Raw genomic sequence first — 56,749 nt, forward strand, 5'->3', positions numbered from 1 at the left:
ATCAAATAGGTCGGCGTAAAGTCCGACGTTTAATGCGCTTGATGGGAATACATGCCTTGTATCCAAAACCCAATACCAGTAAGCCTAATCTTGCACACCGTATTTTCCCATATCTGTTGAAAAACATGGTCATCGATCACTCTAATCAAGTCTGGTGTACAGATATCACGTACATTCCTATGGCTAAAGGCTTTGTCTATTTGTGTGCAGTTATAGATTGGCATAGTCGTAAAGTACTGGCTCATCGTGTATCGATCAGTATGGAAACAGACTTTTGCATAGATGCGTTGCAAGAAGCAATTGTGAAATATGGTTGTCCTGAGGTGTTTAATACAGACCAAGGCAGTCAATTCACAAGCGAGGCATTTTTGAATGAGTTAAAATTGCGAAATATCCGTATCAGTATGGATGGGAAAGGACGGTGGAGAGATAATGTGATGATTGAGCGGTTATGGCGCAGCTTGAAGCATGAGGAAGTCTATTTGAAGGCTTACGATACGGTTAAACAAGCGAAACAATCAATTGCTGAATATTTGGATTTTTATAACATGATACGTCCTCATTCAAGTTTGAATAAGGCAACACCAAATGAATTTTATGATCAACATTTACTAAAAGTAATGGCAGCATGATTTAAATATTTAGAGCGGATTTATCACTTATAAAACTGAATTGAGTGGTCTAATTAACGGAACCACATCACTGATTTAGAAAATATCAAAATCTATCAAAAGAGCAAAAGCTGCAAAATCTAATCAATACCCAATCAAAAAACATCCAGCTTAGAGCTGGATGTTTTTTATGCATGATAAAGACCAAACATTCTCTATTTATCCGTCTCAAACAACGCTGCAACGAAAGACTTAGCCGAGAAAGGACGTAAGTCATCAATCTTCTCACCCACACCAATATAGCGAATTGGCACATGAGTACGGCTTGCGATATTGAATAACACACCACCTTTGGCTGTACCATCCAGCTTAGTAATGGTAATACCAGTTAAACCCACTGCTTCGTCAAAGAGTTGAACCTGATTAATGGCATTTTGACCTGTACCTGCATCTACAATCAGCATGATCTCATGTGGTGCAGTTGCGTCAATCTTCTGCATAACACGTTTAACTTTTTTCAGCTCTTCCATGAGGTTGGCCTTATTTTGTAAACGCCCTGCGGTGTCGGCAATCAGTACATCAATGCCTTTGGCACGCGCACTTTCAAATGCATCAAAAATTACTGAAGCACTGTCAGCACCATGTCCTTGAGCCACTACAGGAATGTCATTACGCTCACCCCAGATCTGTAATTGCTCAGTCGCTGCTGCACGGAACGTATCACCTGCGGCGAGCATGACTTTCTTGCCCTCACCCTGCAAACGCTTGGCAAGTTTACCAATGGTCGTGGTTTTACCCACACCGTTGACACCCACCATCAAAATCACATAAGGCGATTTATTCGGGTCAATATGTAAGGGCTTTACGCGTGGCGCAAGTAAGGCAACCAGTTCTTCCTGTAGTGCTTTATACAATGCATGTGAATAAATCAGGTCACCACGTGCGGTTCTTTCAGTCAAATTGGCGATAATGGTTTTGGTCGCATCAACACCAATGTCTGCAACCAGTAACTGCTCTTCGACCTCTTCCAGCAGTTCATCATCAATTTCTTTACCGCCGATCAGGATATTGACCATACCATCAGTAAAGCTACGGCGGGTTTTGGTCAGGCCATCTTTCATACGACCAAAGAAACCAGCAGATTTTGTGTCATCCTGCTCAAAGACTGGCGTTGATGGTTGTTCTACAGGCGTGGGTGCAGATGTTGCAACTGTGGTTTTTACAACTGGTTCAATAATGGGAATATCGACAGCAGGTAAACTCGGCAATGTGACATCATCATCACCGATGTCAGCATCTATCAAGAATTTATTTTGCACATTCGATTGCTGTTGCATGTCGATTCCTTGAGAATAAAGCAGCTTTTTAAAAAGATTGATAGTCTAGCACAAATTGTTTTCTTTTTCCCGACTGAGCCAAACCATTCATTTATAAATGAAAATGATTCGATTAAAACTTACTCATCCTCTTGTTTCATTGCTGGATATTGTTTAATACGGTTTGATTCAAATTGATAGGCATTCAAAAGCTTTAGGTAGTCTACGCGGCGAATACTGGAATGTCTTAAAACAGCTATCGCCATATGCTGTGTTCTGGGATGGCTGGCTTGTTGTGAAAAATAAATCACCTGTTGATATTGCATTATATTGACAGGGCGTTGTAAGGCATTATAGGCAACGATAAAAATTGAAAAAAGTATTATCGCGACCAGAATATTACAAAATTGATCGACTTTTGTCCCAAACCGAGACTTTAAAACCTGATGTTTAGAAAATAAAGACAACATAACTTACCTCAAAGCTATGAAGTAGTGTATGTGTCTGGTTCATTAAGGACAAGCCTAACGTTCAATAAGTCACAATGAAACAACTTATTGAACGTCCAGAAACTTTATCAATAATTAACCAAGGTACGGACAAAAGCGAAATATAAAATAAAAGCGATGATCACCAAGGTAATAAAAATTGCAAACATCCCTACACCACTCTCTGCATCGGCTGGGTGCAATTCATCATCATCGGCAATATTTTTTAGCTCGCCGTCATAAATCTTATAAAAGCGGTCCTTTTGTTCAGGGCTTAAATGGCTGGCAAAATCGTAGACACGCTTGCGCTGGGCCAAGCAATAATCACCGAGATGAATTTCCTGATGGAAAATGGCTTCATCCAGTAATTTACGATGATGATGAGCCAAAGTAATAATCTGGCTCTCTAATGGTGGAACATCAATGCTTACACCATCAATTACATTTGACATATTGTTCTCCTTTTCTCTTATTCTCACTTTGATTTTACTTAAAATTATTTTCGACAAATGTTTAATCGTGTAAGCTTTTATTTACGAAATGACACGCAATATATTTGACAATTCAATCAATTTTGTCATAATAATTTAACAATTTAAAGTTAAAGTAGCTTAAATTCAAAGTAAAGTTTCTTTGAATAGAATTTGCGGTAATCATAATTAAAATAAGGAGTTATTATATGATTCAACACTTTACACACCATGAACTAGAGCATGTATATGCTAATGCGGTAAATACAATTCAATCACAAAAAAACTTTCAGGATGCAGTGAAAGAGCTTGAAGAAGTAGCGAAAGCAGGTCACGGCAAAGCGGCATTATTTTTGGCAGAGTTGTATTATCAAGGCTTCCGAGTCGAACGTGACTCATTGAAAGCACAGTATTGGCAGAAGATGGCAACCCTACAAGCATAAAGAAACGTCCTTGCGCTACATCAAAGCTTTAATCGCTTTGATCTGCTCAGGTGGCGTTTTTTAATGCCTGCGCAAAATCCGTTCCTATCTTTTTATCCTATATCACCGTTCTTCACTCCACATTCCATTTATCTTACACAGGTCAAAGTGTTAATCGCATCAAAGTATCAATCACTTTATTTTGCATTTTCTTAATACATACAATATTTGCTTACGATTTAGATGAATTATTTAAACATAAATGACATCTAAATTTCTTATAATAAAACATAAGTTTAAATAAGATCAGTTTAATAATATGTATCGGTTTAACCACTTTCAACCAGTATCACGTGAGTTGATGATTAAGATTTCAATTCTAAAAACAATAATGTATTGCGGTGTTCTTTGGGGTTTATATCATCAAGGCTGGGCAATCAAATCTGATCACGACGGTCATGTCTTTCCTTTCTGGCTGAACGGTGTTCAGGCACATCGTTATGCCAAGGCGCATTGGAAAAATTACACACCACGAAAAATTACACCAAAAGATTTTCATGAATCTTTATTGCCAACCCTAACCCGCCTACAAGTTGAGCCTGCTTTATTTAACTCGTCACATCGCAAATTCAAGCTTTCAACACAGCAAATGCAGCATTTCTTTTTTATGCAGCATCAATCTGTAGCGACTGCCTAAAGTTTCCATTGTTACAGTGATGACTTTTTAAACATTCATGAGAAAAAGTTATCATTGTGGCTCAATTAGCACTTTGCAATTAAAACAAATACCGTTAAGTTAAATGAAAATGACAATACAACACAGGTGGATAAACAATGACAATCGTTGCTCAAGTCATCAAGAATAAAGCAGTACAATCAATTTTTACAATCTCACCAAATGCGACTGTACTTGAAGCAATTAAAATTATGGCAGACAAAGGTGTGGGGGCACTGGTGGTTGCAGAAGATGAAAAAGTGGTTGGAATTTTCTCTGAACGTGACTATACCCGTAAGATTGCCTTGATGGAACGGACATCAGAAAGCACTCTAGTCTCGGACATTATGACATCCAAGGTCATTTCAGTCAGCCTAAACCATACGGTAGAGGAATGTCTACAGCTCATGACCGATCGCCATTTACGTCATTTACCTGTACTGGATCAAGAAAAGCTGGTGGGTTTTATCTCAATTGGTGACTTGGTTAAAGCAGCAATGGAAGATCAACGCATCCTGATTGAACAGCTTCAACAATATATCTCTGGTTAATTCTATAAAAATAAAAAAACAGGGCAATTCACTGCCCTGTTTTTTTATTTTAAAAACCTAAAACTATGCTTTTAGAAAGTTCTGGATTGCAGGAACAAGACGTTGCAACAACTCATCTGCCTGAGCTTGAGTCATGTTGAGTGGCGGTAACAAACGAACCACGGAACCAGCCGTGACATTGATAATCAATTTATATTGATCACGGGCAATCGCAACCAGTTCAGCACAGTCTTTTGGTAGTTGAATACCAATCATCATACCAAAACCACGCACCTGTACATTGTAACCAGCCAATTGCGCTTTGAGTTGATCCACGATATAGGCACCGACAGTAGCAGCATTTGCAACCGCATTTTCTTTTTCAAGTGTATCCAGTACTGTATATACCACTCGCGAGCCCAACACTGTGCCACCATAGGTTGAACCGTGGCTGCCTGCACCCAGTAAACCGACCGCTTTACCCTGGGTCATCACCGCCCCAATTGGGAAACCATTGCCCAAACCTTTGGCTGTAGTCATCACATCAGGAACAATACTAGTATGTTGATAGGCAAAGTATTTACCTGTACGCCCATTTCCAGTCTGGATTTCATCCAGCATCATCAACCAGTTATGCTGGTTACATAAAGCACGGACTTCTTCCAGATAGCTAAAGCCTTGTGGTGCAGTATTGACTCCACCCTCACCCTGAATGGGTTCAATCAGGATTGCAACAATATCAGGATGATGGATTGCCGCTTCCTGAATCGCTTCCACATCCCCAAATGGCACACGGATAAAGCCCTGAACTAACGGCGCAAAGCCCTCCTGAACCTTTTTATTGCCTGTCGCAGACAAGGTTGCCAAGGTACGACCATGGAAAGACTGTTCAGCAACCAAAATTTTTGGATTGACAATCCCTTGTTGCGCACCAAATTTACGGGCAATTTTAATTGCGCCTTCATTTGACTCAGCACCGCTATTGGAGAAAAAGATCTCTTCCATTCCAGAAACTTCAGCCAATTTCTGGGCAGCGGCGGTTTGCCAAGGAATTTCAAATAAGTTACTGGTATGAATCAAGGTTGCGGCCTGTTCAGCAATCGCTTCCGCTATCACAGGATGAGCATGACCCAATCCACATACGGCAATCCCAGTCAAGGCATCTAAATATTCTGTCCCATCCGCCGTATATAGATACGCCCCTCGTCCTCGTACAAAGCTGATCGCCTGGCGACCATAAGTTGCCATAAGGTGTGTTGGTTGATCAGGCTGTACAGGAGCAAGAGTGATATTAGTCATAACAAACTCAATCTATCATTAGTTGTAGTGTAAAAAAGTTATATAAGCAAAAACTTGCGTAGATTGAAAGCATAAACTCACATTTATATAAGAAAAATCTTTAACAATAGCTCGTAAACTGTTTTTCAGTATATAATTTGGCAAGATTAGTTGAGGATCTATCTATGACGGAACAAGCGCGTGATACAGTAGCGTTAATTCGTGATCAAATTGCGAAACACCCTGTTTTACTTTACATGAAAGGCACTCCCCAATTCCCGCAATGTGGTTTTTCTGCGCGTGCAGTAGAAGCACTTAGCCAAATTGGTCGTCCATTTGCCTATGTAAATATCTTGGAAAATCAAGATATTCGTGCAACTTTACCTCAAATTGCCAACTGGCCTACTTTCCCACAGTTATGGATCAATGGCGAGCTCATTGGCGGTAGCGACATCATGCTTGAAATGTTCCAGAATGGTGAGTTAAAGCCATTGGTTGAACAGTATAGCCCTGCTCCTGAAGCATAAGCTAAAAAACGAAAGCCAATCAAATGATTGGCTTTTTTATTTGCCTAAACTTACTGTTCACTAAAACCAACATAGCGGAACATTCCCTCCACACCCAAATCTGCCTTATAGATTTTCATTTCAGGATAGTTTGCCTGCGTCACAGTCATAAAAACATTCATGTTTGGATCTTCATGAATTTCATCAACCGATTGTGGCAAAACCGCCTCAAAACGATCAGCAATAAACTCAAAACCTAAATCCATTGCCATGAATAATGTATGCTCACACGGCTGAATATATTGTTCTTGCTGCCAATCCAAAACGGCATGTTGGCAAAAAGGGCATAAAATGTTTTGAGTTGCATCGACAATGTTGATGAGTTGATATGACATAATATTACAGCGTAAAAAATTTGATTCAGTGTAAAAGAATATGATGTATGAATCTATCTTGAATAGAAGGATTTAGCTTATGGCAACACTTGAACAAGCCATTGCACTGGCAGCACAACAACACGCAGGTCAAGTTGACAAAGCCAATGCCCCTTATATATTACATCCGTTAAGAGTCATGCTAAATGTTCCAACGATTGAGCATAAAATTGTTGCTGTGCTACATGATGTCTTAGAAGATACTGAGACAAGCATCGAAGATTTACAGGCGTTGGGATTCCAACCACACATTATCGAGGCAATCGTTGCACTGACCAAACAAAAAGGTGAGTCACGAATACAAGCCGCTCAACGGACCGTACAAAACCCTTTGGCGCGTGTTGTGAAATTGGCAGATATCAATGACAATATGGACTTGTCTCGGATTTCATCGCCAACAAGCAAAGACTTTGAGCGACTAAACGAATATAAACAGGTTCGGGATATTTTGATCCAAAATGTTTAACCATCACGTTTATACTGATTTAACTTGCTCACAAAAGCTGGAGTTTATAGCGTAATGCTAACGGATTTAGATGATTTTTATTGCTTTGCGCTTGTTGTTGAGCATGGTGGTTTTAGTGCGGCTGAACGCGCAACTGATATTCCTAAATCCAAACTCAGTCGCAGAGTTTATAACCTAGAGGAACAACTCGGTGTACGTCTCATTCAGCGAAGTTCACGTCATTTTGCTGTAACAGACATTGGTATGGATGTCTATCGTCACGCACAAGTCATGATGAATGCAGCCCAAGCTGCACATGATGTCGTGAATCATTTAAGCAGTCAGCCACGTGGTGTTATCAAGGTCAGTGTACCTGTGGATATTGCCCAGAATCAAATGGCAAAAATATTGCCCGCTTTCCTAAAAAAATATCCAGAAGTCCGTGTGCAGATGATGGTGAGTAACCGCCGTGTGGATGTCATTAACGAGGGCATTGATTTGGCATTGCGTGTACGTACCAAACTGGACGATGACCCGAATCTGGTCTTAAGACAATTTGAAGCCATTGAACAACGACTTTTTGCCAGCCAGGCCTATTTAAATGAATTCGGGCATTTAACCACACCTGAACAACTGTCTGAACATCGTATTATCAGCATGGCTGAAGAACATCTTGACCAGCATTTTCTACTGTCAGGTCCAGATCATCAGCAACAGAAGAAGATCAAGGTCAACCCTGTGATTATGGGTTCGAACTTGTTGATGCTGGCAGAATTAGCCAGCCAGAATTGTGGAATTGCCCTATTGCCTGATAGCATTGCTCAGGATTTCATTAAATCTGGTCAATTGGTGAAAGTATTACCAGAATGGACTGCGCCACATGGAATCTTCCATGCAGTTTATCCATCACGTCGGGGCTTGCTGCCAGCGGTTCGTGTATTCATCGACTATCTGGTTGAACAACTTACCCTATGTTCCACGATAAAAAGACCCGATTAATATCGGGCCTTTGCTGCATTTATGAAATAGCAGAATAATGTCCTGTTCCTTCTGGCCAAGGGGTGAGCAGTTCAAAACCATCCTCTGTCACGGCAACCATATGTTCCCATTGGGCAGAAAGTGATTTATCCCGTGTTACAACTGTCCAGCCATCACTCAACTCTTTCACCTGCGCCTTACCTGCATTTACCATCGGCTCAATGGTAAAGACCATGCCTTTTTTCAATACCATGCCCTGACCTTTCTGGCCATAATGCAGGATATTGGGTTGTTCGTGGTAAACACGTCCAATACCATGCCCACAATATTCACGGACAATACTATAACCCTGAGCTTGAGCAACAGATTGAATTGCATAGCCAATATCGCCTAATGTTGCTCCAGGTCTGACCGTACGAATACCTGCCAACATTGCATCATAAGTCGTTTCAACTAATTTCTTAGCTTCAGGGCTTGGTTCACCTACAAAGTACATCCGACTGGTATCGCCAAAATAACCATCTTTAATCACAGCCACATCAATGTTGAGAATGTCACCCTCCTGCAAAATCTTTTTGACAGAGGGGATGGCATGGCATACTTCTTCATTGACAGAAATACAGGTTGTTTTGGTAAAACCGTGATAACCCACATTGGCAGGAATAACCTGCAAAGTGTTTACGATGTAATCATTACATATATCATCTAAATATTCAGTTGAAACACCTGGCTTTATATAGGCACCAATCATTTCTAGAACTTGTGCTGCCAAACGCCCTGAGATACGCAATTTTTCAATATCCTGTTCCGTTTTAATGGTCACAGTAGAAGCTCTCATTCGAGATATTCCTTATGTAAAAATCAAATTAATTTCGTAATGCAGAGCCATTTTTATACTGCATTCAATATTTCAGTAGTTTTACGCTTTAGCTCTCAAATCTTCAATCTTTTTACGACTGAAAGACACTTTTTATTTTACATTTAATTTCGATCAACATCATAGGAAAAAAGTATAACAAACGATATTTTTTACTTTTAAAATCTTTTCAAACAATTAAGTTTACCAAAGCTAATCCTATGATTTTAATCATTTCTTTTTAGACAAAAATAAACCGTTTTTCACATAAAATTGGTTTCAAATGACAGCATTTTTATTCTAAAATCCGCACTTTTATTTTATACCTCCCTTTATGAACCAACTTCGTACAGGAGATATTATTGCCTTGGGGTTTATGACCTTTGCACTGTTTATTGGTGCAGGCAATATTATTTTCCCCCCTATTGTTGCCCAGCAGGCTGGTGAACACGTATGGCTGGCTGCATTTGGTTTCTTAATCACCGCAGTTGGTCTACCTGTAATGACCATCATGGCCTTGTCACGTATGCAGGGCTCAATTGAGGTCATTAGTTCCCCTCTTGGTCGTTTTGCCAGCTTATTACTGACCATAGTCTGTTACCTATCGGTAGGTCCGTTATTTGCGACACCACGTACTGCCACCGTTTCTTATGAAATTGGTTTTGCACCATATTTTGGTACATCAAGCAGTAGCCTACTGATCTACAGTGTAATTTATTTTGCTTTTGCCGCAGCAGTTTCTCTTTATCCAAATAAACTGCTTGATACAGTCGGACACGTACTGGCACCATTAAAAATTGTTGCACTTGCAATACTGGGCATCGCAGCTTTTACCATTCCGACAGGTTATATTTCTCCACCGATTAACCATTACGTCAACAGTCCAGTTTCCGAGGGCTTTGTCAGTGGTTACTTGACCATGGACACCTTAGGGGCGCTGGTACTTGGTATTGTGATTATTCAGGCCATTCAGTCCCGTGGAGTAACTGATTCCAAGCTGATAACCAAATATGCAATTATCGCAAGCCTAATTGCAGGTGTAGGCTTAACCCTTGTTTATATCAGCCTGTTCAAACTTGGTTTAGGCAGCCATGAAGTCGCGGCAAATGCAGATAATGGTGCAGTCATTCTGCATGCCTATGTGCAGCATGCCTTTGGTGACCTGGGTTCATTGTTCCTGGCTGGCTTGATTTTTCTGGCATGTATGGTCACTGCGATTGGCTTAACCTGCGCATGTGCACAGTATTTTAATGAATTAACTGGTTTACCCTATAAATTACTGGTTTTTATCCTGATTGGGTTTTCACTGTTAATTTCCAACTTGGGTTTAACCAAACTAATTGCGTTTTCCGTTCCTTTATTAAGTGCAATTTATCCGCCAGCAATCGTGGTGATCATGCTCAGCTTTTTCTGGAAACACTGGAACAAGCCATCGCTGATTGTAGGTTCGGTGACCGCCATCGCTTTCCTTTTCGGTATTGTAGAGGCAATTAAAGCGGCTGGCTTTACACAGCAGTTACCACAATTTATTGATCACTTGCCATTAAGTGAACAAAACCTTGCCTGGTTACTTCCATCATGTGCCGTTCTTATGATTGCAATTGACCGATTATCAGGTGGCAAGAATTAAAATAATTTGTCGTTAAGACCGCGTTTTATCCAAACATGATTTTAGCTATATGAAGAATGCTCCTTTACCCAATGTGCATTTTTTGTTTACGACAATTCCTTATTTTTTAAGAGGCATTAATTAAATAATAGCAATATCATTCATCATGCTCGCATTCTAAATCTTTCAAAATGTAAAAAACACTCTATCATTTTACTGAAAAATACTATAGATTCACATTTAAAATACTTAAAAGTTATAAAAATCAATGTATTTAATGAATTAATCTAAAAAATATTGCAGTTACCTATTGAAATACTCAAAAATTAGCAGTACAACTGAAAGAATAATTCTGACTAAAACACTTAAGTTTTGTCATCACCACAAGGAGGGATGGAGATGTTATCATTACATTTCAACAAGCAAGTCTTCATTAACACTCTGAAGACCACTGATTCGAGCATCTATGCAATCACAACGCTGGCCTTAATGGCAACGTTGTTATTCCAAGGCACTATTATGGGTAACTTAAAACCTGAATATTTCGCCTATGCAATGGTCGTCTCTATGGCTTTCTGTACGTGGGGGATTATTGATCGAAAGTGTCGACAGGTAAATATTGATCGACAAAAGAATTCTTTAGAGAAAATGGATGATTAATCATCCATTTTTTATATCAGTTTAAAAATTTTGCAATTGTTCCACATAATAAAATCGCTGTAGCACCCAGTTCAACAATAATTAAACTTAACATCATTAACGTCATGCACCAGGCTGGAATGGCCCGCTGCCCTAATTGATGGGGCTGCTTAAACTGATTGGTGGTGTCTTTCAACAATCCATGAATGATATAGGTCAGAATGGACATCGCAAAGAAGAATAGGTTTGCAATCACACAAGCTAAAGTCCACATATCAGACAAAACTGTAAAATAGCTCAATGCAGCCAAGATTAAACTGGCGGCGGCATAAAGCAGACTGCTTCGATGAGCAATATCTACATAGTAATGTGCCCGTGCAAGCTCCGTTTTTCTAATTTGATAATATTTCCATACTCCTGTTAGCATCCCCACCCAAAGAAAAATTCCACTAAATATAATCGACAGTTCAGTCGCTTGAGTTAAAACAAACATCCGCTATCCTTTAAATCAGCTTCCTATTAGGGTTTTATATTACATAATAATTGACTTTTAAGTCATTTTTTAAACGGGTTTCTTTTTGGAACTTGTGTAAAGTAGAAATATGCAAATACAAGAGTAGCTCGCTCATGAATAGCCCTGAATCATTTTGGATCAGTTGTAAAGATGGTTATCAACTTGCAGCTCAATTTTATCCTGCACAAAATGATAAACAGCAATATCCCATTCTCATTTGTCCTGCGACAGGGATTACTAAAACCTTTTACCACGCTTTTGCAGAGTGGTTGAGTCAGCAAGGCTATGATGTTCTAAGTTTTGATTTTCGTGGTATTGGTCAATCTCTACATGGAGCACTTAAAGATTCAACAGCCAGTATCAATGATTGGGGACTACTTGATATTCCAGCGGCAATTGATGCTTTGCTGAATCGAACCCAGGCAGAAAAAGTCATTATTATTGGGCATAGTGCTGGTGGTCAGCTTCTTGGCGTTAATCCCAATTATAGTAAAGTTGCCAAAGTTCTGGCAATTGCTGGCTCAACAGGCCACGTAAAAGGCTTAAAAGGTAAAACCAAGCTGCTCGCCCCTATCATGTTTAATGTTATTTTTCCTATTTCCAGCTTTTTCAAAGGCTATGGCGCAACCCAGTTTATCGGTATGGGGGAAAACTTGCCAAAAAATGTGGCAAGGCAATGGGCAGAATTCTGTAGCCAACCTGGCTATGTGATGAATGCGATTGGGAAAAGCATTTTTGATGACTATCATCAGGAAATTCAATGCCCTATTACTTCTTTTTGGGCCTCAGATGATGAAATTGCAACACAGGCAAATGTTGAGGATTTACTGCGTCTTTATCCCAATGCAAAAACCAGGCTCATCGAACTTGACCCTAGGAAACATGGCTATAAACAGATTGGACACATGCTGATGTTTAAAAAATCCCATCAGAAACTATGGCCAGTTTTGGAAAATGAGTTAAAAAACTTGAATTAACAACACTCTTTACCTCAACAATATATACACTTTTACGCAGCTAAACTTGTAATCCTGTTTAGATGCGTCTTTTTCTCTTTCATCTCTGTACACGACAAATTTCACAGAACTCTTATCCTATAGCTATTTTCTTAATAAAAAATAATGCAATCTGCAAAACAAGACAATATATCACTTTTACTTATATATATTTTCATTAAAAACCATTGCAATTATTCAGTTTTACTTCAATTTTTTGATTTACTCACCTTATACTAAGTTCGGTTGTAATGTCGTGAGAGTAATATGCAAAAGGATCTTGAGATCGAGGCAATGAGAGAGTCTGCCGACTCAATTGTAAATGTGCTGAAGTCTCTGGCAAATACGGATCGTTTAATCATCTTGTGCCACTTGGCCAAGCAGGAACTGAATGTTTCCCAGATTGAAGTGCTTACTCACATTTTCCAACCAACACTTTCCCAACAGTTAATGATGCTCAGAAAAAGTAAGGTTGTTACGACACGTCGTGAAGGCAAACAAATTTTTTACTCAATTAGTGACCCTAAACTCCAGGTCGTTTTAAAGACCCTATACGAAAACTACTGTCCAAATATATAAACCTTTTGCTTAAATAAGCAATTGCTACTGAATCGCTTTAGCTTTTTTTATTAATAATATATATTTATATATAATATAAATTATTTATACATAAAACGGTTCAACCTGAATATGTCCATCTTTCCTGCACTGAAATGGCTAAAGACTTATCATCCTACACACTTTAAGGCTGATGTAGTTGCTGCATTAATTGTACTTGCAATGTTGGTTCCCCAAGGAATGGCCTATGCCATGCTTGCAGGGCTTCCACCAGTGATGGGTATCTATGCCAGTATTCTACCCATGATCATCTATGCCTTTACAGGCAGTAGCACCACACTGTCGATTGGTCCTGTTGCCATCATCTCAATGATGGTTTTTTCAGCGCTTCAACCTCTTTTTGCCGTTGGCTCTACCGCCTATATTGAAGCTGCCTGTCTCCTGGCGATTATGGTCGGAATTATTTCACTGATTTTAGGCCTGTTCCGTTTTGGCTTCCTGATCCAGCTCATTAGCCATCCCGTTATCAAAAGCTTTATTATTGCATCTGCATTATTAATCGCTTTGGGACAATTTAAGTTTCTGCTCGACATTCCATTACAGACCAACAATATTCCAGAGTTTATTGGAAGTTTGGTCATTAACTTCCATCACATCAGTTTTCTAAGTATGGGCGTGAGTTTAGCGGCAATCAGCATACTGGTTTTTCTGCCTAAATGGGTGCGATCAGATTTTTTAAATAAGACCATTCCCCTGTTATTGGTTTTAAGTTCAATTATTGTTGTGTATGCATTCAGTCTGGATCAACATGGGCTGAAAACTGTTGGGATCATTCCCACAGGTCTACCCAGTTTCCATTTTCCGACATGGAATTTTGATCTGGTTCAGAAACTACTTCCCAGCGCATTTATGATTGCCATGATTAGTTTTGTTGAGTCACTGGCGATTGCGCAGGCCACCGCATTGCAAAAGCGTGATGACCTCAATAGTAATCAGGAGCTGATCGCTCTAGGCTTGGCCAATATTGCGGCAGGGATAAATATGGGATTTGCAGTTTCAGGAAGTTTGTCCCGTACGGTTGTCAATAGTGATGCAGGTGCAAAAACACCTATGTCTGGGGTCATGTCCTCATTATTGATGATTGCGGTCAGCCTTTATTTCACCAGTTTTTTTCAAAATCTGCCGCTAACAATTCTGGCTGCCACGATTTTTGTTTCCATCTGGAAACTGATCTCATTCCTACCCTTTTTTGAAACCTGGAAATATTCCAAGGCCGATGGGTTGGCCATGTGGGCAACATTCTTTGGTGTCACCTGTATTGATATTTCGACAGGACTTGTGATTGGAATCATCCTTACATTTATTCTTTTATTATGGCGGATTAGCCGTCCACATATTGCCGTGATTGGTCTGGTTGAGGGTACACAGCATTTTAGGAATGTATCCCGCTATGATGTGCTTACCACAGAAACAATCGCATCTTTCCGTATTGATGAGAACCTTAACTTTCTCAATGCGCATGTGCTAAAGGGCTATATCATCACGGAACTCAGCCATAATCCACAGATACAGCATGTGGTGATTAACTGTTCCAGCATCAGCAATATTGACCTCAGTGCCGTGGAAATGCTGGAAGACCTTAATAGGGAATTATTGCAACTGGGAATTCAACTGCATTTATCTGAAGTAAAGAGCCCAGTCATGGATCGGCTCAATTCATCCAGGTTAATCAATATGTTAAGTGGAAAAATATTTTTATCCCACTATCAGGCCATACAAACACTTTCACCTGAAATCCTGCACCCATAAATCCATCTTTTTAGCTCTTTTTTCATACAAAAAGATGTGCCAGGTTTCTATAATAGGACTTACGCAAAAAGCATAAAATTTTGCGAAAGCGGATAAAAATATAGTAGCATAAAGAGATGAAGAAAAAAGCTATCACCCGCTTAGACTACTGTCAATATTTACTGGTAAGCCAAACCAATTACACCCTTACCAACTACGCAGAACATCATCCTGAATCAATTAGTCATGACCGCATCAATCGATACCTACGTCATGACAAACTAAAACCCAAGCTCGTATGGGAAAAAGTCAAAGACGACATCGTATTAGACGACGATGGCTATCTTATCTTTGATGACAGCATACTTGATAAAAATCATAGTCACAAAATTGAATTGGTTAATCGCCAATACAGTGGCAACGCCCATCGCATTATTAAAGGCATCTGCATCGTTAACTGTATCTATGTCAATCCAAAGACCGAACAATACTGGCTCATTGATTACCGTATTTATGACAAAACCACCGATGGCAAAAGCAAACTTGACCATCTAAAAGACATGCTACAGCACAGTATTGAACACAAACAAATTAAATTCAAATATGTGCTCATGGATACCTGGTATGCCACCAAAGACATCATGCTGTATATTGATAACTTACAAAAAATCTATTATTGTCCTTTAAAATCCAATCGCAAAGTCGATGATTCAAAAGGCGTAAACCCTTACAAAGCAGTCAACGAATTAACTTGGACTGACCAAGAGCAACAAAATGGCAAACTGATTAAAATACATGCCTTTCCTAAAGATTACAAAGTGCAACTGTTCCGAGTAGTGGTTAATGAAAACCGCACGGACTAGATTGTCACCAATGACACCACTCAGGATTCATCAGATGGCACACGATTGGTGTGTGCCATCCGCTGGAAGATTGAGCAGTTTCACCGAGAACTTAAACAACTCACTGGTATTGAAGCTAATCAGTGTCGTAAGGCTCGTATTCAGCGGAATCATATTTGTTGTTGTATGCTGGTTTGGCTGCAGTTAGCCAGACAGGCTAAACGGTTAAAACAATCTTTATATCAGGTTAAAAGGGGTTTACTCAGTGATTATTTGCGTGAGCAGTTACTCTCGCCTTCGGTCGTCTTTGCGTAAGTCCTAATAGCTTTATTTAAGCCAAAGGTTGATTCTCATTTAAGCCGAAGGCTGATTCTCTAAGCCCCTTAAAAAATGGGCAAACCCTTCATCAGCGCGGGCATCAAGGCGACTGCTAGTCACCACACGCACCAAATTACTCCAAATAATGGGTAAATTGGCTTGCTCAAATTTTTTCACCAAACCCACATCTTCGTGGCAGGTTAATTCATCAAAACCACCCACCGCCAAATAATCTTGACTAGCAAAGCTCAAATTCGCCCCGTGGATATGGCGATGATTCATACAATCTTGATAATGGGCGAGGTATTGCTGTTTGGTGCTCTCTGACAATGCATCCCAACAATCAATGCTCACCACGCCACATATCATAGCTGTGGGTTCGGCTTTTAGGTGTTTGATTTGTGCAACTAACCAATCAGCTTCCACCATACTATCAGCATCGGTGCAAGCAATCCAATCCGCCCCTTGTTCAATCAAGTAGCGCACGCCCAAATCCCTGACTTTACCCACACAGCGAAACTCACAGCGCAGCCAGTCTACGTGGGCGTTTTGTACTTTTGATAAGGTGTCATCATCACAACTATCTAGCACGACCACCGTTTGTACCGCTATGTCGCTTGATAGCTGAGCAATCGCCTGTTTAATCGCATCCAAACACGCGGTGATGCTATCGGCTTCATTATGGGCAGGGATGACTATGCCGATTTTTTTGGGCAGCCGCTGTGAGACTGGAGTATTTGCCATGATGCTTTTCTCAGTTATTCCACTAGATTTTCTTGCTTGGCAAGGCTTTGGTGATTGGCTTGCCAAATGGTCAACAAAAAATCTTGGTCAATCACATGGCTTTGCTGACGGTAATGCAGCTGTTGTTGCAAACAGTCGTGGACTGTTTCGCCTGTCAGTTGAAACCCGTCAATCGGATAGCGCCAATGACAGGCTAAAATCACGCCATTGTCGGTCAATGCGCTGTTGAGCCAAGCGATGACTTCGGTCAGTGCCTCAGGCGCCAAGTAGTATAAAATCTCACTGACCACAATCAAATCAAATCGCTCACTGGGCAAATCCTGCGGTATCAAGCCTTGCAAAACTTGCACATGCGCCTTTTCTTGCAGACGCTCACTGGCAAGTCTGACTGCCTCAAGTTGCCCATCCACACACCTCAAATAATCGCAGCGCTGGGCTAACTGCTCACTAAATACGCCATTGCTACAGCCCAGTTCAATCGCCTTGGCAAAATGCGGGTAGGGCAACAATGACAAGCAAATCGCGCGTTTTCGCACTTCATACCAGCGTTTTTCATATTGCCAAGGGTCGCTACTATCGGCATAGATTTGGGCAAAATACGCTGACACATCAGTCATGAAGATATACCTCAAACGGTTGGCTAAGCCTAGTTAACGTGGTATCTGACAAAATAGGCGCTGTTTCTGTTGTTGGGTCAGCATAGATTTGGCTGCTAAAACAGCGCATGGCATAACTTTTTCGCTGCGCCTGCAATTCGCTTAAATCAAATCGCCATGCCTTGTGCCAGGGAATACGGCTATCGCCAGGTTTTGCCCAATGCCATGCCCAAATCAGCACTTGATAGCAGGTCAAATTTAGGCGACTTTTAAACTCATGGGCAAAACGCTGTACCACTTGCCCAGTGCCTTCATGGTCGGGATGACCATCGTACGCAAATGGGGTGATTAAAATATCAGCGGGCTGAATCAGCGATGTTAACTTGTCAAAAAAATCCGCTTGTCGCCCAAAAACTTCGCCATCAGGAAAATTCAAGCTTATCATCGACATATTGGGCAAATCCAAACTGCTACCCAGTGTTTCAAGCGCAAGCTGGCTTTCAAGTGCGCGGATTTTTGCCAGTTTGTCGGTCGGATACAGCGGTGAGTTAGGGTGGCTTTTCTCGCCTTGGGTAACGCTAACAATCAATACTTGATTGCCTTGAGCCACCAACGCTTGCAGCAAGCCACCACAGCCCAAAATCTCATCATCTGGGTGCGGCGCAAAAATACACACGCGCCGATGGGTGGGAAAATGGGTTGGTATATCCAGTCGGGTGAGACTCTCTAACCCTTGCCAGGCTTGCCAGTCTTGTGCAGATGTGCCGTTGCCTGCAATTAAACGGTCACCCACAATCGGATGCAGTGGGGCGGGCTTGGAATCTACAGTTGCCATAATGCCCCTTGTGAATCGCCTTGCTGTTGGGCAGTCAATTTGCCAATCGCTTCACTGTCAAATGCGCCATGGGTTTGACGGATAAATACCGATAAATCTGCCGACAGCCGTGCAAAATGGGCATTTTTGCAATAAGGCGTTGCGCCCAAGGCTTTACCAACTTTTTCAAGCACTAGCATGGCGGTAGTCTCCACTTGCGCTCTTAAGATACGGATGGGGAGTGCATGACTTTGGCTCGGCTCACTGTCGATTAATTGCGCAACCTGATGAAAGTACGCTTGGGTGACACTGAGTGCTTGCGACACTTCGCCAAGATAATGTGCTTTAAAGGCTTGGGGTTTTTGCTGATAGCTGTCCAATAAAAACTGTGCCAACTGGGCTGCCGCGCCATACCAACAAGCCGCTACCCCTGCCGCACCCTGCCAAAACCCTGGGCGGTCGAGATAAGGGCTGCTAATCGCATTTGACATGACTTGGGTGGCATTAGCGCCTTTTAGATGGAGCGTGGCTGTCGCCGTGTAGGGCATACCAACCGCATACCAACCGCTGTCATCAATGGTGACTTGCGGCTGCTTCATGGCTAACATCAACAATTGGGCGTTATTTTGGGCATCTCGGAAACTAACCAAGCCATGATCGACAAAGGTCGCACCCGAACACCACAGTTTTTGTCCCGTACATGTTTCGCCATCAAAACGCAGTGGGTTATCACCGCCTTCTGCTGCCCATACCGCCCATATGCCTTCAGCGATATCGTCCACGCCCAATTCTGCCAGAATCGCCAATGCATCAAGATGCGACTCAAAAAATTTAACCAAGTTCAAGTCACAAGCGGCGACCTGTGCCAATACTTGCCAGCGCTGTAAAGTATGACCGTTTGCGGGCAAGGCAATTTGGGCGGACAAAAGCACCAACTGCGACAAAGTTTGCTTTAATTGTGTCACATAAGCGGCATCGCTTAGTTTAGGTGATGTATCAATCGCTCTGCGAAAGTCTTGCAAAATAGCGGTGATTAATTTGCCCAAGTCCGATTGGTGATAGTCGGTAGGTAAAGCATGATCCAACACTGGTGTCATTGTGAGTTTCTCATTGGCTGTTTTGTTGTCTATTTCATTGTCTGTTTTATTGACTTATTTGGTTTTGTCCATGTCGGTCAAATCGGTCAAAAAATGCGCTCGCCACGTGTCAATATCGGTCTCATAAATGCCTTTTAGTAGCGATTGGTGACGTTGTTCCCGTTGTTGTTTGGTGATGGTCAACGCTTGGTATAAGCCCTCTATCATGCTGTCGTTGCTATTCGGGTCGACCAAGATAGCTTGCTGAAGTTGGTGCGCTGCCCCCGCATTTTTAGACAAAATCAAAACCCCTGCGTTTTGTTCATCCTGTGCGGCAATGTATTCTTTTGCCACCAAATTCATACCGTCTTTTAGCGAGTTAACCCAACAAATTTGGCATTGCCTAAATAACGGCATTAAATTGTCATGACTGACGGGGTCTTCTTGATAGATAATCGGTTGCCAACTGGCAGTAGCAAATTGGCTATTAATTTGCTCAACTAGGGTATGCACTTGTTGTCGTAACTGTTGATAAGTTTGAATATCGAGACGGGACGGGCAAGCAATTTGATATAGCTGAATTTGTTCAAGATATTGTGGATAACGCTGCAAAAAGGCGGCAAAAGCTTGTAAGCGTTCGGGAATACCTTTGGTGTAATCCAGACGTTCTACCGCTAAAATCGTGGTGATGGTTGAAGTGAGATTTTTTAATACAGATTGGTCTGACAACGGTTGACTGGCAAGATGGCGAATATGGACAGGATTGATACCAATCGGATAGGCTTGTATTAAGGTGGTATGATTGCCATGGGTAATGAGTGTACGCGCATTTGTTTGCGTAATCTGGATGGCGTGGGGGAGTAGCTGCTCAATCACTGCGACACAATTTTGAGCGTCTTGTTGGGTTTGTAATCCAACCACATCATAATCGAGTAATTGATGGATTAACGTTTGACCATAGGTCAAAAAATCCCACACCCATAACTGGGGAAACGGAATATGTAAAAAAAAGCCAATGCGCTGTTTCATGCCTAAGTCACGGCAATGCCTTGCTACCGCAAAAAAATGATAATCTTGTATCCAAATCATATCGTCAGGCTGCGCGATTTGCTGTAGCTGTTTGGCAAACATACGATTGACAGCTTGATAAATGCTAAAATCTTCACTACTTGATACAATCAAATCCGTGCGGTCATGCATCCCCGCCCAAAGTCGATTATTGGCGTAACTACAGTAATATTTTTCATATTGTATGGGTGAAAAAGCCGTCGTGACATAGGTGACTTTGTCGTGCTGCTCAGTCGCAAATTGATTGACGGTATCGGGCATATCGCTGATATTTGTCACCACTTGACCGTTCCAACCGACCCAAATACCGCCATCTTTGGCAAGGGCTTCTTGAAGCGCTACCGCCAACCCGCCTGCCACAGCTTTAGATGACTGTTTATTAGGTAAATTAACCCGATTCGATAACACAATCAACTTTGACATAGAGTCAATAACCCTTGAAGTAATGCGGTAACCGCTGAGACGTCGCTCACATAATAATGGGCATGGGTGGGTTCACAACCGACTTTGACACCAATTCCTTTAATATCACTGCCTTTCTTATTTGAGGTATCCCCATAACTTTGTACGGCAATAAATCCTGCTTCATCGGTCACATCATCGCCGATAAATATCGGACGGCAATGAGGGTGATAGTGGTTTAAAACATGGTTAATGGCACTGCCTTTATCAACCCCTTGCGGCAATAGCTCATACACACATTTGCCTGCTTTAAGTTGCCAATCATTAAAATCATGCCCAATAGCTTGCATGATGGTTAAAGCGCTATCGGCAAGTTCGGGATGCTCACGAAAATGCAGTGCCACACCAAAAGGTTTTTGCTCAATGCGCCAGTGTGGATGATTACCAGTGGCGTTAATGACGCTTTGATTAAGTTGTTGTAGCTGCGCTAAATCGATGTCCACCAAAGAATAGCTATCGATTAGCGTATCGCATTGCAAACCATGACTACCAATCACCGGCAGTTTTAACGGCGCTGTCAAACGTCTAGCATCGGCAACTGAACGCCCCGTTACTAGCCAAATGGGTAGATGATTTTGTAACTGCGCTAAAATTGCTAAATTAGCATTGCTGATAAAACTTTGCTGGGGATCGGGGTGAAATTCACTAAGCGTCCCATCAATATCTAACAGTAGCAACAAACCAGAAACCCCTTGCACAACTTTGGCTAAATTATTAGCTAAAAGTTGTGAGGGGCTAGTGACTGAATGATAGGTAATGGTATGAAGGTGACTAATGCTCATTTAATCATTCTAAATAAATCAAAAATATCCCTATTAATTAAAGCTATCCATGACGAGGTAAAATTACGGCGTCAAAATCACTTTTCGACACTCTTCTTCACGTTTTTCAAAGATTTCATAGCCTTTTGCCGCATCTGATAGATTCATACGATGGGTAATAATCGCTTCAGGCGATAAATCCCCATTTTCAATATGCTCAAGCAGTTGTGGCAAGTATTTATGTACATGGGTTTGACCCATTTTAAAGGTTAATCCTTTGTCAAACGCATCACCCATCAAGAAACCATGAATCGGACCTGCATAGACCCCAGGAATACTGACTGTACCACCACGGCGTACCGCTGCCATACACTGACGTAATGCCGCGCCACTTGAGCCTTCAAGCTTGAGCGTGGTTAATACGGTTTCAACTATGCTACCTTTTGCTTCGAAACCAACGGCATCAATCACCGCATCGACACCACGATGCCCCGCAGTTTGCTCAATAATCGCTTCTGCGGCATCAACTTTGTCAAAATTGACAGGAATTGCGCCATACGTATCCTGTGCGTATTGCAGACGATAGTCATTGTGGTCAACGATAAATATCTGTGCAGCGCCTAACATTTTGGCACAGGCGGCTGATAGCAAGCCCACAGGTCCTGCACCATAGATAGCCAAGGTCGAGCCTTTGGTGACATTGGCATTCGTCACCGCTTGCCAAGCAGTCGGCAAAATATCCGATAAGAACAACACTTTCTCATCAGGCAATGAGCCTGGGACTTTAAAAGGACCAAAATTGGCTTTTGGCACACGCACATATTCTGCTTGTCCACCGGGCACACCGCCATATAAATGACTAAAACCGAACAATGCCGAAGGTGGCGGAATTAGCTTTTTGTTCATCGCCGCGCCGGGACCCTCATTGGTGGTCTCACAGGCTGCCATCAAATCATTTTGACAAAAAAAGCAGCTACCACAGGCAATTACAAAGGGTATCACCACACGATCGCCTTTTTTTACCGCCGTGACGTCAGCGCCCACTTCTTCGACAACCCCCATAAATTCATGACCAAAAATATCGCCTTCTTCGGTCGCAGGGATTTTGCCACGGTATAAATGTAAGTCCGAGCCACAAATGGCGGTAGCGGTGACTTTTAAGATAATATCATCTTTGGCTTGTAATTTTGGGTCGGGCACATTGTCGACTCGAACATCTTTGGCACCGTGGTAGGTTAATGCGCGCATGGGTATGACTCCTAGTTATTGTTTTTTTGACTGTTATCTGACCAAATAATACAGCGCCACTGAACTGATATGTGGCGTTATCATTTGATGTTTTGTAGAGTAAAATGCGCCATGCACGGTTTTTGTTTATTTATGTAGTAGATAGGTAAATGTAATGTAAGCTGCCTTACAATAAACCATTGAAAATATTATATAATAGGACTTACGCAAAAAGCATAAAATTTTGCGAAAGCGGATAAAAATATAGTAGCATAACATAAAGAGATGAAGAAAAAAAAGCTATCACCCGCTTAGACTACTATCAATATTTACTGGTAAGCCAAACCAACTACACCCTTACCAACTACGCAGAACATCATCCTGAATCAATTAGTCATGACCGCATCAATTCTTTGATGACAGCATACTCGATAAAAATCATAGTCACAAAATTGAATTGGTTAATCGCCAATACAGTGGCAACGCCCATCGCATTATTAAAGGCATCTGCATCGTTAACTGTATCTATGTCAATCCAAAGACCGAACAATACTGGCTCATTGATTACCGTATTTATGACAAAACCACCGATGGCAAAAGCAAACTTGATCATCTAAAAGACATGCTACAGCACAGTATTGAACACAAACAAATTAAATTCAAATATGTGCTCATGGATACATGGTATGCCACCAAAGACATTATGCTGTATATTGATAACTTACAAAAAATCTATTATTGTCCTTTAAAATCCAATCGCAAAGTCGATGATTCAAAAGGCGTAAACCCTTACAAAGCAGTCAACGAATTAACTTGGACTGACCAAGAGCAACAAAATGGCAAACTGATTAAAATACATGCCTTTCCTAAAGATTACAAAGTGCAACTGTTCCGAGTAGTGGTTAATGAAAACCGCACGGACTAGATTGTCACCAATGACACCACTCAGGATTCATCAGATGGCACACGATTGGTGTGTGCCATCCGCTGGAAGATTGAGCAGTTTCACCGAGAACTTAAACAACTCACTGGTATTGAAGCTAATCAGTGTCGTAAGGCTCGTATTCAGCGGAATCATATTTGTTGTTGTATGCTGGTTTGGCTGCAGTTAGCCAGACAGGCTAAACGGTTAAAACAATCTTTATATCAGGTTAAAAGGGGTTTACTCAGTGATTATTTGCGTGAGCAGTTACTCTCGCCTTCGGTCGTCTTTGCGTAAGTCCTATATAAAAAACTTTTAAAAACATTGTGTTAATTTTTACAATATTTTTAGATTAAATAGGTTGCAAAAAAAATTTATTATTCACGGTTCTTGGGTATAGAATACCGCGCTTGTTTAACCTTAAACCGCGCACTGGTTTATAAGGCTTTTATATGTTTAATGTATTGTCTCGCTTAAGTTTAGTCAGCAAAATTATTATCGCTATTTTTCTAGGGGTTGGCGTGGCATTGCTTTTCCCTGGCTTTACACCCTACCTAAGTTTATTAGGTGAATTGTTTATTAAAGCATTAAAGTCAGTTGCACCGATTTTAGTGTTTGTTTTGGTTCTTGCCTCAATCGCAAATTTCCAAGTGGGACAAAACTCAAATTTGAAACCTGTATTGGTGTTATATGTGGTTGGAATGTTGCTTGCCGCATTCAGCGCCGTAATTGCCAGTATCGTGTTTCCAAGCCAGCTATTCCTGCATCTGGCAACCGAGACCACCCTACAGGCACCTGGAAGCCTTACCGATATTCTAAAAAATCTGCTGTTAAGCTTTATTGCCAATCCCGTTCAGGCGATTAGTGAAGCGAACTTTATTGGTATTCTGGCGTGGGCAGTGGGTTTGGGACTGGCCCTGCGACATGGTTCAGATTCAACCAAGCAAGTGTTGACAGATGTTGCTGATGCGGTCAATAAAATTATCCATACCGTCATTGGTTTTGCCCCTGTTGGTATTTTTGGCTTGGTGGCAGTGACCTTTGCCGATGCGGGCTTGGCAACCCTGTCCAGCTATGCGCATTTATTGATGGTTTTAATTGGAACAATGATTTTTGTGGCATTGGTGATTAATCCGATCTTGGTTGGCATCACAATGCGGGCAAATCCATATCCCTTAGTTTTTCAATGCTTAAAAGAAAGTTGGATTACCGCATTTTTCACCCGTAGCTCAGCCGCCAATATTCCTGTAAACCTCGATCTGGCGCATCGTTTAGGTGTGAATGAAGCGATGGCGAGTGTTTCAATTCCATTGGGTGCAACCATTAATATGGCAGGCGCGGCAGTTACCATTACGGTATTAACACTTGCCACGGTAAATACCCTAGGCATTCATATTGATCTTAGCATGATGCTGATTCTCTCTATTGTCGCAGCAGTTTCCGCCTGTGGCGCTTCAGGTGTTGCGGGTGGTTCTCTGTTACTTATTCCTGTTGCATGTAGCTTATTTGGTATATCATCAGAGATTGCAATGCAAGTCGTTGCAATTGGTATGATTATTAGTGTATTGCAGGATTCAACCGAAACCGCGTTAAATTCATCAACCGATGTTCTGTTTACTGCTGCTGTAGATTTCCGAAACCGCTAGAATTAGTAGTTTGAGCTTGCTATGCCTTTACAACGTTTACCCAACTGGATTCAATTTGGTGCTTTCCTATTGGCATTAAATGCAGGCATGGTAAACGTTCTGGGTTTATTCACGGTTCTACACCAATCCGTTTCACATATGACAGGCAATGTCAGCATGCTCGCAATGAGTCTGCTTGACTGGCGGCCTGAGCATTTTATCTATCTAAGCCTTGTCATCCTTTGTTTTGTCATTGGGTCTTTTTACAGCGGCCTGATTCTTGGCAATGGTCACGTGACCTTTGGTAGACATTATGGCGTGCCGCTTAGTCTGGTTGCCATTTTCCTGCTTCTTACCTGGTTACTGTTGCCATTTTTCCCCCGTTATGGACTGCTGTGGGCATGTGTGGCAATGGGTATGCAGAATGCGATGGTCAGCCATTATAAAGGCGCAATTATCCGTACCACGCATTTATCTGGTGTCTTAACCGATATTGGTCTGACACTCGGATATAAGGCCCGTGGCTTAAAAGTTGAAAATCGCCGTATTTCCTTACATGTATTGATCTTTATTGGTTTTTTAATGGGTGGACTGATTGCCAGTTTGCTTTATCCTTATTTAAAATTACAAACCTTTCTCATACCCACAGGTTTAAGCCTTGCCATGAGTATGACATATTGGATCGTTTATTTTCGTTCTTCTTCTCACCCAAATCTGGATTGAATTATGGTTAAAAATGCACTGCAAGCGCAATTATTAAAAGCAGGTTTAGTTGACAATAAAAAAGCAAAGAAACTGACCAAGCAAGCCCAGCATGAACAGCGCACTGGACAGAATGATGATGCGACATTAAAAGCGGAAATTGACCGTGTCAATCAGGAGAAACTGGCAAAAGACCAGGCACTCAATCTGGAAAAACAGCGTGTATTGGAAGAAAAAGCCCTTAAGGCATCTATTATCCAGATGATTAAACAACATAAGATTAATCAAACTGACGGTGATGCAGTCTACCAGTTTATTGATGACAGCAAGATCAAGAAAGTCTATATCTCACAACAGGTTTATAATGCGCTGGTTTCAGGCTCGCTTGTGATTGCAAAGGATCAAGAGAGTTATGCCTACCTCCCTAAGGCATTGGCGGAGAAAATTGAGCAGAAAATGCAGGGCTTTATCATTGTGAATAATAATGCACAGACCAATGATCAAACAACGGACGAGGAAGACCCATACGCAGCCTATGTGATTCCAGATGACCTGATGTGGTAATCTACTTTTAACAAATGTTAAAATTTCTTAAGAATCGTATATAAAATGTGACCAAATTATCATAGCAGCGTTTAACACCTTAAAATTCCACTTCAAGAATTTTAAGGTGTTTAGGTTTGGATTATTTAAATTTTATAGCTGATATTCGAAGTGAACTAAGCCACTTTCCGTGGCTAGAAACCTTGCTTGCCTTGATTGTTCTCGTCCTCTTTGCCGCATTAGCGAACTTTATTGCCAAGAGAGTGATTGTTCGGGGTATCGGCTATTTAGTCACCAAACTAAAAACATCGAACCAATCCATTTTTGCCGAGCACAGCATTATTCGCAGACTTGCCAATCTTGTTCCTGCCCTTGTAGTTATGAATGGGGTTACCACCATTCCTCATCTTTCACCCAAATTGATCATGTTTATTCAGATGGGTGCACAGGCATTCATTTTCCTCACCATTGCACTGACCATCAGTGAAGCACTGAATATCTTTAACCTGATTTATCAACGCAATCCAAAATCACGGAACAAGCCGATCAAGGGTTATCTACAGTTGATCAAGCTTATTTTGTTCGTTGTGTGTGGTCTGATGATTCTGGGTACTTTCCTTAAAAAGGATGTATTCACCTTGCTGGCTGGCTTTGGGGCCATGACAGCAGTCCTGATGCTGGTGTTCCAGAACACCATTTTATCCTTGGTGGCGAGTGTACAGATCGCCTCTTATGACATGGTGCGGATTGGTGACTGGATTGAAATGCCTTCTTTAAATGCGGATGGTGATGTCATTGATATGTCATTACATACCGTGACCGTACAGAACTTTGATAAGACATTTACCACCATTCCAACCAATAAACTGGTGACAGATACCTTTAGAAACTGGCGTGGTATGAGTAATGCAGGTTGCCGTCGCATCAAGCGGTCACTTTTTGTTGATCAAAGTAGCGTACATTTTATGAGTGACGAAGAGCAGCAAAAGCTAAAAGAGTTCTTGCTATTAGATCAGTATCTGGATGCCAAACAATCTGAAATTGAAGATTTCAACAAACAACTGAGCAATCAGTCGCGCTACAACCAAAGACGTTTAACCAATCTTGGCACATTCAGGGCATATGTTGAGTTTTATCTGAAACAGCATCAAGGCATTGCCCAAAACCAGACATTATTGGTCCGTCAGTTGCAGCCGACCAGTGAGGGCTTACCTTTGGAAATCTATGCATTTACAAATACAACGGCATGGGCATCTTATGAAGCAATTCAATCTGATATTTTTGATCACTTGATTGCGATTATTCCTGAGTTTGGATTGAGAATTTATCAGGCACCATCAGGTCATGACTTTCAAAACCTAAATACTGGGGCTGCAAATCCAACCTCTCTTACAGGTCTGAATGAGGGCTGAGATAACTTTTACACCATTTCCAAATGAATAAGCCTCCCATATGGGAGGCTTAATTTAAAGCTCAAAATATTAAATCTGCTTTCAATGATGAGATTACAGAACTAAGTATGAAAACGGAAAATTAAGATTTATTCTCAATTCAATGAATACTAAGTTCCTCATCTTTTGCAACGACCACCGCGGTCAGAATCGGGATACCAAGAATAACAGGAACAACAATAATCCATAAGTCAGTCGTTAAGGCACTCGAAAAGAAAAAGTGAATAACAATTGCGGCTAAAGCCAATACTGAAAACAAAATAGCCATGAATCGAATTGCAAATTTAACAAGCATCTTTTAATCCTGTTTGGTTCTGGTGTTGTCTTTCAGTATACGCCTGTTTTAACCGATGTATTCAGTTTTTAATATCTATCATTAAAATATTTAGGCGGCCATTTTTCGACATTCAATTGCACATTGACGACACAACGCATTAATGCCCATTTTCTTCATTAAAGTACGTGTATGACGCCGTCCTATATGATGTCCTTGACGGTTCAATAAATCACCTAAGCTTTAGGCTGGACAAATGTCTCATTTTTAGAGATACGCTTTTCTCATCTATCAAGATCAATTTTCTGCTATCTTAACCCGAGAAACTGAATCAGTACCTTAAAATTAGAGGAAAAGCGAAATGCTGCAGTGGTTTGAAAAACGAGTTGATCCCTATCCCACGAAAGACTTAAACAAACCATTACCCACCACGTTTTTCGCTTTCGTTTGGCAAGCCACCAAAGGCATTCGCCCTTTCCTGTTTTTATTGATCGCCTGTACCGCGGCGGCGGCCTGCTTTGAAGCATTGTTCTTTTCCTATATTGGAAAACTGGTTGACTGGCTGACCAAAAGCCAACCCAATACCTTTTTAGAGACCAACCAACAAAATCTCACCATTCTGATTAGCATTCTGTTTGCCAATATTTTCTTTGTCAGCCTACAGTCTGTTATCAAGCATCAGGTTTTGTTCAGTAATTTTCCAATGCGTATGCGTTGGCTTTTTCACAACCTGCTGTTGCAACAAACTCTGGATTTCTTCCATACCGATTTCGCAGGTCGGCTTTCAGCCAAAGTGATGCAAACCGCATTGGCCGTTCGTGAATTCTGGATAATTCTAGGCGATATGCTGGTTTATGTGCTGATCTACTTTATTACAATCAGTTTGGTGCTTGGTTCAATCTCCCCTGTACTGATTGTTCCCTTGATTTTATGGCTGGTCTTATTTATTGCGATTGCCAGTTATTTCATTCCTCGTCTGGGCAAAGTCTCACAGGAACAGGCTGATGCACGCGCAGTGATGACGGGTCGTGTCACTGATGCCTATACCAATATTCAAACGGTGAAACTGTTTGCCCACGCAGGCCGTGAAAGCCAGTATGCCAAAGAATCCATGCAGGAATTTATGGTCACGGTGTATAAGCAAATGCGTCTGGGGGTGAAATACCAGATCAGTATTCGCCTATTGAGTGCTTTTCTGTTTATTGGCGTAATTGGCACATCGGTCTGGCTGTGGACGCAGGGTCAGGCTGCCATTGGGGTCATTGCGGCGACCACAGCAATGGTATTAAAACTGGATAGTCTTGCAGAATTTATTATGTGGCATGTCACCATGCTGTTTGAAAATGTCGGCACCATTCAGGATGGCATGAAAACCTTAGGTAAACCAATCCAGATTCAGGATAAACCAGATGCAAAAGAGTTAACCGTTCAGCATGGTGAAATTCGTTTTGAAGATGTCAGTTTTGCCTATAACCAAAAGAATGTCATTGATCATTTCAACCTGACCATCAAACCAGGTGAGAAAATTGGAATTGTTGGGCGCTCTGGCGCAGGAAAATCCACCCTGATTCAACTGCTTCTGCATTTTTATACGATCAAGCAAGGCCGTATCCTGATTGACGGTCAGGATATTCAGGAAGTTACACAGGATAGTTTACGTGCCAACATCGCTCTAGTGACTCAGGACACCTCTCTACTGCATCGTACGGTTGCTGAAAACATTAAGTATGGCCGCCCCAATGCGACTGAAGCTGAAATTCAACAGGCTGTCAGAAAAGCCAAAGCGGAAGAATTTATTTCACAGCTAACCGATATGAAAGGTCGTGTTGGCTTTGATGCCTATGTGGGTGAGCGTGGGGTCAAACTGTCTGGTGGGCAACGTCAACGTATTGCAATTTCAAGGGTTTTTCTGAAAGATGCACCAATTTTAATCTTGGATGAAGCCACCAGTGCACTTGACTCCGAAGTCGAGGCAGCCATTCAAAGCAGTTTAAATGACTTAATGGTTGGCAAAACGGTTATTGCAATTGCACACCGTTTATCTACTATTGCCCAGATGGATCGACTCATTGTGCTTGATCAGGGCAGAATTGCCGAACAAGGTACACATGAGCAGCTTATTGCAAATGATGGTTTGTATGCTCAGCTATGGAAACGTCAGACAGGTGGTTTTCTGGTTGAACAGCGAGTGACTCAGGACCCAGAATAATGTTGTATTTAGAAGACTTAAAGGTTGGAGATCATTTCATCAGCCGTGAATATGAAATGACACTTGACGAGGTGAAACAGTTTGCTGGTCAATATGACCCACAACCCTTTCATCTGGATGAGGAAGCTGCCACAGAACATCCTGTTTTTCAGGGTTTGGCAGCAAGTGGATGGCACACCTCGGCAGTCACCATGCGTTTATGGACTGAATGTTTTCCTGTCGCAGGTGGTCTCGTGGGAACAGAATCCAGTTTACGCTGGCCCCGCCCAACACGTGTTAGCGATAAAATTCATGTTGAAATTGAAATTACGGCAATTGTGCCATCTAAAACCAAAATTGATCGTGGTATCGTCAGCTATGTCACGCAGGCTTTGAACCAGCATGGCGATGTGCTATTAATATCAACAACCAAAATTATGGTTTTCAGAAAACCAGCCTGATTTTTGAATGATTAGGTGAATTTTTTGTCCAACAATTTTTATAATTGATAATTTTATTTCATGTAAAGATATTTAAGACTTATATGTTTAAAAGACATTGGCAAAATTGATGAGCGCCACGGAAAGCACATGAAAACAACCTCAACTCGTCAAGATCAGGGCATACCAGGTGTCTATGGCTTATTGCTATTGGATGTTGTTTCTCGTTGGGGATATAACGATGAAACCTTATTTGCCCCATTTCGTTTAACCAGTGAGCAACTGGCCGATCCGAATTATCGAATTCCAACACCGATTGCAAATGAACTGGTGAAACACGCTTTGCGCCTAACGGGTGAAAGCACGCTTGGCTTTCATTTGGGCACGCAAATGCGAATTTCGATTCATGGTTTCATTGGCTACGCCATTATGACCGCGCATGATATTACCGATGCAATTGCGCTCGCCAGCCGTTTTATCCAATTACGCTTGCCTTTTTTACAACTCTATTTTTCCACGTTTGGACCTAAAGCCACCTTGCAGTTGCAGTGTGACATCGAAGTTGAACCTTTACGCACTGAGATTATCCTGGGCCTCAGCATCGGCATTATGACCATGGCCAAAGCCTTAACAGGAATTGAAGATTTAAAAAGTGAAGTTGATTTAGATTTCCCTGAGCCTGTGGGATTTGATAAATATCGTGATAAATTAACCAGTACAGTAAATTTTAATCAGCCACATTTAATTTCCAGCTTTGATAAAAAATATCTTGGCTTGAAAATGGTCAATGCTGACCCAATTGCCAGCCAGATTGCCATTAACCAATGTGAAACTGAATTATCCGCTTTAGGTGAGCGCCGCCGTCTGGCCATGCGTGTCCGTGATATTTTGACCAATTCTGAACAGCATTATTTAAGCATTGAAAATGTTGCTGAACGTCTGCATATGTCTGACCGTACTTTAAAACGCCAGCTTGCGGCAGAGGGTACCTCTTTTTCTACTCTGGTAGATGAGGTGCGTTACCGTCATGCCACTTCCCTGTTGTCACGTACAGATTACAGTCTGGAACAAATTGCGGACGAATTGGGTTATTCTGATGTGGCAAACTTTAGCCGTGCCTTTAAGCGCTGGAGTGGCCGTAGCCCAAGCAACTGGCGTAAAGACCCTTATTTGTAATATTGCAAAGTGCTTCATTTTAAATACTTTTGTTTTGACCAAAAAACCTGTATAAAGCCAGACAAAAATGATGAGACAGATTGTTAAGGAGTTGTCATGAACCATCCAGCAGATTTGAAATATGCGCGTACGCATGAATGGGTAAGAATTGAGGGTGACCTGGTTGTTACGGGGATTAGTGACCATGCACAGGATGAGTTGGGCGATTTAGTCTATGTGGAAACACCAGAAGTAGGCAGCCATGTGATTGCAACTGAACAGGCAGGTATTGTTGAATCAGTCAAAACTGCTTCTGACATTCATGCTCCTGTTTCAGGTATAGTGGTTGAAGTAAACACTGCGCTTGAAGATGATCCTGATTTCGTCAATGAAGAGCCGTATGGTAAAGGCTGGATTTACAAGATCAAGCCAGACAATATCGCTGATGTTGAAAAACTGCTTTCCAATGAAGAATACGAATCAGGTTTATAATTCTTTATAAACTTGAAGATAAAAAGCCCAGTCATATTGAACTGGGCTTTTTTTATCCTAGGACATGATTTGGCAGGAGTCGTTGTTGGGATTGGCAATCAAGTCAATAACTTTAAAGTCGGTGATGAAGTTTACGCCAAAACTGATCAGGTCGGTGCTTTTGCAGAATTTACCACGGAGAAACAAACTTCACTGGGTCAAGGCCTTAGGTGCAGATATTATTATTGATTACACCACGACTGATTTTGAACAAGTACTTCATGATTATGATGTGGTTTTTGATACTCAAGGCGATAAGATTTTAACAAAATCCCTGAATGTACTAAAACGTGGTGGGCAAATCATCCGTATTTCTGGACCTCCTGATCTAAATTTTGCGGAAGCTATCCATGCAAATTGGTTACTCAAAAAAGTGATTCCGCTACTCAGTTGGTCAATCCGTTGCAAAGCCAAACAGCGTGGTATTGATTATTCATTTTTATTTATGCAGCCCAATGGAGCGCAATTAACCCAAATCACACAATTGGACGAAGCCGAAAAGCTTAAACCCATCATTGATCAAATCCATGATTTTGATCAAGCCCAAGAAGCACTGCAATATGTCAATACTGGACGATCAAAAGGAAAAGTTATTTTAAAGATCAAGTCATAAAAACACCACTTTTCAATCATATTTAAATTGTTCATGTACTGTATGAACAATTTGAATATTAAGTTTAACCACACGCTCACCCTATTTTTTGCTACCATCCTCACCTAAATTTAATTTGTAATTTTTCACGCTTATGACCCTATCTTATCAACAGCAACTTCAAGAGAAAGTTGAACGCATTACCACACAATTTGCGCCGTTCACCCCTCCAACTTTAGAAGTGTTTCAATCACCTGAACAACATTTCCGTATGCGTGCCGAATTCCGTCTCTGGCATACCGAAAATGATTTGTTCTATGCCATGTTTGAACGTGCTGAAGATGGTAAACAAAAAGAAGTTATTCGTGTGGATGAGTTCCCAATTGCGGATCAAAGCATCAATGATTTGATGCCACGTTTATTAGAAGAATTAAAAGCAATTCCTATTTTATCAGAACGTATTTTTGAAGCTGATTTCCTTGCCACATTGAGCGGAGAAATGTTGGTGACTTTAATTTATCATCGCCGTTTAGATGAAGATTGGGAAATCGCTGCGAACGCTTTAGCAGAAAAGCTGAATATTAAAATTATGGGACGTAGCCGTGGCCAAAAAGTGATTATTGGTGACGACTACGTGGTTGAACAACTCAATGTTCATGGTCGTATTTTTAAATACAAACAAATTGAAAGTAGCTTTACACAACCCAATGCACAAGTGTGCCAACATATGTTGGAGTGGGCTTGTGATGCTGCTGAAAGCTCTGAGAAAGACCTATTAGAATTGTACTGTGGTAATGGTAACTTTACCCTGCCACTCTCTTTGAAATTTAAACGTGTCCTTGCAACTGAACTTGCTAAATCTTCAGTCTACGCAGCGCAATGGAATATTGAGCAGAATCAAATTGATAATATTCAAGTAGCACGTTTATCAGCTGAAGAGTTTACTCAGGCGTATCAAGGTGAAAGAGCGTTTAGACGCCTCCAAGAAGCCGAAATTGATATTCAAAGCTATGACTTTGATACGGTATTTGTCGATCCCCCGCGCGCAGGAATTGATGACGAAACGTTGAAACTATTACAAGGCTTTAAGCGTATTCTTTATATTTCATGCAATCCAGATACCTTGCATGATAATTTAAAAATACTCAGTCAAACACATCGTATTATAAAATTTGCGATGTTCGATCAATTCCCTTTTACTCATCATGTGGAATCTGGTGTATTGCTCGAAAAAATTTAAACAAATTATTGCAAAGTAACCATTTAAAATAGAGAGTTTCCATAACTCTCTATTTTTATTCAAAGTTTTTACTAAAAAAAATGATGTTTTTCAAAGATCAAGTCATTCTACTGTCATAATTTCGTTAGAAACAAAAAGAATCATCGAAAAAACTGAAGTTCAACTGCTGCTTTTATCACTTAAGCTGACTTGTATTTTATTTTAAAGTGACTATATTTCGATCTATGTTAGGTTGTATATGAAGGCTCTATGAGTTTTTGGCAAAAATTGTTTAATGCAGATCAGCAATATAATGAACACAAGAACCAAACCTCTTGCGTTGAAAATGATTATTCTTGCAAATCAAATGAACAACTACTGGATGCTTTAGTCAAAGCAACAGATGAAGATGTGATTAAAGGCATCAAAAAAGTATTGATTTCCCGAGGCTACAGTCGCAAGGAATTACTTGCACTCACTAAGCCACCAATCCAATAAAAATAAAATTCTCCCTAATTTCTTAAATGGGATTAGGGACAATCTTTCCGACTCACTTCCCCAACAATTGGCCCTAAATTAAAAGTCTTGTCATGACGTTTAGTTTGGGACGAATATAAACTTGAAATTGAACCATCCAGATACAGCGCATTATCCACTTTTAGTTGTTGCTTAAAAAATTGTGCAAACTGATAGAAACTGACCCGTTGTTTCGAAATGACAAAATACAATTGATTATCCTTGATCCCCACACCATTCCTGATTTTTAAGGAATTTGAGTCAGGCAAGAACTGGCGATTCATTTTGCCATTATTTACCAGCATAGGTCCTGACTGAGTGGCAAACTGAGGCTTAAACCCATCATGCTTATATTCCGTGGTTGTTTTAATCACCGCTTGTTGATCATTCCAGGCAACCACCCCATTCGGTTGCATAAAGAAGTTACCAAAACCTGTTTCTTCATTTAACTGATTTATTTGCTTTCCATTTTCGACATATAACCCAACAGGTTGAAAGTCAGCATGATACATCCCTGCATTCATGGCAAAATTTAACTGTGCACATTTTGGCAACTCCCGTTTAATATTAGAAAACTTCTGGTAATAACGATCTGTCTTAGGACTTTTTAGGAACAATTTAAGCTGTCTCAGATCCTCTATTTTGATGACCTCATATTGAACATGTTGTACGTTAAATGTTTGTTGCCGCATTGCGTAAGTTGCTGGAACAATTGCCAATCCCAATACAATTAAAAGATATTTTTTCATTAGGCTATCAAACTTTCTTTTTCATATGGATTATTTTCACACAATCAGGAAAAAAACAAGGCTCTAGTCTAGACCCTTATAAATATATAGGACTTACGCACTGTTATTTATAGACTTTCTGTGGTAGCAGATGATTTTTATCGAGAATAAAGTCATCAATGAAGTTTTTGATCATTGGTCTAAATAATTTCTTCTGCCAACGATATACATTTTCAAAGATCTGCTCAAACTGGTTTTTTTGTATCTCCACGTAGGCCATCAAGGCTGAAAAAATATGATTCAAAATCAGTTTAGATCGTCTTACCTGAAACTTCTCAAATGGGTAATGTACAAGTTGCTGTAGAAACATGTTTAGTTCGTCTGATCACAGATACTTTATAAACTAGTTGAATACTTTTTTGAATCCGTCAATGCGTAAGTCCTAATTTATTTTCCGTACTGCTTTTTCAGGTACTCAACAATCTTGGCTGACTCAAACATCTTCACGCCTGTGTTTGGATCAACCAGATATGGCACCTGAATATCACGCCCCATGACTTCAACCACTTTTTCACGCTTGCCATTAGGCAGTGGAATATAGTGGCCTGGTTTCAAACGTAAAACCGCAGGTCCCATATCTTGCCAGCGTTCTTTTGGTACATTATGTAGTACATAAGGGAGTTCTAATTCGGTTAAAACTTCACGCACTAAACGTGTATAAGGACTTGCCTCAAAGCTCCACAACTCTAATAACTTTTCTGGAGCGGGACGATCTATAATCTGCTGGTCAATCCAGATACCACGACCCACATTGGCAACTGAAGCCAAAGCCGAAATATACGGAAGCTTTGGATAGTGGCTGAATTTCCTAGGAGTTTGCCCTGTTTTACCATAATGCTTGAATAGATAATGAATAATCTCTTGTGACTCATAAAGTTGAGCCCCTGTATTTTCATCAATTAAAAATGGAAACTGTTTTTTTCCACCTTTATCTTTTACAATTTGGCGATACTTCTTCCCACCTTTAGGACATGGATAAATTTCCACATCCAGATTCAGCAAGGTAATGACCTCTCGAACACGGCGGCAAAAGGGTGAACCTTCAAACTCATAAAGTTTTAACGGTTTCGAAGGCTGATTCGGTTGGGGTGTTCCCATCACACCTCTTCCACCTTCAATTAAAGTTGCAACAACAGATTGTAAAACCTTAATTTGATGATTCACCATTTTCAGCATATCGTGTTCCTTTTAGCAGTCGACCAACTTTTCTTTAACAATCACAATTCCGTTATTATCAGCATAGATATAATCACCAGAACTGATTGTTACGCCACCAAAATACAAGGTAATATCAACTTCACCTATGCCTTTACGGTTACTTTTTTGTGGAATTGCAGCCAATGCATGAACCCCTAAATCCAGTTCAGCAATCGCGTCAACATCACGCACACAGCCATAAATCACCACACCATTCCAATGATTCTTCACAGCTGATTCAGCAATCAAATCGCCCATTAGCGCGCAACGCATGGAAGCCCCACCATCCACAACCAGCACCTTGCCTGTACCGTCAGTTGCCAATAGCTCTTTTACACGTGAGTTATCTTCAAAACACTTGACTGTTACAACCTGCCCACCAAAAGTTTTACGCGCACCATAACTTTTAAAGAATTTTCCATCCAGGCTTGGTGTGACGACTTGTAGGTCTTTCTCAGGATTATCATCTAACAGGTCACAGGTTACAAAAGGGATTGTTGCCACTGAAGTTCTCCATTATTGGGTTTGTTGTATACTCAAATTATCATACAGCTTAAATGCAGCTGATTGGGTCTGGGCTGCGACCAGCATAGTATGCGCCAATTGTTCAGCTGATACAGGCTTAACTTTAAACGGCTTGGTCCAAGCTTTTTCGACCAGTTTATATACGGTCTGAGCCATATCTTCCAACACCCTTACTTCACTGCGCTTACCAATCAACAATGAAGGCTGGAAAATTGAAAGTTTATAAATTGAGAGGCTTTTGAGATATTGTTCCAGTTCACCCTTTACCTTATTGTAGAAAATTGGCGATTTAGCATTCGCTCCCAAGGCACTGACAACCAATAAATGAATATTTTTATCCTGAACCAGATCAGCAAAGTGTGCATTGATTTCATAATCAATTGCATAAAATTTTTCTTTTGAACCCGCCTGTTTAATGGTGCTTCCCAAGCAGCTAAACGCATGGGTATGTGAACTGACGTCCTCATCATTCAACAAAAGAAAATCTTCCAGAATAAGCTGTGTTACTTTACTATAAGATTTTAATATATCTGAATTTTTTCTCACCACAACCGTGATTAAACTAAAATCATCTGATTGTTGCAACCGTTCCACCAAGGCCTGGCCAACCAGACCCGTTGCACCAATCACAATTGCTTTTTTATCACCTCTTTTCATTTTTATATCACTCAAGTTATAACTAGGGTTAATGTAACGTTTTCTTGCAAGATTATCACCTGTTAAATGTAGTTAAACACATTACAAGGCTTGACTTCGCGACGTAGTTTCCTCAAAATATGGCACTTGTTTACGGGCTGGTGAATGTTTCCAATTTTGTTGGTTTAAACTTCAGCCCGCCCAGACCAACTTATTTTCAAGGAGTGCACGAGTGGCAAACTCTGCTCAAGCTAAAAAACGTGCTCGTCAAAACGTTAAAGCACGCAAACACAACGCAAGCTTGCGTTCTATGGTTCGTACTTACATCAAACGTACAGTAAATGCAATCGCTGCTGGTGATTATGGTGTTGCTACAGAAGCTTACAAAAAAGCTGTTCCTGTAATCGACCGTATGGCTGATAAAGGCATCATCCACAAAAATAAAGCTGCTCGTCACAAGAGCCGCTTAAACGCTCAAATTAAAGCTTTAGCTAACTAATTTGATGCATGTAAAAAAGCCCGATTTTCGGGCTTTTTTATTATCTTCAATTTACTAATGCAACGTTAGTAGTTTGTTAATTTTAAATTGCACAATTAAATCATACTTTTCAAAAGTCTTATTTATTCTGAAAATCTTTAATGACCAGTTCATGCTTTTGACCACGCCAAATCCATTTTAGCTTACTATTGCTAAAATCCTCTCCCTCAAACCAGACAAACAGCCCCTCCATCATGTCAGGCCAATCGGACTGTTCAATTTGTTTGTTACCTGAAATAACAGCAACAATCGCAGCAAGAATGGTGTCGTGGCTAACAGCCAAGCTTAAACCCTGATGTTGCGTCGGATGGGTATGATATAACAGCTCCAGAACATCAAAAACGCCTGTAATTGGATGTTTCATACCAGGCAAAGCATTGTTCACAAAACTATTAATAAACCCTAATGCACCTTGTTTACGGAAATAGGGCGCAGCCTGCTGAATATCCAGTACAAAGCTGCCTGGTTCAACCAGCAAACGCTGTTCAACAATTTCAATGGTATGGGTATTAACCACTTTATGGGTGCGATCCGCACCCTCTATCATCAATGCGGCGGTATCCACGCAACGCTGGATTGGGCTTGAAATACAGTGCTGAATGGCCCGATCTGTATTCTGAATTAAATACTGCCCCCATGCATAGGCAAGCTCCCGCCCCTGTTCAGTCAACTGTAGATCATAGCTTGCCAAGCCCTGACCATTTACCAGCTCACGCAGCGAGTGGCGGGTAAATAAAGTCACTGGGGTTGAAGCATTGGGAAGTAAATCAATTGCTTCAAACATACTTTTTGGCAATAAATGCAGGGCCATATTACAATTATAAAAGATAAGAATTTAGCCCACTATACCATGAGCTGCTCAACTCTCAATCTAAAATGCCTGAATGACTCAAGGCATCATAAGCAATTTTTTTGCAATCCTGATCTCTAAAGGCGATAAAACCCTTGTTCAGCACAGTCTCACGCTGGTTGTACTGAAATGGCTTGCCATCCAGCGTCATCAAACCACCACCAATACTTTCCAGAAAAGCCTGTCCTGAACTGGTGTCCCATTCAGAGGTTGGATGAAAGCGCGGATAAATATCAATTTCCCCCTCCAGCATCATACAGAATTTATAGGCGCTGCCCGCCTCACGACGAATAACCTCACGATACCGCAAAATCTGTTCAATAAAGTTTTTGTATTTTGGATTCTTACTATGATGACTCAGGCCAATTTGAATTGCTGCTTCAGCCACATGTTCTTCAATCTGGTACTGCGACCATTGCTGGCGGCTAAAACTGTATTTATAAGGCTGCTGTGAGGTATAACCGATATACATCACCTGTTCACACGGCACCGCAATAATCGCGAAAGTAGTTTGACTGTCTTCAATCAGGCTCAGGTTGATGGTAAATTCATCACGTTCATGAATAAACTCCTTGGTTCCATCAAGAGGATCAAGCATCCAGCAACGTTGCCATGCAGCTCGGGCAGAATAATCACTTTCTTCTGACAATACAGGCAAATCGGGGGTTATTTCCGCCAAGTGCTTTAATAAAAAACGGTTTATCTTGAGGTCAGCCTGTGTCACAGGTGAATCATCACTTTTTTCCTGAATATTAAACTCGCAACCTGCACAATAACTTTGGTATTCTTCCAGCAATATTTGACTTGCCTGCGCCATGATTGGCACAAGTTGCGAAATCAACTGATCCTGTGGGGCAAGCGTTTTAATAAACATAGATCAACCTTATGTCATATTCAGATTTACAGCAGCAACCCATCATATTCTTTGATATGGATGGCACTTTACTTGATTTAGCCTTTGACGATTTCATCTGGAATCATTGTTTGCCAGAGCGACATGCCCAGGTCCATCAATGCAGTCTGCAACAGAGCCAACAAACCCTGTTTCAGTTCTACCAACAGCATAAGCATACACTATCTTGGTATTCTTCGGCTTACTGGACGGCGAAAGTTGGTGTTGATGTATTACAACTCCAATACGAACATCGTGAAAGAATTCGTGCCCGTATAGGCTGTCATCAACTTTTGCAACAACTCAAAAATCGGGGCTATCGCTGCTGGTTACTGACCAATGCTGACCACGCAGGGCTACAGCTTAAACTTGAAAATATCGAGTTAAGCCCCTATTTTGAAGTAATGGTCAGCAGTGAGGAACTGGGACATGCCAAGGAGGAAGTTGCATTTTGGCAAAAGCTACAACAACTGCATCCCTTTAATCCAGCCCAAGCTGTTTTTGTGGATGACACCATTGCGGTACTCAAAGGTGCAGAAGACTTTGGCATCGCTCAACTATTCAGTATTCTACAGCCCTCAAGTGCAAAGCCTGCAAGAGCGGCAACAGAACTTCCTTACCCTGCACTCGACCATCTCACTGAACTTGTCGATTATCTTGAAATTAAACTACAGGATACAGATGCAAAAACAGCATGAACCAGCAAGCATGGATGCCATGCGCATTGATAAATGGCTTTGGGCAGCGCGTTTTTTTAAGACACGCTCCCTTGCCAAGGCTGCCATAGAGGGCGGTAAAGTCCATCACCAGAATGAACGCGTCAAGGTATCCAAAGACGTGCGCATTGGTATGGAACTCACCATCCAGCAGGGTTTTGAGAAAAAAACCGTAATCATCAAGGCTCTTTCTGCGGTTCGTGGTGGCGCACCAATTGCCCAGCAGCTTTATGAAGAAACAGCAGAAAGTATTGAACGTCGGGAGTTGCATGCCTCACAGCGAAAAATGCATAATCTAGCCCGACCAGATCACCGACCAAGTAAAAAAGACCGTCGTGATATCAATCGTTTTAAACATGAAAATGCTCAATCATGGTCTTACCATGACGAGTAATTTTTACAATAATGGATGCGTCATCTTGTGTCGTACAGACACGGATCAGATGTAGAATAAACAATGAGAATCTGCCACTATACCCAAGTCCCAACAAGTTGAGATTCAATACATCCACTTGGGTTAGTCGTTAAGAAGATAAAGTTTTGAGGTTTTGAGATGGATGATAATAAAAACAAGGCGTTACAAGCTGCATTAAGCCAGATTGAGAAACAGTTTGGTAAAAATACGGTGATGCGCCTCGGTGACAATACAGTACAGGCAGTTGAAGCTGTCTCTACAGGTTCCTTAACACTGGATATCGCACTCGGCATTGGCGGATTACCAAAAGGCCGTATCATTGAGATTTATGGTCCTGAATCTTCAGGTAAAACCACCATGACATTACAGGCGATTGCACAGTGTCAAAAAAATGGTGGCACCTGTGCCTTTATTGATGCGGAACATGCCCTAGACCCGCAGTATGCGCGTAAATTAGGCGTGGATATTGACAACCTGCTGGTATCACAACCAGACCATGGTGAACAGGCGTTGGAAATTGCCGACATGCTGGTTCGTTCAGGTGCAATTGACTTAATCGTTGTCGACTCTGTTGCGGCGTTAACCCCTAAAGCTGAAATTGAAGGCGAAATGGGTGACTCACATATGGGGTTGCAGGCACGCTTGATGAGTCAGGCATTACGTAAAATCACGGGTAATGCAAAACGCTCCAACTGTATGGTGATCTTCATTAACCAGATTCGTATGAAGATTGGTGTAATGTTCGGTAGCCCTGAAACCACAACAGGTGGTAACGCACTTAAGTTCTATGCTTCTGTACGTCTGGACATTCGCCGTATTGGACAGGTTAAGGAGGGCGATGAAATTGTGGGTTCTGAAACCAGGGTTAAGGTTGTGAAGAACAAAATGGCGCCTCCTTTCCGTGAAGCAGTGTTCCAGATTATGTATGGCAAAGGCACCAACCAACTCGGTGAACTTGTAGACCTTGCGGTACAGCAGGAAATCGTACAAAAGGCGGGTGCATGGTACTCTTATCAAGGCAACAAAATTGGTCAGGGTAAAAATAACGTGATTCGTCATTTTGAAGAAAACCCACAAATGGCTCAGGAAATTGAAAAGCTTATTCGTGAGCAACTTCTCACCAAAAACAATAATGAAGCCGCACAAACTGAAGATGCAGAAGAACCAGACTTGTTAGAAAACTAAGCTAGAACGCCCTACGGGGCGTTTTTGTTTCATGAGGAAAATATGTTGAATTCAGAAAAAGCTGAAAAGCCCAAAACCCTGACAGGTCAGAGACTACGCTCTTATGCCTTTGCCCTACTGACCCGCCGTGACTACTCACAAGCGGAGTTAATCACAAAACTCAATCAATATGCAGTTCATCCTGATGAGGTGGCAAATCTGGTGGAGGAATTAGCTGGGCAAAACTATCAGAGTGACCAACGCGTTGCCGAACAGACTTTGGCCAGCCAAATTCGCAAGGGAAAAGGCTTACAACGCATCAAACAGACATTAAAGGCCAAGCAGCTCGATACTGAATTGATTACCGAAGAACTTCAAGATATTGACTGGTATGAACAGGCGTATCAGCTCAAGGTTAAAAAATTTGGAGAGGCTGTAACCAAGGATCCAAAAACAAAGGCAAAACAAATTCGGTTTTTACAATACCGTGGCTTTGATATGGATGTAATTATGAAAGCGGTTGCCCGAACGAGCGAAGAAGAGTGATTGGTGGCAACCCTACCAGCATGACTTCGGCACATCATAGTTCTACTACCGTTGCTACCTTCCGGTCCTGGCGGGGTTCGTAGAGTACAATTGCGAAGCTACCAGTAGGGCTACCATTGCCTGACAAAGTATAGAGATTTTTACCTGAGTTGCAAGACTTGTCTCTGTTTTTCAGTAAGTTTTTAATTCAACTGCCTAATTCCTCATCAATACTGCCACTATATCTTTATAACCGACTTAAAAGCTGTATAAACATTAAACAACAGCTCTCTAATTCTCTTCAAAAGTGCTTGAAGATTGTAAATGCTTATTGCATTTAAACGAGTTGCTGTTTTAATGGCTAAATCAAAAACGTGTATTCGGTGTGTTGCAAGTAAAAAATGAAGACTTGTTCGCCCACAGCTTTGTTTTTCAACTTTATGGATGAATTTTCATGCTAAAAAAGCATTCTATACTTTTTATTGCGCTACTCAGCAGTACGCATTTATATGCCAATGTCCCGATTGAATCTCGTGCCCTAAGCCAACAGCAAGCCAATAACGTCGTTGCAGGTTCTCCAAGTTTAAACTGGGAAATCATGCAAAAGAATCAAAAACTTGAAGAAGAAATTCGTAAATTACGCGGCCAGTTAGAAGAACATGACAATGCGATTGAACAACTCAAGAAAGAGCTTGCAAACCGCTATACAGATTTAGACCAGCGTCTGGAGCTACTTTCACAGAAAATTGATCCACCAGAAGAAAATACCGAAGAAAATGGTGCTACAGATACCGCTCAGGCTGGAACAGAGCGGACAGCAACCCCAATAACACCCACCCCGCCTCCAGTAGCGGATGTGACACCTAAACCTCCAGCCCAGACACAGGCCCGTGCTGCTGTGCAGCCACAGACAAATACGGCAACAACAAACACCACCAATAACCAGATTGAACTCGAAAAAGCAGCTTATACGGTTGCATTAGATGCATATAAACAAGGTGGCGCTAAAAAGGCAATTGAGCCAATGCAAAACTTTATTAAAAACCACCCGAATGGTATTTATGTGGGCAATGCCTATTTTTGGCTGGCTGAGTTCTATTTAGCTGTTGAGCCTGTGGACTATAAGGCAGCCAAGCAGAATTACAATATTGTTGCCACACGCTATCCTAACTCTGCAAAAGCTTCACGTGCAGTTTATCAGCTGTATAGCATTGCAAAAGATGTAGATAAAAATACAGCCTTGGCAAACCAGTATAAGGCCAAGTTGCTTAACAAGTATCCTCAATCTGAGGAAGCGAAATTTATTCAAAAAAAATAACCAACCTCTTCCAATAAAAAAGCCAGTTGATGAAAACTGGCTTTTTATGCTTAGAACAAACTCATTTGATCTTCGCCTTGGATTTTAAATATTCAGTATAGTCTTCCAAAATCTGTTGACCACGGAACTGTTGATAGAGTTTGCTCAACTCATGCATTTGTTCTGGTGGCAACTCACTCGCAATACTGGTGTTCACATTGGAAACAGCAACAATCACCAGTTCATTTGGCAGTTTAGCTGTTGTAGCAGACCACATACCCTCTTTGCTCGGTGCTGGGATACTAAATGCTGCACGCTCAATCGCACGCTTTAAGCCCTGAGAACGTGCATATGTACCTGCATCTTCAAAAGTTACCTGTGATTTTGCAACCACCTGCGCCGCAGGTTGCGTTTTAAAATCAGCAAGGATGCTGGCAATTTTTGCCTGAGCAGCCTTATAGGCTTTCTCTTCAACCACTTTCGCCTTTACTTCTGCTGTGGCCTGTGCCAATGGCTTGATCCCTGCTGGATGATAGTCACGAACCTTAATCCAGATGGTATCGCCATTTGCCAACTGAATATTTGAAGATGCGTTACGATCACCATTCTTCACATCATCATTAAACAATTTGGCCTTAACATTCAAATCGCTCAAATATGGGTTATCAGTGGTTAAGGTTACACCCTTAACAGATTCAACACGAGCACCTTTTACTTCCTGTGCAACCGCATCCAGAGAATCACTACCAACTACCATTTCATTCAGGCTATTGACCGTATCACTGAATAGATTCGCCAGTTTGGTTTTCTCAACTTCAGCAGTTAAACGTACCTTTTCTGATTCAAACGATGGCAATTTCACCATTGGAGAATTTGCTTCAATAATGTGATAACCATATTGGGTTTTAACAGGTTTTGAAATTTCACCATTCTTTAATGCATTGACTGCATTGTCAAAATCAGTTGAGAAAACACCTGGTGCATAGGTCGCCACCAAACCGCCCTGAGTTTTAGAGCCTGGATCATCAGAAAACTGAGCAGCGGCATCAGCAAATGTCATGCCTGCCTGAATTTTTGCATAGACCTCATTGGCAAGCTTTTGAGCCGCAGCATCATCACGGGCATCCGTGGTGATCAAAATATGTTTAACTTGACGTTTTACATCTTTTTGCTGTTTTTCAACAAATGCTTTATAAGCTTGCTGTAAATCGGCATCTGTTACTGCAAGATTGGTCGCAGGAAGTAATGCTGGGCTTAAAACCACATAATCTACATCAACACTTGCAACCTGCTTGAATTCATTTTTATGCTTGTTGTAGTAATCTGTGATTTCCTGACTGGAAGCAGTTACACCCTTTTTATAATCATCCAGCTTGATGCTTGCCAAATGCAGGGTACGCTGTTCTGTCTGCAAGTTAGCCAATTGCTGTAGGTCTGACTGACTCACCAATGCATAATCCATCAAGGTGGTTGAAATCATTTTCAAGGCATGGTCCTGACGTAGGCTGGCAATCAACCCCTGATTGGTCATGCCCACTGAACGCAGGTAATTTTCATAGAGCTGCTGGGAAAACTTGCCATTTTCCTGAAAACTCGGCTGTTGCGCCAACATTTGCTCAAGCTGTACATCGCTTAAAGAAATACCGAGTTTTTCGGCCTGCTGCAAAAGCAAGCTACGCGCAACCAGCGCATCCAGTGCCTTTTGCTGAATCACAGGCAGGTTGAGCAGTGATTCATCACCCTTAACCAATGATAAATATTGATCTTTATAATTTTTGGTTGCGCTTTCTAATTCTTTATTAGAAATATCCTGACCGTTAACCGATTTCGCAACGTCTGCCTTATTGCTACCACTAAAATATCCTTCAATACCTACAAGTGCCAAAGGGGTCAAAAACAAAACTAACAGGACTTTGCCAAGCCAACCCTTAATGACTGTACGAAACGATTCCATAAGAATTCCAATATTTTATTTCGGGGCAATTTTAACTGAAAAAACAAAGCGAATGAATGCAGAATACGGCTCAAAGCAAATTTTTCATTCAATAAATAAAAAACGCACCCGAAACGGTGCGTTTATTGATTTAAAAAGATTACGCAACTGAATCTTTCAAACCCTTACCTGGTTTAAAGCTAGGCACTTTGCTTGCTTTAATTTGAAGCTCTTCACCCGTTTTAGGATTGCGACCAGTACGTGCAGCACGTTCTTTAACGCTAAATGTACCAAAACCAACTAAAGTAACCGTATCACCGCTTTTAAGTGCTTCAGTGATTGACGCAATCGTTGCATCGAGTGCCTTACCAGCATCCGACTTAGATACTCCCCCTTTTTCAGCAATCGCATCAATTAATTCTGATTTATTCATGATAAAAAACATCCTCTTAATATCGTTTGTTAAGATCCAAGGCTATAGTTTAAAAGGCCATGCCGCCTTTATAGCAATGCTTTAGGGGAGAACGCAATACCAGAAAGACCTTTTAGCAAAAATAAATACTCAAAAACCACATAAACAGACGAGTGCCTATATTTTTTACTTTTTATTCAATTTACTCTTTAATTGATTATTTTCTTCAATCAATGCATCTACTTTAATATGTAGCTGAACTAAAAGTTGCTCGATATGCTGGAGATCTTTTGGAGTGACTAGACCAATACGATTCAACGAATGATTCACACCTGTATCCAGAATTTTTTCCACCTTGTCTTTGGTGTCAGTCACCGACTCTTTGGCTTTCTCAGTCACTTTTCCAACGGTGTTATCAGCAAAATCTACAGTCTTGGATTCTAGCTCTTCACCCACCTTGACCAGAGAGTCAAATAATTTATTTCCCTCTTCTTCGGCGCGTGAAAAAGCTCCCAAACCTGCCAGCCAGATTTGTTGTGTATACTTTTTGAAATCGAGTGCAGATTTCTTCGAACTCTTTGATTTTGGCTTAGTTTTTACCTCAGCTTCTTCATTCGGATTTTCTATGTTCGAGTTATCCATTGACCATTGCTCCCAAGCACTTTACAAACAGTATGTGGTATTTAACCATAAAAATGATTTTATAATATCAAAATTAAGACTTGATCGTTTTATAAAACTGTTCTACAAAGCAACAAAGACCTGTAAATTATTTTTAATAATTGAGTAAGGATGATCAGGCTTACAAGTCTTGTTGTTTTATAGCGATATTGGTAAGGAAAAATCAATCAATGAACGAAAGCTCAAAATCCAAACATTTATGGCTAAATGTGACATTGATTGCTTTAGAGACTTTTTTTTCCTTTATTTTAACCCACGATGCCACCCTGCGCTTACAGGCACAGAAACTGATCCAGAAAAAAACCACGATCAGGATAAACAGCTACATCCCTTTCTTTGATTTTTACATTCAGTTCACTGAAAAAGGCATTTTATTCGACCTTGCCGCCAATGATCGTACAATTGATGTCGAGATCAACACCACACTGATTGACCTAATTAAAATTTTCATCTTTAGCAATCAGCAAAGTCTATACAATATGCGGATTATGGGTAAGCCCGAACTTACCACAGACCTGACCGATGTATTACAGCACCTCACCCTGTCCAGAATTTTGGTCAACTGGCGTGAATGGTTCAACCACTTTGAAAATGATGCGGAAGCCGTTGCTTCCCAACAGCGCATTACCCCACTGCTTGATAAAATTGACCAGCAACGTTCTGAAATCAACACTTTGCTGGTTGAAGCAAAACAATACCAGAACCGTATTCACCGCATGCAAAAACGCCAGCGCCTGATCAATATTGGCTTTGCTGTATTGAGCTTTATTTTTATTGCCTTTTTTGTTTATAATATGTGGATACAATAATTTCATAATATTTTACTTTTCACACGCATAATGACGATTTAAAACTTGACTATTTTAGTCGGAATTCATAAAATTTAGTCATCTAGTCTAATCATGTGTATCGAATTATGCGTCTTACAACTCGTGGTCGTTACGCAGTGACTGCTCTACTTGATTTAGCTTTGCAGCCAACTGAACAAACAATCACGCTTGCGGAAATAGCAGCTCGCCAATCCATTTCAGTCGCTTATTTGGAACAGTTATTTGCAAAACTTAAGCGTCACGGGTTAGTTTCAAGTGTTCGTGGTGCAAATGGTGGTTATCACCTTGCACGACATGCCAGTGAAATCACCGTACTAGAAATTATTGAAGCTGTAAATGAAACGGTCGATGCGACTCGTTGTGACCACAAAGGCAACTGCCAAAATGGTGCAATGTGCTTAACGCATGACTTATGGCAAGAACTCTCCCACCATATTGCCGATTATCTTGCAAAAATCAATCTTGCTGACCTGATTTCCCGTGACAACGTTCAAACTGTTGCCATTCGCCAGAATTCAGTAAGTCTCGATTCAGCCTTTCTATCGGTTACAGGTATTTGACATGAAACGCCCAATTTATCTTGATTATGCAGCAACAACACCATTACTTCCTGAAGTTGCAGAACGTATGATGGAATGCTTAACTTTCGAAGGGACTTTTGGTAACCCTGCCTCACGCTCACATGCTTATGGCTGGCAGGCTGAAGAAAAAGTTGAATATGCCCGTGAGCAAGTGGCCAATCTGATCAAGGCTGATCCTCGTGAAATCGTCTGGACTTCAGGTGCAACTGAATCTGACAACCTGGCACTTAAAGGAATTGCCCAATTCTACGGTTCAAAAGGCAAACACATCATTACCAGTAAAATCGAACACAAAGCTGTGTTAGATACTTGCCGCGAGCTAGAAGAACAAGGTTTTGAAATTACTTATTTAGAACCCGAACCACGTACAGGTTTAATTACGCCTGAAATGGTGAAAGCAGCTTTACGTCCAGATACCATTCTTGTATCGCTCATGATGGTGAACAATGAAATCGGTACGATTACTGACGTAGCAGCTATTGGCGAGCTAACACGTGCGAATAAAACATTCTTACACGTTGATGCTGCACAGGCAGCTGGTAAAGTTGAAATCGATCTTTCAACCATGAAAATTGATTTAATGAGCTTCTCTGGTCATAAAATTTATGGCCCTAAAGGAATTGGTGCTCTATTTGTCCGCCGTAGCCCACGTGTTCGCTTAAAAGCACAAATGCATGGTGGTGGTCATGAGCGCGGTATGCGTTCTGGTACTTTAGCAACTCATCAAATTGTAGGTATGGGTGAAGCTTTCGAAATTGCTGGAAAAACCATGCAAGCAGAACAAGAGCGTCTTCGCCACCTACGTGACAAACTTTGGAATGGCTTCCAACAAGACCTTGAGCAAGTGTTCTTGAATGGTCATCCGACTGAGAACGTTGCAAACTATCTTAATGTCAGCTTTAACTTCGTTGAAGGTGAATCATTAATGATGGCGTTAAAAGATCTTGCAGTATCAAGTGGTTCAGCATGTACATCTGCAACATTAGAGCCGTCATATGTATTACGTGCTTTAGGTTTATCCGATGAATTAGCACATAGTTCAATTCGTTTTAGTTTTGGTAAATATACAACTGAAGCAGATATTGATCATGTGTTAACAATTACCAAAGCTGCTGTTGAGAAATTACGTGAACTTTCTCCGCTTTGGGATATGTATAAAGAAGGTATCGACCTTTCAACAGTTGAATGGGCTGAACACTAATTCATTGGAGTTTGAATTGAACTCTTCATTGAAAACAGTGTTTTAACCCTCATATTAATATTAGGCTGACCCCGAGGTTTGGAGAAGCGACATGGCTTATAGTGAAAAGGTAATTGATCATTACGAAAACCCTCGTAATGTTGGTGTATTAGACAAAAATGCAGAAAACGTAGGTACAGGTATGGTCGGCGCACCTGCATGTGGCGACGTGATGCGTTTACAAATTCAAGTCGATGACAATGGCGTAATTGAAGAAGCTCGCTTCAAGACTTATGGCTGTGGTTCTGCAATCGCATCAAGTTCACTGGTAACCGAATGGTTAAAAGGTAAAACGCTTGATGAAGCTCAAGCGATCAAAAACATTGATATCGCGACTGAACTTGCACTTCCACCAGTAAAAGTACACTGCTCTGTCTTGGCTGAAGATGCAATTAAAGCTGCGATTGAAGACTATCGTGGTAAGAAAGCGAAAGCTGTGTGATGACCGAAATAATATTGGAGTTTTCATGATCCATTTAACTGAAAATGCTGCGACTCACATCAGCAATTACCTGCAAAACCGCGGTAAGGGTGAAGGCATTCGTATTGGTGTGAAAACTTCGGGTTGTTCTGGGTTGGCCTATGTACTTGAGTTTGTCGATGATATCGATACACATGATCAAGTGTTTGAGCAACTCGGTGTTAAAGTTTTTGTTGACCCTAAAAGCCTTGTTTATCTCAATGGTTTAGAGATGGATTATGTGAAAAATGGTTTGAATGAAGGCTTTGAATTTAACAACCCTAACCAAAAAGGTGAATGTGGTTGCGGTGAATCATTTACCGTCTAACTAGCAACACCCTCTTTCTTTTCGTCAAAACAGTGTGTTCCGCACTGTTTTAACGTATTTATTAATAGCGGAATTCATCTCCCATGAATCATTTTGAGTTGTTCCAATTACCAGAAGCACTCGATATAGATTTAGCAGCTTTAAAAAAACAATTTTTAAGTTTGCAACAGCAATATCATCCCGATAAAGCCACTGACAAAGATCAAGCATTGATCAAGTCGAGTGAAATCAATCAAGCGTATAAAGTACTCTCACAAGTTGATAGTCGTGCGGCGTATTTACTTGGCTTAAAAAAACAAGATCATCACTTGGATCAGTCCATTAGCGATTTTGAATTTTTACAATCTGCACTCGAAATGCGTGAACAGCTTGACGAAGCCACCTCCACCGAGCAACTTAGTACTTTAAAAGTTGAAGTTCAGCAATGGATTGACGGTTTAGTTCGTGAATTTAAAATCGATTTTGCTGAAGAAGATTGGGCTGAGGCTCGTGATACCGTTCGTAAACTACGTTTTTTTCAACGTGTCATGAATGATATTGATAAAGCCGAAGATCGTATGTTGGACGAAGAAGATGGCTTCGATCTCGATGATGATTTTTAATCCGCTGTTACCAAATATTTTCAAGGGATACCGCACGCATGGCACTTTTGCAAATTGCTGAACCAGGTCAATCTACTGCTCCGCATCAACATCGTATTGCGATCGGCATTGACTTAGGGACAACCCACTCTTTAGTGGCGACAGTGCTATCGGGAAAACCGAAAGTTCTGCAAGATGACAAAGATCGTGTATTACTACCGTCGATTGTTCATTACGCAAAAGATTCAACGACGTTTGGTTATGAAGCCAAGCCGTTTATGATGACTGACCCCAAAAATACTGTTGTTTCAGTAAAACGTTTTATGGGTCGCTCGCAAGCAGATATCAAATTTCAGCATCCGTATACACTTGTTGGTGCAGAAAATGAGATGCCAGCATTTCAAACTGCTGCTGGTCGTAAAACGCCTGTCGAAATTTCTGCAGACATTTTAAAGCAGTTAAAAGATCGTGCCGAAGCAAGCCTCAACAACCCTATCAACGGTGCAGTGATCACTGTTCCAGCATATTTTGATGAAGCACAACGCCAAGCGACACGTGATGCTGCTCAACTTGCAGGTTTGAATGTTTTACGTTTGTTGAATGAACCAACGGCTGCCGCGGTTGCCTATGGATTAGACCAAGATACCAATCTCAGTACAGACCGTAATTATGTGATTTACGATTTAGGGGGCGGTACTTTTGACGTCTCCATCCTACGTTTCTCACAAGGTGTTTTTGAAGTTCTTGCGACTGGTGGACATACCGCGCTTGGTGGTGATGACCTTGACCGCTTAATCGTAAAATGGGCAAAAAAACAGCTTAATATCGAAACTTTAAGCGATGAAGAATATGCTGTTTTTATTGTGGCAGCGCGTCAAGCCAAAGAATACTTAACAGATCATGAAGCTGCTGAATTAAAATTACTGGATGATCGTCTCACTTTAGATCGTCCGACCTTTGAATCGATTATTCAAGTTGCACTCGATAAAACCATGAGTGTATGTAAACGTGTACTGCGTGATGCTAAACTTGAACTCGATGAAATCGAACATGTGGTTTTAGTAGGTGGTTCAACACGTTCATATGCCGTACAAAAAGCTGTACGCGAATTATTTGAACGTGAACCACTCTGTACGATCAATCCTGATGAAGTCGTTGCAATTGGCGCATCTATTACCGCCAACCAGCTCATTGGCAACAGTCAAGATGGTTCATTACTGCTTGATGTCACGCCACTTTCTCTTGGTCTAGAAACCATGGGTGGATTGGTTGAACGTTTGATTTCACGAAACACAGCAATTCCAGTCGCTCGCCGTCAAGAATTTACCACTTATCAAGATGGCCAAACCGCGATGTTGATTCATGTGGTACAAGGTGAACGTGATTTAGTCGAGCATTGTCGTTCATTGGGTCGCTTTGTTTTACATGGCATCCCACCAATGACTGCGGGTCAAGCACGTATTGAAGTGACCTTCCAAGTTGATGCGGATGGCTTACTGACAGTATCTGCGAAAGAAACCACTTCTGGTGTTCAAGCGCAAATTGATATCAAACCATCTTATGGTCTATCTGCAGCGGATACTGAACGCCTCTTGGTTGAAGGTTTCCAACATGCTGAAGAAGACAAACAATTGCGCCATCTGCAAGAAACAAAAGTGGAAGCACAACGTGAGTTGGAAGCTTTAGAACAAGCGTTAAAAGCAGATACTGACTTACTCTCTCAGCAACAAGCACGAGATCTAATTCTTGCTGCTGAAGCGTTAAAAGCTCGCCTTAAAACCGATGAGCTTGCAGCAATTGAACAGGCTGTTCAACAGCTTAAAATTCACAGTGATGCCTTTGCCGCGTTGCGTATGAATCGACATATTGACCATGCCTTAAAAGGTACGAAACTTGAAGATTGGTCAAACTCAAACTAAAGGTATAGGTGATCAATATGCCACGTATTAAAGTTCTTCCTCATGCACAAATTTGCCCAGAAGGTGCAGAATTTGAAGTCGAACAAAATGCCAATTTATGCCAAAGTTTATTAAAACAAGGCATTAAAATTGAACATGCTTGCGACATGTCTGCAGCATGTACGACTTGCCACGTGATTGTTCGTAAAGGATTCGATAGCCTTGAAGAAATGAACGATGTTGAAGCAGATCTACTTGATCGTGCATGGGGTTTAGAGCCTGACTCTCGCCTGTCATGTCAGGTTGAGATCGTTGATGAAGACTTAGAAATTGAAATTCCGAAATATACGATTAATCATGCTTCGGAAAATCACTAAGCTTTATCCATCAAAAAACTCCTCTTTATTAGAGGAGTTTTTTATTCAAGAATAAATCTGGATTATTGTCTAATCTCATCATCCAACGTCAGTTTTGGAATTCCCTGTGCATTGGTAATTTTCTGTTGCTTTTTAATTCGGTCTATCATTTTTTCAAGAATTTCAACCAGTTCAGGATATTCATAATTTTGTACTTCCTCTAAATTAAGTACCAAATGAAAACCTTTGTACTCAAAATCAAACCATTTTTGGGTATCTGATTTCTTGCCAGTGAATTTTTCCATCACCTGCCAAGTTTTTACGGGCCCCTGAATGCCTTTTAAGTAAATTGGTACTTTAGGCACACATAGAAATTCATTTTTAATCAACTGATGTGTGTCATCCGCAATTAGTATTTCATCCACTTCAGCCGCAGACTGTAAACGCGCTGCCAGATTTACATCACGCCCTACAATGGTATAGGCCATACGGTGTGAAGCACCATAGTTCCCAACGTGGCAATAACCTGTACTGATTCCCATGCGGATGTGCAGGGCTGGATAGCCCATTTTCTTCCAGCGTTCACGCAAAAGTTTCATTTGCTGGCGCATGGCAATTGCCATTTCTACACAGGTTTTTGCGTCTTGTTCTACGCCTTGAGTATTGGGGTCTCCAAAGAAAATTAAAATCGCATCCCCCATGAACTTATCCACGGTTGCCTCATACTGCTTGGCAATTTCAGTCATGTGACTCAAATAATCATTGAGTAAAAATGCTAAATCATCTGGAATTAAGGTTTCAGAAAGCTCTGTGAAACCCTGAATATCTGAAAAGAAAATCGTCATTTTCTTACGTTTATATTCAATTTTTGCTTCAGATTCCCCTTTCATAATAGATTGCCAAAGCTGCAATGGTGCATAGCGGCTTAACTGATTGGCAAACTCCATATAACGGTTCATTTGGCTATAATAATGGTCTTTTTTTGCCATCGTGAAACGAATTCGCTGCGCTTGATATGCACTGCCCATACCAAAATAAAAAATCATGCACAGGAAAGATAAAATGGTCAGTTCGGTACTACTTTGTTCAAAGTACTCATGAAAACCAAAAATAAAAATATTACAAATATAAAAAACTGTGACCGCCAATAAGGATGCCAATGCAACTAAAAAAAAAGAAACTTTAATATAAATTGCGGTATATAGCAGCGCAAATAAAGCGGCAAAAGTAAGTACCAAATTCAGATGTACCGCAGACAAACATGCTGCTACTACAATAATATCAATAATAAACAGGATATTACGCTTAGCTTGATGACTATATTTATATTGCAGCCAGCGTGAAAATTTAGGAATAATCAGTAATAAAAAAGTGAGAAAAAATGGAAGATAAATTTGATAATTGGTATCGGCATAGGTGTAGTGATAGACCACCATAATCAGGGATAAACTTGCATACCCGACTAATCGATGCAGAAATTCGAATTGTTGAGGATCTCTTTCCATCCAATTGTACATGAAAACCGCGGCCTACTCCGATCTAGGATTAAAAAGCCACGCATGCTGCGTGGCAATTCATTTCAATTAATCCATTCGCCAGTCAAATGGCATATCGCCTTGACCACGCAGAGCAAGCATCAAGGTTTGACGCATGTGAGACAAAACTTCATTACTGTATGGCACAGCTGGCGTACCCCAAACAGGTTTAGGCCAAGCTACATCATTTTGATAACGCACGACGTGATGAAAATGCAATTGTGGAACCATATTACCTAAAGCCGCCACATTCATTTTATCGGCACGGAATACACGTGCTAATTGGCTAGATAACCAACTAGATTCACGTAAAAATTGTTCTTGGTCTGCCTGACTTAATTCGTATAGTTCTGTAACCCCTGGCACACGTGGAATTAGAATTAACCAAGGGAATTGCATATCATTCATTAAACGACATGTTGACAGAGGAAAGTCGCCTACAAAAAAAGTATCTTGAGCAAGTTGTGGATGCAAACTAAACATATCTTTATAAATGACGCAAATTGTAATGATGAGTAATACTATCACATCCCCAGTACACTGAGTATCATTCCCATCATGTTTCGATGTAAATAAAGTGCAATTTTAACCAAATTCATCATAAATAATTTTCATCATAGAATCAGAGGTTTCTTAGAAAATATTCATAAATTTACCGATGTGATATTTAGGTCAATTTGCATTTTAATCTCAGCTGTGCAAAGTTTTTAGCAGGCTGTTTAATAGATCGGCAATAAATTGAATCCGCTTTTCAGCATCTTGCAACATTACCATTACTTTCAAACGCTGCCCACCATCCATACGGAAATAGGTCGGATGTTTTTGCATCATTTGAATAATGCTCATGGCTTGCACAGGTGTATCGGGCGAAAATTCAATGTAGCCACCATTGCTATTGATATCCACTTTGGTGATGCCCAGTTGCTCTGCTCTCAAACGTATTTGATGAACGCTGAATAGTTGCTTAACGGGTTGCGGTGGAATACCAAAACGGTCAATCAACTCCATGCGGATATGATCAAGCTTTTCTTGAGTATCAGTATTACTAATGCGTTTGTAGAACAATAAACGCTGATGCACATCACCCAAATAATCATCTGGAATTAAAGCAGGCATGTGCAGGTTGATTTCTGCAGTTAAAGACAACGGTGCA

The 56,749-nt window shown here is 41.0% G+C and carries 63 protein-coding genes, 1 other RNA gene and 4 pseudogenes (1 of these 68 cut by a window edge); 39 read left to right on the forward strand and 29 right to left on the reverse strand.

The window, feature by feature from the left end; all coding sequences use genetic code 11:
• The coding region (locus F988_RS02705) for an IS3 family transposase (protein ID WP_004680915.1) at positions 1-632 on the forward strand (632 nt) is incomplete at its 5' end.
• A 194-nt stretch (positions 633-826) separates the two neighbouring features.
• Here the strand turns inward: F988_RS02705 and ftsY are convergent.
• The 3 genes from ftsY to F988_RS02720 all read right to left on the reverse strand — a co-directional run bounded on the left by ftsY (position 827) and on the right by F988_RS02720 (position 2,867).
• Entirely contained in the window at positions 827-1,948 is a 1,122-nt protein-coding gene (ftsY, locus tag F988_RS02710; protein WP_004680916.1) for a signal recognition particle-docking protein FtsY, read from the reverse strand.
• Positions 1,949-2,067: 119 nt separating this feature from the next.
• Positions 2,068-2,397 (reverse strand): hypothetical protein, encoded by a 330-nt coding sequence (locus F988_RS02715; RefSeq protein WP_004677764.1) that lies wholly within the window; start codon positions 2,395-2,397, stop codon positions 2,068-2,070.
• A 107-nt stretch (positions 2,398-2,504) separates the two neighbouring features.
• Entirely contained in the window at positions 2,505-2,867 is a 363-nt protein-coding gene (locus F988_RS02720) for a hypothetical protein (protein ID WP_004677765.1), read from the reverse strand.
• Between the two features lie 227 nt (positions 2,868-3,094).
• On the opposite strand from F988_RS02720, the gene F988_RS02725 reads away from it, so the two are divergent.
• The 3 genes from F988_RS02725 (at position 3,095) to F988_RS02735 (ending at position 4,573) form a co-directional block, all read left to right on the forward strand.
• The gene (locus F988_RS02725) at positions 3,095-3,328 is read left to right on the forward strand and encodes an SEL1-like repeat protein (RefSeq protein ID WP_004680917.1); all 234 of its coding nucleotides are present in this window, start codon (positions 3,095-3,097) and stop codon (positions 3,326-3,328) included.
• Between the two features lie 298 nt (positions 3,329-3,626).
• Entirely contained in the window at positions 3,627-4,004 is a 378-nt protein-coding gene (locus F988_RS02730; protein WP_004677770.1) for a DUF2750 domain-containing protein, read from the forward strand.
• 137 nt (positions 4,005-4,141) lie between these two features.
• On the forward strand, positions 4,142-4,573 hold the full coding sequence (locus tag F988_RS02735; protein WP_004677771.1) for a CBS domain-containing protein: 432 nt from the start codon (positions 4,142-4,144) through the stop codon (positions 4,571-4,573).
• Between the two features lie 63 nt (positions 4,574-4,636).
• On the opposite strand, the gene F988_RS02740 is transcribed toward F988_RS02735, so the two are convergent.
• Entirely contained in the window at positions 4,637-5,851 is a 1,215-nt protein-coding gene (locus tag F988_RS02740) for an aspartate aminotransferase family protein (RefSeq protein ID WP_004680918.1), read from the reverse strand.
• 164 nt (positions 5,852-6,015) lie between these two features.
• On the opposite strand from F988_RS02740, the gene grxD reads away from it, so the two are divergent.
• Positions 6,016-6,357, forward strand: coding sequence for a Grx4 family monothiol glutaredoxin (grxD, locus tag F988_RS02745; RefSeq protein WP_004639270.1), 342 nt, complete (start codon positions 6,016-6,018; stop codon positions 6,355-6,357).
• 50 nt (positions 6,358-6,407) lie between these two features.
• On the opposite strand, the gene F988_RS02750 is transcribed toward grxD, so the two are convergent.
• A complete protein-coding gene (locus F988_RS02750) occupies positions 6,408-6,731 on the reverse strand; it encodes a hypothetical protein (protein WP_004680919.1) in 324 nt (107 codons plus the stop codon).
• A 79-nt stretch (positions 6,732-6,810) separates the two neighbouring features.
• Between F988_RS02750 and F988_RS02755 the strand changes: the two genes are divergently transcribed.
• On the forward strand, positions 6,811-7,236 hold the full coding sequence (locus F988_RS02755; RefSeq protein ID WP_004680920.1) for a bifunctional (p)ppGpp synthetase/guanosine-3',5'-bis(diphosphate) 3'-pyrophosphohydrolase: 426 nt from the start codon (positions 6,811-6,813) through the stop codon (positions 7,234-7,236).
• A gap of 54 nt (positions 7,237-7,290) precedes the next feature.
• On the forward strand, positions 7,291-8,214 hold the full coding sequence (locus tag F988_RS02760) for a LysR family transcriptional regulator (protein WP_004680921.1): 924 nt from the start codon (positions 7,291-7,293) through the stop codon (positions 8,212-8,214).
• Between the two features lie 19 nt (positions 8,215-8,233).
• On the opposite strand, the gene map is transcribed toward F988_RS02760, so the two are convergent.
• Positions 8,234-9,031 carry a type I methionyl aminopeptidase gene (map, locus tag F988_RS02765; protein WP_004680922.1) on the reverse strand — a complete coding sequence of 266 codons (798 nt, stop codon included), beginning with the start codon at positions 9,029-9,031 and terminating at the stop codon, positions 8,234-8,236.
• A 352-nt stretch (positions 9,032-9,383) separates the two neighbouring features.
• On the opposite strand from map, the gene brnQ reads away from it, so the two are divergent.
• Entirely contained in the window at positions 9,384-10,679 is a 1,296-nt protein-coding gene (gene brnQ, locus F988_RS02770) for a branched-chain amino acid transport system II carrier protein (RefSeq protein WP_004680923.1), read from the forward strand.
• Between the two features lie 378 nt (positions 10,680-11,057).
• Positions 11,058-11,318: a hypothetical protein gene (locus tag F988_RS02775; protein ID WP_004680924.1), complete on the forward strand. Its 261-nt coding sequence runs from the start codon at positions 11,058-11,060 to the stop codon at positions 11,316-11,318.
• A 16-nt stretch (positions 11,319-11,334) separates the two neighbouring features.
• Here the strand turns inward: F988_RS02775 and F988_RS02780 are convergent, their stop codons facing one another.
• A complete protein-coding gene (locus F988_RS02780; protein WP_004680925.1) occupies positions 11,335-11,790 on the reverse strand; it encodes a hypothetical protein in 456 nt (151 codons plus the stop codon).
• Between the two features lie 134 nt (positions 11,791-11,924).
• Here F988_RS02780 and F988_RS02785 point away from each other — a divergent pair, with 134 nt between their 5' ends.
• From F988_RS02785 to F988_RS02800, 4 genes and pseudogenes are all read left to right on the forward strand, one after another.
• Complete coding sequence (locus F988_RS02785; RefSeq protein ID WP_004680926.1) at positions 11,925-12,788, forward strand: alpha/beta hydrolase family protein; 864 nt, start codon at positions 11,925-11,927, stop codon at positions 12,786-12,788.
• A 285-nt stretch (positions 12,789-13,073) separates the two neighbouring features.
• Positions 13,074-13,385: an ArsR/SmtB family transcription factor gene (locus F988_RS02790; protein WP_004680927.1), complete on the forward strand. Its 312-nt coding sequence runs from the start codon at positions 13,074-13,076 to the stop codon at positions 13,383-13,385.
• Between the two features lie 90 nt (positions 13,386-13,475).
• Positions 13,476-15,173 (forward strand): SulP family inorganic anion transporter, encoded by a 1,698-nt coding sequence (locus F988_RS02795; protein WP_026040085.1) that lies wholly within the window; start codon positions 13,476-13,478, stop codon positions 15,171-15,173.
• 116 nt (positions 15,174-15,289) lie between these two features.
• Positions 15,290-16,309: pseudogene (locus F988_RS02800) on the forward strand (IS701 family transposase).
• Between the two features lie 39 nt (positions 16,310-16,348).
• On the opposite strand, the gene F988_RS02810 reads toward F988_RS02800, so the two are convergent.
• From F988_RS02810 to F988_RS02840, 7 genes are all read right to left on the reverse strand, one after another.
• Positions 16,349-17,056 carry a glycosyltransferase family 2 protein gene (locus F988_RS02810; protein WP_004680930.1) on the reverse strand — a complete coding sequence of 236 codons (708 nt, stop codon included), beginning with the start codon at positions 17,054-17,056 and terminating at the stop codon, positions 16,349-16,351.
• Positions 17,057-17,070: 14 nt separating this feature from the next.
• Positions 17,071-17,673, reverse strand: coding sequence for a class I SAM-dependent DNA methyltransferase (locus F988_RS02815; protein WP_004680931.1), 603 nt, complete (start codon positions 17,671-17,673; stop codon positions 17,071-17,073).
• Positions 17,666-18,487, reverse strand: coding sequence for a PIG-L deacetylase family protein (locus F988_RS02820; RefSeq protein WP_004680932.1), 822 nt, complete (start codon positions 18,485-18,487; stop codon positions 17,666-17,668). Before F988_RS02820 ends, F988_RS02815 begins: the two co-directional genes overlap by 8 nt.
• Complete coding sequence (locus F988_RS02825; RefSeq protein ID WP_004680933.1) at positions 18,475-19,563, reverse strand: hypothetical protein; 1,089 nt, start codon at positions 19,561-19,563, stop codon at positions 18,475-18,477. Before F988_RS02825 ends, F988_RS02820 begins: the two co-directional genes overlap by 13 nt.
• Positions 19,564-19,617: 54 nt before the next feature.
• Positions 19,618-21,033: an alpha,alpha-trehalose-phosphate synthase (UDP-forming) gene (locus F988_RS02830; protein WP_004677800.1), complete on the reverse strand. Its 1,416-nt coding sequence runs from the start codon at positions 21,031-21,033 to the stop codon at positions 19,618-19,620.
• Positions 21,021-21,854: a trehalose-phosphatase gene (gene otsB / locus F988_RS02835; protein WP_004677802.1), complete on the reverse strand. Its 834-nt coding sequence runs from the start codon at positions 21,852-21,854 to the stop codon at positions 21,021-21,023. Before otsB ends, F988_RS02830 begins: the two co-directional genes overlap by 13 nt.
• A gap of 63 nt (positions 21,855-21,917) precedes the next feature.
• The gene (locus F988_RS02840; protein ID WP_004677804.1) at positions 21,918-23,081 is read right to left on the reverse strand and encodes a zinc-dependent alcohol dehydrogenase; all 1,164 of its coding nucleotides are present in this window, start codon (positions 23,079-23,081) and stop codon (positions 21,918-21,920) included.
• Positions 23,082-23,362: 281 nt separating this feature from the next.
• Here F988_RS02840 and F988_RS14290 point away from each other — a divergent pair.
• The 5 genes and pseudogenes from F988_RS14290 (at position 23,363) to F988_RS02870 (ending at position 28,264) form a co-directional block, all read left to right on the forward strand.
• Positions 23,363-24,279, forward strand: a pseudogene (locus F988_RS14290) (IS701 family transposase).
• Between the two features lie 155 nt (positions 24,280-24,434).
• Complete coding sequence (gene sstT / locus F988_RS02855; protein WP_004680935.1) at positions 24,435-25,628, forward strand: serine/threonine transporter SstT; 1,194 nt, start codon at positions 24,435-24,437, stop codon at positions 25,626-25,628.
• 21 nt (positions 25,629-25,649) lie between these two features.
• Positions 25,650-26,330, forward strand: a complete 681-nt coding sequence (locus tag F988_RS02860; RefSeq protein WP_004680936.1) for a YoaK family protein — start codon at positions 25,650-25,652, stop codon at positions 26,328-26,330.
• Positions 26,331-26,333: 3 nt separating this feature from the next.
• On the forward strand, positions 26,334-26,873 hold the full coding sequence (locus tag F988_RS02865) for a DUF2058 domain-containing protein (RefSeq protein ID WP_004680937.1): 540 nt from the start codon (positions 26,334-26,336) through the stop codon (positions 26,871-26,873).
• 116 nt (positions 26,874-26,989) lie between these two features.
• Positions 26,990-28,264 carry a mechanosensitive ion channel family protein gene (locus F988_RS02870; protein WP_004680938.1) on the forward strand — a complete coding sequence of 425 codons (1,275 nt, stop codon included), beginning with the start codon at positions 26,990-26,992 and terminating at the stop codon, positions 28,262-28,264.
• 139 nt (positions 28,265-28,403) lie between these two features.
• On the opposite strand, the gene F988_RS02875 is transcribed toward F988_RS02870, so the two are convergent.
• The gene (locus F988_RS02875) at positions 28,404-28,598 is read right to left on the reverse strand and encodes a hypothetical protein (protein WP_004680939.1); all 195 of its coding nucleotides are present in this window, start codon (positions 28,596-28,598) and stop codon (positions 28,404-28,406) included.
• A 340-nt stretch (positions 28,599-28,938) separates the two neighbouring features.
• On the opposite strand from F988_RS02875, the gene F988_RS02880 reads away from it, so the two are divergent.
• From F988_RS02880 to F988_RS02910, 7 genes and pseudogenes are all read left to right on the forward strand, one after another.
• On the forward strand, positions 28,939-30,786 hold the full coding sequence (locus F988_RS02880) for an ABC transporter ATP-binding protein (protein ID WP_004680940.1): 1,848 nt from the start codon (positions 28,939-28,941) through the stop codon (positions 30,784-30,786).
• Entirely contained in the window at positions 30,786-31,226 is a 441-nt protein-coding gene (locus F988_RS02885; protein WP_004680941.1) for a MaoC family dehydratase, read from the forward strand. The genes F988_RS02880 and F988_RS02885 overlap by 1 nt, the downstream gene beginning before the upstream one ends.
• Before the next feature lie 129 nt (positions 31,227-31,355).
• Positions 31,356-32,381, forward strand: a complete 1,026-nt coding sequence (locus F988_RS02890; protein WP_004680942.1) for an AraC family transcriptional regulator — start codon at positions 31,356-31,358, stop codon at positions 32,379-32,381.
• A 96-nt stretch (positions 32,382-32,477) separates the two neighbouring features.
• The gene (gcvH, locus tag F988_RS02895; protein ID WP_004680943.1) at positions 32,478-32,852 is read left to right on the forward strand and encodes a glycine cleavage system protein GcvH; all 375 of its coding nucleotides are present in this window, start codon (positions 32,478-32,480) and stop codon (positions 32,850-32,852) included.
• Between the two features lie 51 nt (positions 32,853-32,903).
• Positions 32,904-33,504: pseudogene (locus F988_RS02900) on the forward strand (zinc-binding dehydrogenase); the annotation flags it as partial.
• Positions 33,505-33,637: 133 nt separating this feature from the next.
• Positions 33,638-34,723 carry a tRNA (uridine(54)-C5)-methyltransferase TrmA gene (gene trmA / locus F988_RS02905; protein ID WP_004680945.1) on the forward strand — a complete coding sequence of 362 codons (1,086 nt, stop codon included), beginning with the start codon at positions 33,638-33,640 and terminating at the stop codon, positions 34,721-34,723.
• Positions 34,724-34,972: 249 nt separating this feature from the next.
• Positions 34,973-35,200 (forward strand): hypothetical protein, encoded by a 228-nt coding sequence (locus F988_RS02910; RefSeq protein WP_004680946.1) that lies wholly within the window; start codon positions 34,973-34,975, stop codon positions 35,198-35,200.
• 32 nt (positions 35,201-35,232) lie between these two features.
• Here the strand turns inward: F988_RS02910 and F988_RS02915 are convergent, their stop codons facing one another.
• From F988_RS02915 to F988_RS02935, 5 genes and pseudogenes are all read right to left on the reverse strand, one after another.
• Positions 35,233-35,967, reverse strand: a complete 735-nt coding sequence (locus tag F988_RS02915) for a phosphodiester glycosidase family protein (protein ID WP_004680947.1) — start codon at positions 35,965-35,967, stop codon at positions 35,233-35,235.
• 103 nt (positions 35,968-36,070) lie between these two features.
• Positions 36,071-36,286, reverse strand: a pseudogene (locus tag F988_RS02920) (IS701 family transposase); the annotation flags it as partial.
• 107 nt (positions 36,287-36,393) lie between these two features.
• Positions 36,394-37,182 carry a glutathione S-transferase N-terminal domain-containing protein gene (locus tag F988_RS02925; protein ID WP_004680948.1) on the reverse strand — a complete coding sequence of 263 codons (789 nt, stop codon included), beginning with the start codon at positions 37,180-37,182 and terminating at the stop codon, positions 36,394-36,396.
• A 12-nt stretch (positions 37,183-37,194) separates the two neighbouring features.
• On the reverse strand, positions 37,195-37,707 hold the full coding sequence (gene rraA, locus F988_RS02930; RefSeq protein ID WP_004680949.1) for a ribonuclease E activity regulator RraA: 513 nt from the start codon (positions 37,705-37,707) through the stop codon (positions 37,195-37,197).
• 12 nt (positions 37,708-37,719) lie between these two features.
• The gene (locus F988_RS02935; protein WP_004680950.1) at positions 37,720-38,385 is read right to left on the reverse strand and encodes an NAD(P)H-binding protein; all 666 of its coding nucleotides are present in this window, start codon (positions 38,383-38,385) and stop codon (positions 37,720-37,722) included.
• Between the two features lie 211 nt (positions 38,386-38,596).
• Between F988_RS02935 and rpsT the strand changes: the two genes are divergently transcribed.
• A complete protein-coding gene (gene rpsT, locus F988_RS02940; protein WP_004677838.1) occupies positions 38,597-38,863 on the forward strand; it encodes a 30S ribosomal protein S20 in 267 nt (88 codons plus the stop codon).
• Between the two features lie 118 nt (positions 38,864-38,981).
• Here rpsT and F988_RS02945 read toward each other — a convergent pair whose 3' ends face one another.
• Positions 38,982-39,713: a histidine phosphatase family protein gene (locus tag F988_RS02945; RefSeq protein WP_004680951.1), complete on the reverse strand. Its 732-nt coding sequence runs from the start codon at positions 39,711-39,713 to the stop codon at positions 38,982-38,984.
• Between the two features lie 55 nt (positions 39,714-39,768).
• The gene (locus tag F988_RS02950; protein ID WP_004680952.1) at positions 39,769-40,626 is read right to left on the reverse strand and encodes a 3'(2'),5'-bisphosphate nucleotidase CysQ family protein; all 858 of its coding nucleotides are present in this window, start codon (positions 40,624-40,626) and stop codon (positions 39,769-39,771) included.
• 11 nt (positions 40,627-40,637) lie between these two features.
• On the opposite strand from F988_RS02950, the gene F988_RS02955 reads away from it, so the two are divergent.
• The 4 genes from F988_RS02955 (at position 40,638) to F988_RS02970 (ending at position 43,485) form a co-directional block, all read left to right on the forward strand.
• Entirely contained in the window at positions 40,638-41,342 is a 705-nt protein-coding gene (locus F988_RS02955; RefSeq protein WP_004680955.1) for an HAD-IA family hydrolase, read from the forward strand.
• Complete coding sequence (locus F988_RS02960) at positions 41,326-41,754, forward strand: RNA-binding S4 domain-containing protein (protein WP_004677846.1); 429 nt, start codon at positions 41,326-41,328, stop codon at positions 41,752-41,754. The genes F988_RS02955 and F988_RS02960 overlap by 17 nt, the downstream gene beginning before the upstream one ends.
• 159 nt (positions 41,755-41,913) lie before the next feature.
• Positions 41,914-42,960: a recombinase RecA gene (recA, locus tag F988_RS02965; protein WP_004680956.1), complete on the forward strand. Its 1,047-nt coding sequence runs from the start codon at positions 41,914-41,916 to the stop codon at positions 42,958-42,960.
• 42 nt (positions 42,961-43,002) lie between these two features.
• On the forward strand, positions 43,003-43,485 hold the full coding sequence (locus tag F988_RS02970; protein WP_004680957.1) for a regulatory protein RecX: 483 nt from the start codon (positions 43,003-43,005) through the stop codon (positions 43,483-43,485).
• A gap of 10 nt (positions 43,486-43,495) precedes the next feature.
• Here F988_RS02970 and ffs read toward each other — a convergent pair.
• Positions 43,496-43,592, reverse strand: an RNA gene (ffs, locus tag F988_RS14295) — signal recognition particle sRNA small type.
• 326 nt (positions 43,593-43,918) lie between these two features.
• Here ffs and F988_RS02975 point away from each other — a divergent pair.
• The gene (locus F988_RS02975) at positions 43,919-44,782 is read left to right on the forward strand and encodes a YbgF trimerization domain-containing protein (protein WP_004680958.1); all 864 of its coding nucleotides are present in this window, start codon (positions 43,919-43,921) and stop codon (positions 44,780-44,782) included.
• 61 nt (positions 44,783-44,843) lie between these two features.
• Here F988_RS02975 and F988_RS02980 read toward each other — a convergent pair whose 3' ends face one another.
• The 3 genes from F988_RS02980 to F988_RS02990 form a co-directional block, all read right to left on the reverse strand.
• Positions 44,844-46,715, reverse strand: a complete 1,872-nt coding sequence (locus F988_RS02980) for a SurA N-terminal domain-containing protein (RefSeq protein ID WP_004680959.1) — start codon at positions 46,713-46,715, stop codon at positions 44,844-44,846.
• A 139-nt stretch (positions 46,716-46,854) separates the two neighbouring features.
• Positions 46,855-47,127 (reverse strand): HU family DNA-binding protein, encoded by a 273-nt coding sequence (locus tag F988_RS02985; RefSeq protein ID WP_004661469.1) that lies wholly within the window; start codon positions 47,125-47,127, stop codon positions 46,855-46,857.
• A 165-nt stretch (positions 47,128-47,292) separates the two neighbouring features.
• Positions 47,293-47,748, reverse strand: a complete 456-nt coding sequence (locus tag F988_RS02990; RefSeq protein WP_004677856.1) for a phasin family protein — start codon at positions 47,746-47,748, stop codon at positions 47,293-47,295.
• Between the two features lie 209 nt (positions 47,749-47,957).
• On the opposite strand from F988_RS02990, the gene F988_RS02995 reads away from it, so the two are divergent.
• The 8 genes from F988_RS02995 (at position 47,958) to fdx (ending at position 54,082) form a co-directional block, all read left to right on the forward strand.
• A complete protein-coding gene (locus tag F988_RS02995) occupies positions 47,958-48,596 on the forward strand; it encodes a hypothetical protein (protein WP_004680960.1) in 639 nt (212 codons plus the stop codon).
• A gap of 107 nt (positions 48,597-48,703) precedes the next feature.
• Positions 48,704-49,177 carry an Rrf2 family transcriptional regulator gene (locus tag F988_RS03000; protein ID WP_004677860.1) on the forward strand — a complete coding sequence of 158 codons (474 nt, stop codon included), beginning with the start codon at positions 48,704-48,706 and terminating at the stop codon, positions 49,175-49,177.
• A gap of 1 nt (position 49,178) precedes the next feature.
• Positions 49,179-50,399 (forward strand): IscS subfamily cysteine desulfurase, encoded by a 1,221-nt coding sequence (locus F988_RS03005; RefSeq protein WP_004680961.1) that lies wholly within the window; start codon positions 49,179-49,181, stop codon positions 50,397-50,399.
• Between the two features lie 91 nt (positions 50,400-50,490).
• Positions 50,491-50,880, forward strand: a complete 390-nt coding sequence (iscU, locus tag F988_RS03010) for a Fe-S cluster assembly scaffold IscU (RefSeq protein ID WP_004677862.1) — start codon at positions 50,491-50,493, stop codon at positions 50,878-50,880.
• Positions 50,881-50,905: 25 nt separating this feature from the next.
• Positions 50,906-51,226 carry an iron-sulfur cluster assembly protein IscA gene (gene iscA, locus F988_RS03015; protein ID WP_004661460.1) on the forward strand — a complete coding sequence of 107 codons (321 nt, stop codon included), beginning with the start codon at positions 50,906-50,908 and terminating at the stop codon, positions 51,224-51,226.
• An 83-nt stretch (positions 51,227-51,309) separates the two neighbouring features.
• The gene (hscB, locus tag F988_RS03020) at positions 51,310-51,828 is read left to right on the forward strand and encodes a Fe-S protein assembly co-chaperone HscB (RefSeq protein WP_004680963.1); all 519 of its coding nucleotides are present in this window, start codon (positions 51,310-51,312) and stop codon (positions 51,826-51,828) included.
• A 38-nt stretch (positions 51,829-51,866) separates the two neighbouring features.
• A complete protein-coding gene (hscA, locus tag F988_RS03025) occupies positions 51,867-53,726 on the forward strand; it encodes a Fe-S protein assembly chaperone HscA (RefSeq protein ID WP_004680964.1) in 1,860 nt (619 codons plus the stop codon).
• 17 nt (positions 53,727-53,743) lie between these two features.
• On the forward strand, positions 53,744-54,082 hold the full coding sequence (fdx, locus tag F988_RS03030; RefSeq protein WP_004680966.1) for an ISC system 2Fe-2S type ferredoxin: 339 nt from the start codon (positions 53,744-53,746) through the stop codon (positions 54,080-54,082).
• 62 nt (positions 54,083-54,144) lie between these two features.
• Here fdx and F988_RS03035 read toward each other — a convergent pair whose 3' ends face one another.
• The 3 genes from F988_RS03035 to mfd form a co-directional block, all read right to left on the reverse strand.
• Positions 54,145-55,578 carry an adenylate/guanylate cyclase domain-containing protein gene (locus F988_RS03035; RefSeq protein WP_004680967.1) on the reverse strand — a complete coding sequence of 478 codons (1,434 nt, stop codon included), beginning with the start codon at positions 55,576-55,578 and terminating at the stop codon, positions 54,145-54,147.
• 66 nt (positions 55,579-55,644) lie between these two features.
• Positions 55,645-56,079, reverse strand: a complete 435-nt coding sequence (locus tag F988_RS03040; RefSeq protein WP_004680968.1) for an HIT domain-containing protein — start codon at positions 56,077-56,079, stop codon at positions 55,645-55,647.
• A gap of 207 nt (positions 56,080-56,286) precedes the next feature.
• Positions 56,287-56,749, reverse strand: the end of a protein-coding gene (gene mfd, locus F988_RS03045) for a transcription-repair coupling factor (protein WP_004680970.1). 2,999 nt of this gene lie beyond the right edge of the window; 463 of the gene's 3,462 nt are visible here — the last part of the coding sequence; its start codon lies off the right edge, out of view — the gene reads right to left on this strand; it ends in the stop codon at positions 56,287-56,289.

Origin of the sequence: Acinetobacter parvus DSM 16617 = CIP 108168, from assembly GCF_000368025.1 — a bacterium.
GTDB lineage: Bacteria > Pseudomonadota > Gammaproteobacteria > Pseudomonadales > Moraxellaceae > Acinetobacter > Acinetobacter parvus.

What these genes read in the sequence shown, in the direction of transcription:
- F988_RS02740 (WP_004680918.1), bottom strand. Translation starts at nt 5,851, where the DNA reads ATGACTAATATCACTCTTGCTCCTGTACAGCCTGATCAACCAACACAC.
- F988_RS02790 (WP_004680927.1), top strand. Translation starts at nt 13,074, where the DNA reads ATGCAAAAGGATCTTGAGATCGAGGCAATGAGAGAGTCTGCCGACTCA.
- F988_RS03005 (WP_004680961.1), top strand. Translation starts at nt 49,179, where the DNA reads ATGAAACGCCCAATTTATCTTGATTATGCAGCAACAACACCATTACTT.
- F988_RS02730 (WP_004677770.1), top strand. Translation starts at nt 3,627, where the DNA reads ATGTATCGGTTTAACCACTTTCAACCAGTATCACGTGAGTTGATGATT.
- F988_RS02785 (WP_004680926.1), top strand. Translation starts at nt 11,925, where the DNA reads ATGAATAGCCCTGAATCATTTTGGATCAGTTGTAAAGATGGTTATCAA.
- F988_RS02995 (WP_004680960.1), top strand. Translation starts at nt 47,958, where the DNA reads ATGAACGAAAGCTCAAAATCCAAACATTTATGGCTAAATGTGACATTG.
- F988_RS02840 (WP_004677804.1), bottom strand. Translation starts at nt 23,081, where the DNA reads ATGCGCGCATTAACCTACCACGGTGCCAAAGATGTTCGAGTCGACAAT.
- F988_RS02985 (WP_004661469.1), bottom strand. Translation starts at nt 47,127, where the DNA reads ATGAATAAATCAGAATTAATTGATGCGATTGCTGAAAAAGGGGGAGTA.
- F988_RS02955 (WP_004680955.1), top strand. Translation starts at nt 40,638, where the DNA reads ATGTCATATTCAGATTTACAGCAGCAACCCATCATATTCTTTGATATG.
- hscB (WP_004680963.1), top strand. Translation starts at nt 51,310, where the DNA reads ATGAATCATTTTGAGTTGTTCCAATTACCAGAAGCACTCGATATAGAT.
- F988_RS02750 (WP_004680919.1), bottom strand. Translation starts at nt 6,731, where the DNA reads ATGTCATATCAACTCATCAACATTGTCGATGCAACTCAAAACATTTTA.
- F988_RS02925 (WP_004680948.1), bottom strand. Translation starts at nt 37,182, where the DNA reads ATGCTGAAAATGGTGAATCATCAAATTAAGGTTTTACAATCTGTTGTT.
- F988_RS02935 (WP_004680950.1), bottom strand. Translation starts at nt 38,385, where the DNA reads ATGAAAAGAGGTGATAAAAAAGCAATTGTGATTGGTGCAACGGGTCTG.
- F988_RS02725 (WP_004680917.1), top strand. Translation starts at nt 3,095, where the DNA reads ATGATTCAACACTTTACACACCATGAACTAGAGCATGTATATGCTAAT.
- otsB (WP_004677802.1), bottom strand. Translation starts at nt 21,854, where the DNA reads ATGAGCATTAGTCACCTTCATACCATTACCTATCATTCAGTCACTAGC.
- F988_RS02715 (WP_004677764.1), bottom strand. Translation starts at nt 2,397, where the DNA reads ATGTTGTCTTTATTTTCTAAACATCAGGTTTTAAAGTCTCGGTTTGGG.
- sstT (WP_004680935.1), top strand. Translation starts at nt 24,435, where the DNA reads ATGTTTAATGTATTGTCTCGCTTAAGTTTAGTCAGCAAAATTATTATC.
- F988_RS02875 (WP_004680939.1), bottom strand. Translation starts at nt 28,598, where the DNA reads ATGCTTGTTAAATTTGCAATTCGATTCATGGCTATTTTGTTTTCAGTA.
- F988_RS02735 (WP_004677771.1), top strand. Translation starts at nt 4,142, where the DNA reads ATGACAATCGTTGCTCAAGTCATCAAGAATAAAGCAGTACAATCAATT.
- F988_RS02975 (WP_004680958.1), top strand. Translation starts at nt 43,919, where the DNA reads ATGCTAAAAAAGCATTCTATACTTTTTATTGCGCTACTCAGCAGTACG.
- F988_RS03040 (WP_004680968.1), bottom strand. Translation starts at nt 56,079, where the DNA reads ATGTTTAGTTTGCATCCACAACTTGCTCAAGATACTTTTTTTGTAGGC.
- hscA (WP_004680964.1), top strand. Translation starts at nt 51,867, where the DNA reads ATGGCACTTTTGCAAATTGCTGAACCAGGTCAATCTACTGCTCCGCAT.
- F988_RS02910 (WP_004680946.1), top strand. Translation starts at nt 34,973, where the DNA reads ATGAGTTTTTGGCAAAAATTGTTTAATGCAGATCAGCAATATAATGAA.
- F988_RS02860 (WP_004680936.1), top strand. Translation starts at nt 25,650, where the DNA reads ATGCCTTTACAACGTTTACCCAACTGGATTCAATTTGGTGCTTTCCTA.
- F988_RS02915 (WP_004680947.1), bottom strand. Translation starts at nt 35,967, where the DNA reads ATGAAAAAATATCTTTTAATTGTATTGGGATTGGCAATTGTTCCAGCA.
- F988_RS02755 (WP_004680920.1), top strand. Translation starts at nt 6,811, where the DNA reads ATGGCAACACTTGAACAAGCCATTGCACTGGCAGCACAACAACACGCA.
- brnQ (WP_004680923.1), top strand. Translation starts at nt 9,384, where the DNA reads ATGAACCAACTTCGTACAGGAGATATTATTGCCTTGGGGTTTATGACC.
- F988_RS02760 (WP_004680921.1), top strand. Translation starts at nt 7,291, where the DNA reads ATGCTAACGGATTTAGATGATTTTTATTGCTTTGCGCTTGTTGTTGAG.
- trmA (WP_004680945.1), top strand. Translation starts at nt 33,638, where the DNA reads ATGACCCTATCTTATCAACAGCAACTTCAAGAGAAAGTTGAACGCATT.
- F988_RS02960 (WP_004677846.1), top strand. Translation starts at nt 41,326, where the DNA reads ATGCAAAAACAGCATGAACCAGCAAGCATGGATGCCATGCGCATTGAT.
- F988_RS02720 (WP_004677765.1), bottom strand. Translation starts at nt 2,867, where the DNA reads ATGTCAAATGTAATTGATGGTGTAAGCATTGATGTTCCACCATTAGAG.
- F988_RS02780 (WP_004680925.1), bottom strand. Translation starts at nt 11,790, where the DNA reads ATGTTTGTTTTAACTCAAGCGACTGAACTGTCGATTATATTTAGTGGA.
- F988_RS02865 (WP_004680937.1), top strand. Translation starts at nt 26,334, where the DNA reads ATGGTTAAAAATGCACTGCAAGCGCAATTATTAAAAGCAGGTTTAGTT.
- recA (WP_004680956.1), top strand. Translation starts at nt 41,914, where the DNA reads ATGGATGATAATAAAAACAAGGCGTTACAAGCTGCATTAAGCCAGATT.
- F988_RS02890 (WP_004680942.1), top strand. Translation starts at nt 31,356, where the DNA reads ATGAAAACAACCTCAACTCGTCAAGATCAGGGCATACCAGGTGTCTAT.
- fdx (WP_004680966.1), top strand. Translation starts at nt 53,744, where the DNA reads ATGCCACGTATTAAAGTTCTTCCTCATGCACAAATTTGCCCAGAAGGT.
- gcvH (WP_004680943.1), top strand. Translation starts at nt 32,478, where the DNA reads ATGAACCATCCAGCAGATTTGAAATATGCGCGTACGCATGAATGGGTA.
- F988_RS02990 (WP_004677856.1), bottom strand. Translation starts at nt 47,748, where the DNA reads ATGGATAACTCGAACATAGAAAATCCGAATGAAGAAGCTGAGGTAAAA.
- F988_RS03000 (WP_004677860.1), top strand. Translation starts at nt 48,704, where the DNA reads ATGCGTCTTACAACTCGTGGTCGTTACGCAGTGACTGCTCTACTTGAT.
- F988_RS02775 (WP_004680924.1), top strand. Translation starts at nt 11,058, where the DNA reads ATGTTATCATTACATTTCAACAAGCAAGTCTTCATTAACACTCTGAAG.
- F988_RS02970 (WP_004680957.1), top strand. Translation starts at nt 43,003, where the DNA reads ATGTTGAATTCAGAAAAAGCTGAAAAGCCCAAAACCCTGACAGGTCAG.
- F988_RS02820 (WP_004680932.1), bottom strand. Translation starts at nt 18,487, where the DNA reads ATGGCAACTGTAGATTCCAAGCCCGCCCCACTGCATCCGATTGTGGGT.
- iscU (WP_004677862.1), top strand. Translation starts at nt 50,491, where the DNA reads ATGGCTTATAGTGAAAAGGTAATTGATCATTACGAAAACCCTCGTAAT.
- F988_RS02825 (WP_004680933.1), bottom strand. Translation starts at nt 19,563, where the DNA reads ATGACACCAGTGTTGGATCATGCTTTACCTACCGACTATCACCAATCG.
- grxD (WP_004639270.1), top strand. Translation starts at nt 6,016, where the DNA reads ATGACGGAACAAGCGCGTGATACAGTAGCGTTAATTCGTGATCAAATT.
- map (WP_004680922.1), bottom strand. Translation starts at nt 9,031, where the DNA reads ATGAGAGCTTCTACTGTGACCATTAAAACGGAACAGGATATTGAAAAA.
- F988_RS02815 (WP_004680931.1), bottom strand. Translation starts at nt 17,673, where the DNA reads ATGACTGATGTGTCAGCGTATTTTGCCCAAATCTATGCCGATAGTAGC.
- ftsY (WP_004680916.1), bottom strand. Translation starts at nt 1,948, where the DNA reads ATGCAACAGCAATCGAATGTGCAAAATAAATTCTTGATAGATGCTGAC.
- F988_RS02885 (WP_004680941.1), top strand. Translation starts at nt 30,786, where the DNA reads ATGTTGTATTTAGAAGACTTAAAGGTTGGAGATCATTTCATCAGCCGT.
- iscA (WP_004661460.1), top strand. Translation starts at nt 50,906, where the DNA reads ATGATCCATTTAACTGAAAATGCTGCGACTCACATCAGCAATTACCTG.
- F988_RS02950 (WP_004680952.1), bottom strand. Translation starts at nt 40,626, where the DNA reads ATGTTTATTAAAACGCTTGCCCCACAGGATCAGTTGATTTCGCAACTT.
- F988_RS02830 (WP_004677800.1), bottom strand. Translation starts at nt 21,033, where the DNA reads ATGTCAAAGTTGATTGTGTTATCGAATCGGGTTAATTTACCTAATAAA.
- F988_RS02810 (WP_004680930.1), bottom strand. Translation starts at nt 17,056, where the DNA reads ATGGCAAATACTCCAGTCTCACAGCGGCTGCCCAAAAAAATCGGCATA.
- F988_RS02980 (WP_004680959.1), bottom strand. Translation starts at nt 46,715, where the DNA reads ATGGAATCGTTTCGTACAGTCATTAAGGGTTGGCTTGGCAAAGTCCTG.
- F988_RS02945 (WP_004680951.1), bottom strand. Translation starts at nt 39,713, where the DNA reads ATGGCCCTGCATTTATTGCCAAAAAGTATGTTTGAAGCAATTGATTTA.
- F988_RS02880 (WP_004680940.1), top strand. Translation starts at nt 28,939, where the DNA reads ATGCTGCAGTGGTTTGAAAAACGAGTTGATCCCTATCCCACGAAAGAC.
- F988_RS03035 (WP_004680967.1), bottom strand. Translation starts at nt 55,578, where the DNA reads ATGTACAATTGGATGGAAAGAGATCCTCAACAATTCGAATTTCTGCAT.